The sequence below is a fragment of the Candidatus Margulisiibacteriota bacterium genome (assembly GCA_003242895.1).
GTDB lineage: Bacteria > Margulisbacteria > Riflemargulisbacteria > GWF2-39-127 > GWF2-39-127 > GWF2-39-127.
Map to the genome: position 1 here is coordinate 1 of QKMY01000068.1, position 50,272 is coordinate 50,272.

Below are 50,272 nucleotides of genomic sequence, written 5' to 3' on the forward strand. Positions count from 1 at the left end.
ACCTCACGATGGACACCCTTGTCTTGAGCTAATGGTTGGCACTATCAACCCCCATATCGGACTTTCACCGACTAGAAAGCGCCCATGCTGGGCGCACATATAATAGAAAGGACCGTTCGCGAACGGTCCCTACAAGAATTATCCAGGTTTATATCTTTTTCTCTATCTCTTTATTGATAGATTCTATTTTTTTGATAGCTTCATAGGCTTCTTTCGAATAAGGAGAATCTTTATATATCTTTACAATTCTCTGATTGAGCAAAAGCTGATTTATAAGATCTTTATTCTTTGCATAGATTGGGATTAAATCATTAATTGCCGGCAACTCCAGGATAGTCTCTTTATATTGAGAAAAAATATCCGAAAGCTCGTTACCCTTAGTTGAGGTCCCTAACAGGAACTTCATATGCAATTTTCTCAAACGGACAGCGGAGATAATACTATCGAATGGAAAATCTTTCATCACTTCGTCATACCAGTATTGAGCATCTGTCATACCCTGTTTAAATTCTTGAGTCCCTTTTATCGATTCTATACCTTTTTTTAAATACTCTTCTGCTATCGAAAATGGCTCCATCACTTTCCTCTTAATTGGTGACGATAACGCAGTTTGCTCTTTTTCATAAAACATCCATATGCCTTTTGTGACAGGCATTCGCTTATAACCTTCTTCGGTCCAGATATGGTCAGTAAAACTTTCGATACAGGCGCCTTTGATCGACAAAGCAGGATTTTCATTTTTCCACGTCCCTACTCGATCTTGCAATTGAGCGCCAGCTCCTTCAACAAAAACAATCCCGTCACTCACATTAAAAATATAGTTAGCAGTCGATACCTGTGCTAGAGAAGCGGGCATATTATCCACAAAAAAAAGCCACATTCCTTTCGGGATCTGTTTTCGTATATAGCCGTCATCAGTCCATACCTGATCAGTAGTAACTTCTATTCCGGCGGCGGTTATACTACTATCCGGATGTGTTTTTTTCCACTTGTTTATGTTATCCTGTAAAGTCAAACCCGATCCTTTAACGAAAACTATACCCGGAGCACTAAAAGCAATCTCACTATTCTTACTTTCCAAATCTTTGCTACCCTTAAAGACATTATGTTCATCAACATAATAAAACAAATGAATTCCCCAGGTAAAAACTTCTTGCTGGAGCCCATCTTCTGTCGGCATTTGATCTATACCATTTTCGACACTCACATTATTTACAATAGCCGATGGATTGCGATCGCGCCATTCCCTAACCTTATCGATTAATTGATCTCCACGCCCCTCTAAATAAACCGTTTCTGCCGCGCTCACTATAGATATCGACAAAAATATAAACGTTAATAGAGAAACCGTTATGAGTCTTTTCATATTATCCATTTTTTCCGCCTCCTATATACGTATTATCAGATACTCATATTCTGCCCCAACAACTCGCATGGAGCTTTTTTTACGGATTATCGCCTGATCAAAATTTTTCCCCGGGAAAACACTGTTCGTTTTCCATTTAGCCTGCTAACAATATGGTAGAGATAAACCCCATTGCCCATCCGCTCTCCGCTGTCAGTTTTACCATCCCACGCTACTACATTATATCCTGCATGCGCGCCCTCTTCTCCCGGTGCAAATATGCGTTCCCATATTTTATCTGCCGCATTGTTATAAATAACAAGAGTGATATCCATACTTTCATTTAGTGAATAGGTAATATTCGTTTTTTCTATGTTTGGATTAAACGGATTAGGATAATTAATCGTACCGTTTATCCTGTTGCTCCCGCTTACGACATTCAAACTCGAGATCTTAACTTCTATTGCTCGTGTCGAAAGATCTTTAACACTAATCGTCAGGTCATAAAAACCTGGAGTCAACGATACCGGCTGGATGAAGGTCATCACATTCGTAGCTGCATCATAGGTCAGCGCATTGTTTGTCAGGGTATAACTATTCGTTACCATTCTTGTCTCGTCATAAAGTGTCAATGTGATGCTTGTAATATCCACACCGGTTCCGGAATCAGATATTTTCGCTGTAACCTTGGGTTGCTTTGACATAATATCACCCTTTATTACATCTTTAGAATTATCTATTCTTACATCGGTAATCGTAGGATCATACGTGTCATATATTATTGTTCGGCTCAAAACATTCACATTGCCAGCACGGTCAATCGCTAGAAGTTGAAACCATAAAGACGGGTCAGGACCTGAAAATGGTAAGGTATAGGATCCATCTACACCAGCATTTACTTTTCCGATCAACTCCTGTTTCAACCCAATAATCTTCCAAAGCTCAACGATTGTTCCAGGAGCAGCAATCCCGCTTAAGCTGCTTGTCCTTGTTGTTAATACTACAAACTGATTGCTATCAATTGACTTTCCATTAAGCGAAACATTCCCCAAAACCGGAGGCGTCGTGTTAGGATTCCTTGGATCTGTATAATTTTTGCATTCGTCGATATTCTTAACACCATCACCGTCCGAATCCTCATCTGCATCAATAGGATTATTAAGAGTAAATCCGTAAATCCGCTCATAATCATCACTCATGCCATCATTATCGGTATCAATATTATTATTGGAATTAGTCCCACTTAAGTATTCCAGCCAATTAGGGACCCCATCGTGATCTTTGTCAGAAAAATAACTGCCATCACTCGGATCATGAGTATCCAGCCCAGCGGCTGTTTCCCATGGATCCGGACTTCCATCTTCATCGCTATCATTCGGATACGTACCTGCCAAAAATTCTTGAAGGTTTGTTTTGCCATCACCATCAAGATCTCCAGCTCCATCGCTTATATAAGGATTCAAGCCATACGTTTTCTCCCAATCATCTGCCATTCCGTCGCCATCGGAAGCTCTTGTCTCTCTCGGATTAGTTCCCCTGTAATACTCTATAATATTCGGGACGTGATCTCCATCAGGATCAGCATAAGCATCTGAAAGATTATTCAGAACAAACCCGTATTTTTGTTCATAAGAATCCGGCATCCCGTCATGATCTGAATCAGAAAGCAATCGATTATTAATCCCCGGATTTGTACTGGCATTAAATTCCGAAATATTGTTCAAACCATCGTAATCATAATCTTTCGTAGCATCTATAGGATCAAGAGGACTAAATCCATAGCTAAGCTCCCAATCATTTGGGACACCGTCATGATCAGTATCATTAGTAAGCAAATAACTCATAGTAGGACTAAACTCTGACCAGTAACTCTCATTACCAGCACCGTCTCTAATTTTTAACTGGGCGAAATATGTATTTCCGTCCACTCCGGAAAAAGAAAATGAGTTAGCAGACCCCACTGACCCCTCAAAAAGCGCACCGACTACACTCTGCCCCCATATGCGCAGAATGTAGTCGGTAATTCCACTTCCATGATAATTATCAGTGACCGTCTGCCAACTGAATCTTCCGGGATTACTGAATACGTATTTATCTTCAATAACTGGTGCCGGCATGTTTTTTGTAACATCATCATCCATTTTATACGTGAAGGTAGCCATATTGCTCCATATTTTCGTTCCGTTCAAGAGCATGTCCTTTAGCATTTTAATCTTAAAATAATAAATCTCGTTAGTAAGCTGCCCGGGATCATAGAAATTACTTAAAGTATCAATAGACTCCTCAGGTATTACCGAATTATCCGTTGAAAAGGAATAAGTATAGCCGGAATTTTGAGAAGCATTTATCCAGTAAAAATATGGCTGCGAATTTCTAGTCCAGGAATTGTTGGCGATAACACGATAGTCATCAAAACCCACACGGGCCCTCACATCCAGTGTCGGGTTCAAATAAACGTATATTCCATCGGAATTTCCTGACCAATCGCTTCTGTTACCGGCGATATCTACAGATCTTACCTTAAAGTAATACTTATTTTCATCTTTTCCGGAAAAAAAATACGAATTGCCAGTAGCGATATTTAAGCTGGCAACATCTGCCATACCGGGTTGCGATCCGATTTGCACTTCATAGCAACTTAACCCGGACGGACCGTAATCGATGGCGGCATCCCAGTTAATCGGAATGAGGTTCTTAGTAATAACAGAACCTGTATCATTTGGGGTTCCCGGTACACCCGGAAGCAGATTGTCAAACTTGATTGCAAATGACAGGCTGTTCCCCCATACTCCGTTAAGGTCCCGAAGCTTTATCTTGAAATAGTAGACTCCGGCATTTAACGTCGGTATCTGATATCCGCTTATATCTGCTGCCAAATCCACGATGTTATCAGGCACTCCGGCTGAATTCGTCGTTACGATAAAGCTGAAACCGCTATTATCAATCGATGCGTTCCAATACATATAGGGAGTAGAATGATCAATCCAATAATTATCAGTAATACCCAGAGTATCCTCAGCATCATATTGAGCTTTTAACGAATATATCTCCGATACACTTGCATTAAGTGTTAACATTACACTATCCGGACCACCATAACTAATATTGTCAAACCCCTTATAGCATTCTCCGTCATAGACATTTCCGGTAGTTACAAGGGATATCAGGCAAAGCCCTGTCGTATTAGCTGAAACCGGAAAGGCCGGCGGCCTTATTGTTACAATAAAGCAGTAAGATCCGCCAATTGCCAGATTAAGGGAAACCGGAACCGAAATATTGTCGGTAATCGAACGAATTCCATCCTTATTGTTATCTATAACCAGTTCAACACTCCAGCTTGGAGTAATGGATACAATTGATGGCAACAAGGTCATTGTTTTGTTTCCATTATTCGTCACCCGATATGGGAAATCATGTTTGTCCGTCGTCTTAAATAAAATACTGGGTTGCTGGGTAGGCACAATAGTCATGCCACTTATTTCGTTTACTGACAGTGTGGTCTGAGAACTTACGACAAGAAGTTGTGCCTTTTTTATATATGTTATCTGCGCATTATTAGTTATCACGATGCCTGGTGCAGTAATAGAATGAGCCACAGCATTCATACTAAAAATAAATACGAGAAAAATCCATATATTAACGATTATTTTCATTAATAATATGTCCTTTACTTAATCACTACCGTATAATTTATTGTACCGGATACATTGCCCGCAATGGGAGAAAGAGCGATTCTCAGTCGTGCAATATTCGGGTCCATTTTGTTGCCTCCAGCTTGTGAAAGCGGAGTATAATTATATACTGCAGGGTCACTTATTGCAGAATAACTAAAGGTAACCCTTACACCCGCATCAGAACAGATATTTGCGGTACTCCCGAGGCGAAATTCCGTATTAATTGTTGGTATGATATCTGTAAACACTACATTGTTAGCAGCTCCATTACCAACATTCTTGTATTTGATATTAAAGGTTACCGTCGCTCCAGGTACCGGAGAATTACCACTATCCCAACTGTGCCCAACCGTATAATTCTTGCTGACAAGAAGAATCGGAAGCTTTAACCAGGTGTTAATCAATTGTTTATAATCTACATATCCGCCATAAACATTCCCATTATACCCGGTATAATAGGTAGGCTGTGTGGTTTTTCCCTCAATCTCAAAATTAACATCCATCGTTACAAATGTGTTAATTGTTGCGGTGGAAAGGGCGTTCACGGTGACGTAAAAGTTAGCCGATGCCCCGCTATTTAACACAAATTGCTGGCTCAGGGCCTCAATAGTAAAATCTCCATTTACTGAAACATTTTCAGTCACCAACAGAAAGTTTTCGGAGACTGAATTGCCGACATTTCTTATGGTATAGCAATAGATAATCGAATGATTAGATTCTATACCATTATTTGAAGGGGTATTAAAAAGGATATCATAGCCGTAAATTGCCTGGACAATTTGATCGGAAACGGAGGCCGTAGCAATTTTCTGCGTTATCCTTTGTCCTGAATTAAAGTTGGCAGTAACGATATATCCGGCTACTGCAGTCCCAGCAGATGTACCAACAGTGGATCCTAACTGATATGCGGCATTCGCACCAAAAATGAGAATATTTAACAGAAAACAGGTTAATAAAAAAGTTTTTATCATCTGTTTTTTCCCCTTCTCTATTTAATTATAAGATTATAAGTAATATTACCGGTAGAATTTGCAGGAATAGTATTATATTGAACCCGGATCTTTGCAGCATTGTAGGCGGGCGTTAAATTCCATACATTATTCCAAAAATACGATAGTATCGGTGCCGACGCCTGACTACTGTAAACAACAGCATTTCCAGTTAACGTCGTGTTTAAGGTTGGCAATATATCGATTATCTCTACGTTCTTAGCGTACAGACTTCCTGTATTTCCCCAGTCTAACCTATAGGTCAGTTTCGCTCCCGGAACCACTGCGGGCAAAGATCCGGTATAGCCTGCAGGCACATTGACCGTCACGGTCTTGGTAAGATTGACTATAGCAATCAAAACCGTAGCGGTCACAACTTGAGATTGATTGCCAAACCCGCCATAAACGAACCCATTGTCTCCAGTATACGGAACCGCGGTAAGATCGGAATCACACTTAATATTGAGAGAAACAGAGACATAGGCACCAGGAGTTACTTGCGCACTTGAAGTTATAACCAGATCAAACACGGGCGATGCAGTATCCGGAGATAGCATAATGCTGGTTGTGGAAACAGTTATATTCCATGACGTGCTATCACTTAAATAATATTTTGCCGAATAGGTAACGGAGAAAACATCCGAATGATTACCTACATTCATTATCTGGTATGAGAAGGTTGATACCTCTCCGGGCTCAATCCCCATAGTAGGCACATCTGCCCAGCTAGGATTATATCCATAGATTGCATTAACCGTTATAACCGAAACATTGTCGGTTGCCGTTTTTTGGGTACCTGAATCCGTTTGATATTCAAGTGTTACTTCCGAGCCAAGGATTTCATTATCAGCGGCAGTACCACTTCTCGAATCGAGCTGAAACGCAGCATTCGCAACCGATGACAGAGAGAGGATACCTATTGCCAGGAGAATATAGAGCCTATTTTTCATACTCCTTTTCCTTTCGAACATTTATTATTTTGCATAAACATTTACTTTACAGGTTAACTTCGATTTAAAGTCCTGGTCCGGGACACTGATTCGAAGCACCCAAGTCAAAACACCTTTATTTCAAAAAGCGAAACAAAATCACAATTATCTTGTTTGTCGTAATACGGGCTATTCTGTGGAACCTGGACCTTAATGTATCTTGCACCCTTAGGAGGAAATTTGTGGCTATACACATACATTGGGGCTCCGGTCGTTGTAAATATTCCATCTCCGGCATTAAGGCCCGTACCAATAGCTTCCCAATTTTTGTTATCTAAACTCACCAGGATATTAAATGATTTCGAATATGATAACGCCCACCAGTAGAGAATAACCTCTGAAATGTTACAGGTTTTTGTAAGGTCCATTGCGATAAACTGATCTTTTTTCGCAACGCTGCCGGATAAAGCCAGCGAGGTAAAGTAATCCATCCCGCCATCAGTTAACCGCTCGATTGCCGGGATAGTTTTGCTTACAAATTTGTCTTCCGGCAAATGAGTGAATGTACCAATAACCGGCTTACCGAAAGCAAGATTATTTTTCTGTGTTTTAACGTATATGAATTCAGACTTTTCCGATTTAACTATATCTGTGGAGGATACTTCCACCTGGAAGCGATATTTCGTATCAGGTTTCAGCCCATAGAGAACTCCCGAATGCAGCGTTCGCGGCATGATAAATCGCAGGGGAGCTTCCAGTTTGCCGTCAAAGGTATCTTCTCCGTAAAAGATCTGGCTTTTAGCATCTATATCTGTTTTAAAGCGAATAGATATTTCTCTGTCACTTATACTATAATTAATATCATTTAACGCCAATTTGGGATTTTCTTCTTTAATAATCTCTATTTCTTTAATTTTTATATGTTTACCTTTATTTAATATAGTATCAGAGGGGAAGACCAGAGAAATATACCGGGAATACCGGCTATGTAATTCTATTGTTTGAACAAGGGTATTCTTTTCCTTTTTTCCTTTTGTGCCATCCAACCCGCTGATAACATCATTCTCTACTTTTGATTTACTGAGCCAAAGGGAAAAATTCTTAGCTATTCCTTCATTTGCCCAATAAATTTTTATTTCCTTTATATAGAAAAGGGACTGAAGATCGAAATCAATCTTGATATTTTTGCTTCCAATCTCTTCTGATTCTGCTGAAAATGCTTCATTGCCTTCAGTCTTAATATCGCTTATTACCTTCAAATTATTGAACTGTCCTGTGATTGTTGCACCTGGCGCAATATTTTCGGCACTATAAAGAAAAGTTGCTAACAAAAAAGAAAACATACCTGTTAAAAACATTATTTTATAATATCTCATTACATTTACTCTCCGATCCTAAGATACTTATAATTCATTTGTTATAATTGTAGCATTTTTACCAAACCAAAAACTATTCCCCGGCTACTTGATAATAACAGCATAGGTAGCAGTTCGTTGCTCACCGGCATTCAATACAGCGAAATTACTCCATTTTATTCCAACGATCGGTGCGGTTTCACTTGTATCATAGGCACCAAGGGCCGCGTGCTGATAGGTTCTCAAGCATGATGCCGAAGCTGCTGCTGACCCTACAACGTATACCGTATTAGTCGTCGCAGGGAGCATATCAGTTATCCCGATTCCCTTAACCGGGCCATAGCCATTATTAGTAAAAGTTATCGAATACTGCACCGTTGTCCCGGGAATAGGCTGAGACGAGAGGCCCCCTTTACTAGTAGCGTATTGTTTACTAATTGTTATATTTCCAGCAGAATCTTTATTCGAAGAAGGGCTCTCATTTCCAGCATGATCAACAACAACAACTTGATAATAATTATTTTGAGAGGGGATCACAGAATAATCCTCATAACCAGTGTTGGTGGTATTTCCAATATTATTGGTTATAATCAGCAAATTAGTACCCCTGAATATTTTATAGGTTTCAACGTCACCGGAGAGGGATGCTCCCCACGAAAGAGAAACTCTCGATCCGGGATGCGCTACAGCAACAAGAACCGAGGCCGAAGCCGGAGAAGAAATATCATAGGTAACCCCGGTATTTATAGTCGGGATACTGGTATTCCCCACCAGATCAGAAACAGACATAGAGACGTTATAAATTCCGCCATCAATCAAGCTATCCGAGGTGATCGTGCTGCCATCCCCGAACAAGTCATTACCAAGAATATTGAAGGTATTTATTCCTGCATGATAGGTTAAATTACTGGTTATCGTATGCGGTGAATTAGGGTCCGAACTGCCGCCGGTACGCGTGAAAGAGAGCTTAACAGCACCAGGAGAGCAGACCTCCGAAAGGCTATATTCAACATAAATGGAAAGCTTAGCATAGCTATTCTTCACAGGATTGTTAAGGGTGACAATCGGTGCAGTAATATCCAGAAGAATGCTCATGGTAACAACACCGCTGGCATTGGCCGCAGCATCCTGAGCATTAATCGTCACCGTATTTGTTCCTTCAGTCAGTCCTTCAATCTTCACCTGCCAGCTCGTAGCAGTTGGATAGGTCGTGGCGTTTATGGTTATCGCGGTACTGCAAAGAAGAGTTATTACTGACGTGTCAGAACTTTTAGTTCCTGATATGAAAATCGTCACGTTGTTTGTGGTGATATTTTGAACATCAAATCCCGGAGTTACCGGAGGGGTAGTATCGAGCTGCAACTCATAGGCACCCAGATCTATGACAAAATCAAAAATTCTTTGGCTGCCTGACAAATCCGTTGTTACATTGCCTGAGTTAGCTTGCCAATTAGTATTTGAACCGGCATTCACAGCCACACTTGTTACTTTTAAATGGAAATCGTTGTTATTATAATTCACAAAATTGTCCGTTCCGAATCCATAGATAAGGTTCGAAGTAACCATAGACGCAGGCAAGGAACTATCGCTAAAGGTACTGTAGCTTATTGTGCAGGTATTAAAATAGCTGCCGGTACCACCGTCAAAACCATCGGCAAAAATGGTATTATATGCTTCCAGTTCACCTCCAATACCAGCAGCGGCAGAATTATCATAATAAACTTCCGGGGTATTCTTCGCTAAGGTACAATTAATGAGCTTATTATCTCCGGCAAAAAAAGCACCGCCGCTTAAGGTAGCGTTATTACTAATGACCAGGCAGTTAATAAGCTCGTTGTTCCCTTCATAAAAACCACCGCCACTCACCGCCAGGTTATTTTGAAAAAGACTATTTTTAAAAACGTTAACCCCTGAGTTGAAAGCGCCGCCATAATCAGCGGTATTATTTTTGACAATAGAGCCTATCAAATTAATTCTTGAGGCATTACCTCCCCCGTAAACAGCTCCGCCCAAATAAGCTGCATTACCACTAAGAACAGAGGCATTGATTGTAAGTAGCTGACTACTACTATTGACACCTATATATATCGCTCCTCCGGCATTATCCCCTGAATTAATAACGCTTACCTGTCCATTCATTAAAGTAAGGTTATCGAGCACCCATCTAATAGCATGCTGCTGTAAAATATTTCGAGTGATTCCTTGTGCATTAAGAATCACGTTTACACTTGTTCCGGCATTAGGAGATCCCATGAGGCTAATATCCTGAATATCAGGCCATATCAACCCACGATTTCCCTCTCCAGCATGTACTCCCGGATAAATGTAAATATGATTCCCCGTGGCGGCAGCATTAAGTGCTTGCTGTAAGGTCACATATTCACGGCTTGTCTCGAATATTTTGCAGATGCTATTAAGTATTTCAATATTCCGGGTAATGTAACTACTACTATTTCCAGATACATCTACAGCATTTACGGAAATAACGTTATCGCCTAATATAAGGCCATTGATGGTTACAATCCAGCTTGTATTGGTTGGGTACTCAACGGCGGTAATAGCTACAGCTGAGTTGCAGGTAATATTAACGGTAGAGATATCCACTGTCTTAGTTCCGGAAATTACCTGATCCGTATTGTTCGTTGGTGTATCAAGATAATTTATTAGCGGGACTGCGACAACGATACTAATCGTGCAAGGAATATTGCTGGTAATGCCAGCACAATATGCCTCAATGACTGTTGTAGTTACAAAAGCTGGTGCCAGAAACAGAAAGTTGGCAGTTCCATGAATATCTGTCGTCACGGTTTCCGACTGGAAATTTCCGCTGCCAATGAGGATATTGGCAGTAACAGATATCCCGGCAATTCCTGACCCGTCAGTATCAATAACCTGAACATGAACAGCGCTTGTGCCACCCTTACTAACAATTAGCCCGGCTTCAGAAAAATTAACGGTGCTCACAGCCGCGTAACCACACGAAGACCAGGCAACGAAGAAACTTAGAAAAAGAATATAAAAAAAAGAACGATTGATCATTTTTCTCATTATAGTATCCGGTCGGTTCCCGGGGTTAATTCTATTATTTTACAGGTTTTTTTATAATCTATTTTAAATTATAATATTAATTATCGATAAAAGTGCAATAGAAGTAAAATATTTTTCATTACTCCTTTACATCACGCCTCTGCTTATAAAAAATTATTGTTACAACATCCACAAAAATACACGGTAACATTTTTTAATACGAGCTTTTATGGTAAGGTTATTACTATGAAAAAATATATTGTCTGGGGAATATTAATTGTGCTCATCTCCTGTTTAGGTGGATTGGGCGGCTCTTTACTTTCTGATAAACTCCAGCTATCTAATAAATCAAGACCCAAAGTGCACGGCAAACTCGATAATTTCTACTTAAAGCCCAGCGATAATCATTGGACCAGTTACGTCGATAATAACCTGCCGTACATTATTCAGCATGGAGACCTTAATAAAAGGAACATTGCGATTACTTTTGATGACGGGCCACAATATGACAGCACTGAAGCCATTCTCACCATACTCAGAGACTTTCAAATAAAGGCAACTTTCTTTGTGGTTGGCTCGCAAGCAGAGAAATATCCATACCTTCTCAAACAAATGTTCGATGACGGACATGAGATTGGAAACCATACCTTTTCGCATCAACGGCTTACTGATCTCTCAAGGGAAAAGGCTATTCAAGAGTTAGAAAATACGCGAACAGTAATATTTAATCAAACCGGGTTCATTCCCTATTTGTTCCGACCTCCGGGAGGAAAGTTTGATGCAGAAACAATAGAAATAGCCAAAGAGCTTAATTATACAACTGTCCTCTGGACAAATAACTCCGGAGACTGGCAGGCATTATCTTCCAATAAGCTCAGTAAACGAGTAATTGATAATACCTTCCCGGGAACAATAATTCTCATGCATAACTCCGATAGTTCCTCAACATTATCCGCATTGCCAACTATCATTAGAACACTTAAGCGAAGAGGTTTTGCATTCGTAACTGTCAGCCAGCTATATTCTCAACAAAACAATAAATCGCAACCCGTTATGAGAACAAGAACCTCTGATTACTCTTCTGCCCGTCGGCCTATGAACAACATATAAATAGGATCATTTCCGGTTTAAGGTAAACAATTTTCCGGGATGCTGCTTAATACGTCCAATAATCTCTAATTCTAACAAAGCAGCTATAATTTCGGACGATGATAGTCGGGTAGTTTCGACAATACTATCAATACCGGTTGGTACGCCTGAGAGCAATTTAACGATTTTAACCTGGATCTCGTTTAAGGTACCATAATTTAATTCTTTTTCGGGCTGACTAGTTTCTATATTCTCCAAAGAGAATAACGACTGCTGCCTCACAAATGGCTGCTCTTCAAGAATATCTTCAACGGAACTCACGAGCTTAGCCCCTTCTTTTATTAACTTATGCGGTCCTTTGCTGATATCAGAAGTTATATCGCCAGGAACAGCAAAAACCTCTTTCCCCTGGTCCATGGCAAGATATGCCGATATCATTGCACCGCTCTTTATATCGCCTTCAACAATCATTACCCCGTCAGACAACCCTGTCACAATCCGGTTGCGCAGAGGAAAAAACATTCGCCGGGGTTCTATATCCGGCTCATATTCCGATATAACCATACCACTATCAATTATTTCCTCAAAAAGGCCAACATTTGTTCTCGGGTAAATATGATTAAAACCGCCGCCAAGAACAGCGATCGTTTTCCCCTGTCCGTTCAGGGTTGCACGATGGGCACACGTATCAATACCTTCAGCCATACCGCTAATAATCATAATACCTTGACTTACCAACTGCGAGGTCAGATCCATGGTCACTTTCATACCGTAACTACTGCATTTTCTGGTTCCTACAACGGCAATTGAGGGGATCGCGAAATCGAGGTCCTTACCTTGGACATATAATAATGCCGGAGGGTCGTATATATTCTTTAGTTTGGCAGGATATTTCTGATCGAAGTAACTAACGACCCTTATTCCTTCATTGTCCAGCTTCTCAAAGTAATCATAGACTTTGCCGGAATCAAAAAGCTTGAATTGTTCACCAATAAACTCAGGAATGTTGAATTGTTTGAGATATTCCTGGTTATTTTTATCTAAAAAAGAGAGAAAATTGAAATCACGCTCGACAAGCTTCCTGAAAACGTTAATCGTAAAACCTTTTACTTTGAGAAGGATATAAAGAGTATTAGCTAATTGCACTGCGTTTTCCATGACTTATTTCATTTACCTTTTCTCGTGTTTCTTTATCGATAGCAACGATATCTTCCAGTGACGGATTAGGATTATAGGCATGTTTCTCTAACATTAAGGAGATAATCCGGGGAATTTCTAAAAAGCCTATTTTTTCTTGTAGAAATAATTTGACCGCTTCCTCATTTGCCCCGTTCAGGACCGTAGGCGCAGAACCTCCCTGATTACCAGCCTCGTATGCCATTTTTAAGCAAGGAAATGCTTCATAATCCGGTTCATAAAAACTGAGTGCCCTAAGTTTAACAAGATCGACTCGCGGCCAGGAAGATAATAACCGCTCCGGAAATGAAAGCGCGTACTGTATAGGGAGACACATTGACGGCACACCAAGCTGCGCAATTACCGAGCCATCATTATAGGTCACCATTGAGTGGATGATGCTCTCTCTATGGATCACCACATTAATATTGTCATAATCAATACCAAACAACCAGTGCGCTTCAATGACTTCCAATCCTTTATTGATCAGCGTCGCCGAATCTACGGTTATCTTTTTTCCCATATCCCAATTCGGATGGTTCAGGGCATCACAAAGCTTTTTTGATTTAAGCTCTTCTTTTGTCAGTCCAAAAAAGGGACCGCCTGAAGCAGTTAACGTGATTGATTCTACCGACTTGGAATCATTTCCTTGCAGGCATTGCAATATTGCCGCGTGCTCGCTATCAACAGGCACTATGCGGACTCCCTTTTTTCTGGCTCTTTCCATGACAAGGTGGCCCGCTGCTACCAGTATCTCTTTGCTTGCCAAAGCAATATCCTTGCCGGCATCTATTGCACTCACAGTAGGGAGAAGCGCTCTCACACCAACAATTGCCACGAGAACCAATTCAGCATCTGGCAACGCAACTAGCGTTAATAAGCCCTCGTCGCCGCAAAGGACCTTAATCGTGGTCCCGGTTAATTGCTGGCGAAGATAATCCACTTGGTCTCTATCCTGGATACAAATATATTCGGGATTAAACTGTCTTGCTTGCATGAGCAGCAACTTTGCATTAGAACCCGCAGCAAGCCCAACAACGTTAAATTTATCAGGATGATGCGTAACAACTTCCAAAGATTGTGTTCCAATAGAGCCGGTCGAGCCTAAAATTACTATATTTTTCATCGCAGAATCACCATTGTAAGATAATAATAGATTAACGGGGCAATAAAAGACGCGCTGTCCAATCGATCAAGAATGCCTCCGTGCCCGGGAAGTATCCAGCCGGAATCTTTTACTTCATATTTCCGCTTAATCAGTGATTCAAACAAATCTCCAAGCTGTCCAAAAACACCCACAATCATTCCCATGATTATTGCGTGATTCAAACCAAGATAATGAGCGCCTAAAAAGTATGAGGCGATTACTGCGGAAATGAACCCAGCAATACATCCTTCGACAGATTTCTTAGGGCTTATGAATGGAGCAATTTTATGTTTGCCGAATTTTATTCCTACAATATAAGCCATAGTATCACAAGAAGCTATGGTTAAGACAAGGTAGATCAGGTAAGCAAAACCATGGTCCAACCCACGTAGAAGAACAAAGTAAGAATAAAACCAACCAATATAAAGGATACCTCGAATAACCACAAAAAAATTATTTTTGCAGCCTATAACTTTTTTTAAAAAAACTTCGGTAATAAACCCGAAAACCAGTAGAATAGAAATCAATAAGCTTAATTTAGAATTCCAAAAAACCATCGTTTCTTTCATGTACGTCGAAACAACAAAGGCAAGAACGAGTACGTAACCCATTATCTCGTATGGATTTCCTTTTTTATAAGAGGTAATAGAAAAATATTCGTTCGTTGCCAAAATTGCTACCGCAACCATAAGCATTAAAAAAGGAATGATTCCATAAGGAGGAACATCATAGAGGATAAATAAAAACACTATCGGGGCAACTACAAAAATAGTGATGAATCGTTTAAACAAAACCTATAGACCTCCGAATCTCCGTTCTCGCGAATCATACCATGACAAAGCCTTCTGATACTCTTCTTTATCAAAATCAGGCCATAATACCTCAGATATATAGATCTCAGCGTAAGAAAGCTGCCATAGCATAAAATTACTAATCCTGCTCTCCCCGCTCGTTCTTATTAACAGCTCGGGGTCCGGACAATGCTTGGTATATAAATATTTTGAAAATTCTTCAGGAGAAAGATCATTGATATTTAATGTATCATTTCTGACGTTATCAGCGATCTCTTTTACTGCGTCAATGATCTCTTGACGAGAACCATAATTAATCATAACGTTTAGAGTAATTTTTTCATTATCTTTAGTTTTTTCTTCGGATCTCTTGATTTTTTCCTGCAATACAGATGACAGCTCATGAATCCTGCCTAAAAACTTAACACGAACATTATTGTTATGTAAATCTTGAACCTGCCTATCAATCTGTGACTCAAAAAGCTTCATGAGAAATAAAACTTCTTTTTCCGGACGCTTCCAATTTTCAGTTGAAAAAACATAAACTGAGAGCACCTTAACCCCAAATTCAGCAGAAAGTTCTACAGTCCTACGAAGTGCATCTATCCCTTTTTTGTGTCCGGCACTCCGTGGCAATCCCCGCTTGCGAGCCCATCGTCCATTGCCATCCATGATCAGAGCAACGTGTCTAGGTACTGTTTTAATTTCCGGTTTATTCATTGCTTAAAACCATAAGCGCATACTCTGGCTGAGTATGCTTTCGTCAATAAATAGTAAGGGTTTGATAAATCAAACCCCTAATCAATTAATTATTCTTCATTCGATGAAATTTATTCAGCTGAAATAGCACTTACCGGGCATGTATCTGAACAAGCACCACAATCAATACAAGCATCGGTTATTTTGTATGCATTTCCATTCTCCACTATAGCATCCTGAGAACATGAACCTGCACATGAACCACAAGCAATACAAGCATCTTCATCAATTTTATACACTGTATATCCTCCTTTATTAAATCTTTATTAAATCTCTTTTAAGTCTTTTTCTTTGGCAATAAGCATATCCTCAATTTTTTTGATATACTTATCAGTTACTTTTTGAATTTGGTCTTGTGCCCGTTTTTTCTCATCTTCGGAAATATTTTTATCTTTTTCCGGTTTCTTCAATTCATCAAGCGCATCTCTTCTGAGATTTCTAACCGCGACTCTTCCCTCTTCTGCGATTCTTTTAACAACTTTATCGAGTTCTCGTCTTCTTTCCTCGGTAAGGTCGGGAATAATCAACCGAATAATATTACCTTCTGTATTTGGCGTCAAGCCTAAATCTGATTTTTGTATAGCCTTTTCAACACTACTGATTGCTCCTCGATCAAAAACCTGCACCGCCACGATTTTAGGTTCGGGAGCAGATAAATTTGCCAATTGCTGTATTGGCACTTGTGAACCGTAATAATCAACCATTATCCTCTTCAGCAGATCGGGATTCGCTCTTCCTGTCCTAACAGATGAAAAGTTCTTAATTAGAGTTTCAAGGGTTTTCTGCATTCTATCTTCTAACCGTTCAAACATTCTCAAACCTCCTTCTTATTATTGCAAACAATTCTGGTACCAACATTTTCACCTAGAATTGCTTTGCAAATATTTCCCGGATGACTCAAGTTAAAAACAACTATCGGGATATTATTATCCATACTTAAGGCTATTGCGGTTGTATCCATAACCTTAAGTTCCTTATTTAATACATCCATATAGGTCAGTTCTTCAAACTTAACCGCATCTTTATGCTTAACCGGATCTTTATCATACACCCCATCCACTTTTGTGGCCTTAAAAATTGCCTCAGCATCTATCTCCGCAGCTCTGAGTGCCGCCGTAGTGTCCGTTGTAAAATAGGGATTCCCTGTGCCTCCGGCAAAAATAACAACTCTCCCTTTTTCCAGATGACGAATCGCCCTTCTTCTAATAAAAACTTCTGCAACATTTCTCATCTCAATACTCGTCTGTACTCTTGTCATAACCGACTCTTTCTCAAGCGCATCCTGAAGAGCCAAAGCATTCATAACCGTAGCCAGCATTCCTGAATAATCTGCCGTGACCCGGTCCATGCCGTTCACACTAGCCGAAATTCCCCGAAATATATTGCCCCCACCAATAACCACGCCAATCTGGACCTTTAATGCGTGGGCTTTTTTAATTTCATTGGCTATATATCTTACAAATTTTGGGTCAATACCATATTGTCTTTCACCTAAAAGCGCTTCACCGCTCAATTTAAGCAATATTCTATTATATTTGCCGCTTCTCATTGTTCAAACACACTCCTACCTTCAGATTCATTCATGTATTATAGCACTAATTATAATCTATCACTGCAAAGATATTTTGTATAGTAACTGCATCAAATGTAATTATCGGAAAGATAAATTATTTCATTATATATAAGATTAGTGTTGTTTTTGAAAGCAAGATATTTTATAATAAAAACATGGTCACTCTGCTAATCGCTGACGATGAAGGATATATACGAGAAGGAATTATTTGGGTCCTTAAGACGAAGGGCTGCACTGTCTTTGAGGCACAAGACGGAAATGAATGTCTTGATATCCTTAAGAAAGAAAAAGTCGATCTGGTTATTCTCGACTTAAAAATGCCAAATAAAAATGGCTGGCAAACGGCACATGAAATCCGAACTATAAAGGGATATGAGACGATCCCGGTACTCGTGTATAGCGGTCATTTGTATGAAGAGGATAATCCGGAAGATATTTTATTGAAACAAAAAGTTAATGAAATACTTGCAAAACCCCTCGATATAAGTAATCTTATGAAATTAATCGGAAAATACGTAAACCTAAGTGAAGATTATTAATCCTGATAATTCTTTTAAAACTTCCACTGAGAATTTTTTGACAATGAAAAATCGTAGTTCGAATAAATAGCGCGCACCGATATGCGCATGTATTATTTATTCAAACTACGATTTTCTTGATTTATGCAACGATTCTATAATTAGTTCTTAATTGTTTATGAGAACTTTTTTTAACACGTCTATTTCTTCCAGGACCGCTCCGGTCCCATAAGCAACACAGGATAACGGATCGTCGGCAATAAAGACTTTCATATCCGTCTCTTGTGAAAGGTATTTATCAAGCCCGGGAAGTAATGCACCACCCCCAGCCAAGATAATGCCTCTATCCATAATATCTGCAGCTAGCTCCGGTGGTGTCTGTTCTAAGGTTATTCTGACCGCATCTACAATGGTGTTAATTGACTCGTAAAGTGAATCCCTTATTTCCGAACTGGACAGAGTAAAGTTCTTTGGAAGTCCGGTAATAAGATCACGACCTCTAATCTCAATGGTTTTTTCGTCTTTTAACGGATACGCTGAACCTATTGCTATTTTTATTGTCTCAGCAGTTCTCTCGCCAATAAGAAGATTATAATTTTTTCGGCAATGCGCAACGATATTTTCATCCATTTCATCACCAGCTATCCGAATCGACCGGGAAACAACAATACCGCCCAAAGCGATAACTGCAACTTCGGTTGTACCTCCACCAATGTCAACTATCATGCTACCGGTAGGTTCAGAGACCGGTAATCGAGCCCCAATAGCAGCAGCCATCGGTTCTTCCACCAGAAAGGCTTCTTTTGCGCCAGCCTGCATAGCCGCATCCAGAACTGCACGTTTCTCTACTCCAGTAATGCCAGAGGGAACCCCGATCACAATTTTTGGCTTTCCAAAAAGAGATTTAGAACTTACTTTCTGAATAAAATGTCTTAGCATCATTTCTGTTACTTCGAAATCAGCGATAACGCCGTCTCTCATCGGACGAACAGCAATAATATTGCCGGGAGTTCTTCCCAACATTCCCTTCGCTTCTTTCCCGATTGCCAATACACGTTTCGTATTCTTTTCTATAGCCACAACCGAAGGCTCTCTCAAAACTATCCCGACACCTTTTTGGAACACCAGTGTATTAGCGGTTCCCAGGTCGATACCTAAATGCTTCGTCCATCTGTCCGTTAAATATTTATGTAAACTCATTTAAGCCTCCCGATATTTTATGACCCTTTAAATTAATAAACAGGTTTATTTATTTTTTATTCTATTCCCCGATACCTAACTGAATTACATCTCTAAAAACATATTCAACAGGCAAACCAACAACATTAGTATATGAACCTTCTATTTTTTTAACTAAGAGCATTCCTTTTTCTTGTATTGCATAAGCTCCAGCCTTATCAAGGTAATCCCCCGAGGACAGATACCAATCAATAAACTCTTCCGGCATATCAAAAAAAGTTACTTCGGTCTTAACACACCTTGTTATATCTTTATTACTTACCGTATCCCTTACAGTATATGCCGTTAGGACATCATGAACCTTACCGCTTAATAACATTAATTTTTTTTTGGCATCTTCTAATGATTTAGGCTTTGTTAAAACGCTCCCATCACAGATGACCACTGTATCTGCAGCAATAATTATACCTTTATGCCGATTACTCACAACCGCTGCTTTCGCAACAGACAACCTGCATATTTCGTTTTCTATAGGTTTTTCTATGCTGATCGACTCATCAATATCGGCAACAATAATTGTAAATGTTAAGCCGGCTTTTAACAGTAGTTCTTTTCTTCTAGGAGACGCTGAAGCTAATACAATGTTTTTATTCTCTAATATAGAAAGCATCATTCCCCATCGATTTAGCTTTTACGATCATTTTTTTAGCTTGATCATATCTATCAAAAGCCCCTATTTGAACTCTCCACATTGATACACTCTTAATAGTAACATTAGAAATATAAACTTCAAAGCCTTGTTGTTTTAGCTTGCTCTCCAGTATTTTTGCATTCTCCTGCTTACCATAGGAACCGGCAATAACCTTAAATTTATTAGATTTTTCTGATAACGTAGCTATTTCATCTTCCTTTTTCCCATCTTTCGGATTAATTTGAATGCTTTTATCTAATTTCAGCAAAGTAGAAACCGCCAAATCAGCTGTTTTTTCTTCTTTAACTTTTACAGCAATATTCTTCTCAGGTTTCATTGCTGATTTAGCGTGGTCAATATGGACCCTTATTTCGGGTTTATTTGCTGGTTTAATTTCCGGCTTTGTTTCTGTAGTATGGACCGTGATCGCCATCGGCTTTCTGACTGGTCTTGGTGCTATTACCTTGATAGGAGTTGAAATTACTGGCTTTGCAGCAATAACTGGTGAAGGAGTAATAGCAGGCTTAGCAGTTGCGGCAACTTGTACAGGTTTAGCTACAGGTCGAATTACCTGGCTAACTGCTTTTGTTTCCACTTTTTTTGTCGGAGTACTTTGGCTTGCCTGTAATAGCGTTGTTGCAGAAACAGCGACTGAGACAGACGTTGATTTGAGCTCTTGTGATAAGGTATTCGCAATAGTCTGGGTCTGGTCTAAAACATTATTAGTATCCATTTTTTCAATTTCATAGAGAACCTTCTCATCCGGTGTTTCCAAATCAGAAAATTCATCCATTTTTACTTTTTCTTCGTTTATCGTCGGCTGCGATATCGATACGGTAAAAACTTTTTTTCCCAAGATGAAACTTCCCCAGAAAACACCAATGCCTGTAGCAACAATAACGAAGACGATCAATACATTTTTTAATACATTTACTTTGGACTCTTGCTGGTCATTTAGTATGGTATTGATTGTGTTTTCATCTTTGGTATCGTCAAAGTCGATATTTTCATCATAACCTTCTTGTAAATTAGCCACTATTTATCCTCCTGGTTTATCTTCCGAACAATTATTTTATTTTAATTTGCTTTATTTTTGGATTTTCGGTTACTTTATCTAAAACATTTTAGTATCATTTTAGCATATATGTTATTCTTATCAAAGATATTTAGTTCCTATTATTTCTTCCATTCATAACAGTGTTTACAAAAAAAAGAAAACTTAAAATCCCATCTTTTCTATTAACGCTCAACATTAAACATTAATAATATGTTGGTTTTTGAGCAGCGTTTTTATGGCCCCGACAAGGTACAGAGAGCCACAAAGAACAAAGATACCATCATTTACGGTATCGTTAATCCATTCCACCACTTCATCTAGCCTAGTCCCGGAAATGATTTTTCCATGGTAGGACAAAGAACGCAATTCGAGCTCCAGATCTTCGGGCAACCAACAGTTTTCATTCGGTATGGCGACGAAACTTACGCTCTCTATCGTATTATTCTTTAACTGTAGCATCTCGTCTAAAATAGGAAGAGGCTCTTTTCTTTTTAATATACCCACAATAAAATTGATATTTTTTCCTGTATATTTTTTATCGATGGCTGTTAGTAAAGCAGCCATACCCAGCTGATTATGTGCCCCATCGATAATCACATTATCAGCTATTACCTCAAATCTTCCCGGGAACGAAAAACTACTCACAAGGCCAGACAGATCTTCCTCGGTCACAAAAACATTATATTTCGACAAAACATACTTCGCTACTTCAACCGCTAACGAAAAATTCTGGTTTTGGTAAGCAACAGATACGCCAGGAATATTATCCGTTTTTACAATACGCATATCAACATAATTATCCTGAGCAATCCGCTCAAGAACACCTAAAACCTCAACTTCCTGTTCAACAGTAAAAACAGGCTTTCCTTTCTTGATAATCCCTGCTTTCTCCATAGCTATTTGCGTAATTGTGTTACCCAGGATATCTTTGTGATCAAAACCGATAGGAGTTATGACCGCGCATTCCGGGTTAACAATATTTGTAGCATCGAACCGACCGCCAAGCCCTACTTCAAAAATTGCATAATCGACTTTCTCTGATAAAAAGAAAATAAAGGACATAAGCGTTAATACTTCGAATTCCGTCAACTCAAGCCCATTTATTTCTTTTGATTTGCTCATATATGCGATTATCTCAGCAAATTTAGTTTGACATATTTCTTGATTATTTATGAGGAATCGTTCAGTATACTCTTCGAGATGCGGGGATAAATACGTTCCGACTTTAAACCCTTTATTTATCAGCAACGTGGATATAGCCTTCGTCGTTGAACCTTTGCCGTTAGTACCTGCAACTAAGACACTTTTGTACCCATTCTGCGGCGAGCCAAGCAACTGTGAGGCGGCAGTAATCCGTTCTAAGCCTGGCTTAATACCAAAATGCTTTCTATTATTCAAAAAAAGGCAGGCTTGTTTATAGTTCATTATAAATTCTAACTTAATATCGTAAGCTGTTTTTCCAGTCTCATATATTGTTCTTTGTAAGTTGCTAATTTCTCCTGCTCTACCAGAACAACCTCTGCAGGGGCTTTATCAACAAAACTCTGATTATTAAGTTTCCCTTCCAAACGGGCGATCTCCTGCTTAATTGATTTATTTTTTTTCTGCAATCGGTCTTTTTCATTCTCTATATTAACGACTCCCTGAGCTTTAATATAGATATCGATCCCACTCGCGGATGTATACAGTAATTTTTGTTTTTCTCCTGACTTATCTGTATAGTTCAATTGAGCCAGTTCAGAGATATAAAGCTGCTGTGCCTCTAATAGTTTCTGCTTATTTTCGTCTTCTACAGAAAAAAAAGTGGCCAGTTTAATTCCTGGAGCGATGCCGGAATCAGCTCTCAGATTTCTAATACTATGGATAACTGAAAATACGATTTCCGCACTATTCTCAACCTCATCGTTAATTAGTTGCCGATTAGCTTCAGGCCATTGATGAATAATTAACGGCTTATCGGTGCCACCTGTTTTTTCGTTAATTATTTTCCATATAACTTCGGTAATAAATGGCATGAAAGGATGAAGAAGAGAAAGTGAACCTTTCAATACTTCCAGGACAATATGCATCGATTCATTTTTTCGTCGCTTACTAAATTCGATATACCAGTCACAAAAATCATTCCAGATAAATTGATACAGTGTCGAACAGGCCATTCCATATTCAAAATTTTCCAATAGCTCGGTTGCCTTCTCAACAGTTCTGTTATATCTGCTCAAAATCCACTTATCAGCCAAATCAAAGGTAGCCGGATCGAGCCCAGCCGGGACTTCTTCAAGCGACATAACAACGTAACGGCTGACATTCCATATTTTGTTGGCAAAGTTCCTACTCGACGCGATTTTATCAGTTGATAGCTTGATGTCCTGGCCTCCGGAAGTAGTAAGATGTGCCAGCGCAAATCGTAAGGCATCAGTTCCATACTCATCCATAACAACCAGCGGATCAATTGCGTTCCCCGTTGATTTGGACATTTTTTTCCCATGAGCATCTCTTACTAATCCATGTACTATAACTTTACTGAAAGGAATATTGTTCATGAACTTAAGGCCCATAACTATCATTCTGCTTACCCAGAACGTAATAATATCGTAGCCGGTTACCAATACGCTGGTAGGATAAAACGTTGCTAAATCACTGGTCTGATCAGGCCATCCCAGTGTGGAAAACGGCCAAAGGGCTGATGAGAACCAGGTATCCAGCACATCGGGGTCCTGGTGGATATTATGGCTTCCACAGTCGCATTCCTTCGGGTCTTCCGTTTCACAAATAACTTTATTACAATCTTCACAATACCATACCGGAATACGATGTCCCCACCATATCTGCCGGCTTATACACCAATCCCGGATATTTTCCATCCAATCGAAATATAATTTATCCCATCTTGCAGGAAGCAGCGCAACCTTACCGGACCGGACCGCGTCGATTGCAGGAGCGGCTAAATTCTTCATAGCTACGAACCATTGTTTTGAAAGATACGGCTCAACGATAGTATGACATCGATAACAATGTCCAACAGAATAAAAATGCTCTTTTACTGAGATAAGATATCCATTTTCTTCCAGATCCTGGACAAGCTGTTTTCGACAAACAAAACGGTCAAGGCCTTGGTACTGTTTGGGCACATTCTCATTCATAATCGCTGATTCATCCATAACTTTGATGAATTCCAGATTATGGCGCTTTCCTATCTCGTAATCGTTCGGGTCATGGGCAGGAGTTACCTTAACGGCACCTGTACCAAATTCGGGATCAACATGGTCATCTGCAATTATCGGGACCTCCCTTCCGCTAAAAGGAATAATAACCATTTTTCCTAAGATACTGCGATATCTTTCATCTTTCGGATTAACAGCAATGGCAGTATCGCCAAACATCGTCTCCGGCCTTGTCGTTGCGATTTCTATATAGCCGTTCCCATCAGCAAACGGATACTTAATATGCCAGAAGCTACCGGTCAAATCTTCATGCTCAACTTCTACATCAGAAAGTGCAGTATGGCATCGCGGACACCAGTTGATAATATAATTGCCCTGGTAAATCAGGCCTTCTTTATATAATGAAACAAATACTTTGCGAACGGCCTTTGAACAGCCGTCATCCATAGTAAAACGCTCATGGTGCCAGTCAACTGAACAGCCAAGTTTACGAAGCTGGGTAGTAATTCTATTTCCATATTCTGCTTTCCAGGACCAGACTTTTTCAACAAACTTTTCACGACCGAGATCATGTCGGGTAGTATGTTCTTTTAATAATTGTTTTTCTACCACATTCTGAGTTGCAATCCCCGCATGGTCAGTACCAGGAATCCAAAGGGCGTTAAAGCCCTTCATCCGCTTATATCGAATGAGGACATCCTGGAGTGTGTTGTTAAGTGCGTGCCCGACGTGAAGTGCCCCGGTAACATTAGGCGGTGGAATAACAATGCAAAAAGGATCACCGGTCCCCCTGGGAGCAAAGCAGTTATTGTCTTCCCATAATTTATAGATTGTTGATTCGTATTCTTGCGGATTATAAGTTTTTTCCATTACAATTCTTTCCCATGTTTGATAGGTAACCATATTTATTTATTGAAAAATTATACCATATCGCCTGGAATAGATGAAGCCGAGGTGCAAAAACTTCAGGGCACATAAAGAAAAATTAACTTTTTTGCAAAAACTTGATATTAAGCTGGCCAATAATACGTGATAATTCTCTATTAATCTCTATATCTGCGGTTTTTAAGTATGTTTCGTTATCTATACGATCGGCTGGAGAGGTAATATCCTTGTTGTGGTTAACCTGTTCAAAATGTTTATTTACCTGTTCTTCCAGATCGAGATTGAGGACCTTCGATAAATATTCTAAATATGCCATATGCACCCTTCTTATCAATATTTCCAGAATGACCGGCTTACCGATAAAGTCATAGGCACCATTTTTCATGGCCGCTTCGACGGTTTCATTGTCATCCTGGCCTGATATCATAATAACCTGGGTTTTGGGATTGATAACAGAAATCTCATTAAGCACATCTAACCCTGAAATACCGGGCATAAAGATATCCAAAAGGACTACCGGATTATGGCTCACCCGAAAGGTCTCAAGCGCTTCTTTTCCATTATGTTTATATTCAACCTTATAGCCATGAGTACTGAGGAACGCAGCCATATTCTTCGCAAAAAACACATCATCGTCAACAATTAACAAATCTTTGTTATTAATCATCTTTTTCATTATAATATCCTTTAATTTACGAGATACCTACGTTAACATACGAAGATAACATATTCCTTATTCCTGTTTCAATTAATTTTAATCTTTCTATTTCTTTTTCGTAATAGTAAACTCGGTTACAACCCTTCTCATCGCTTCAAAAACTTCTTCTTGCAGAAACATTTTGGCTTCCTCGGAGTCTATCCAATCTTTACCTTTCTTCCGGATCTTAACCGCCTCCAGTAATGTAAACTGTTCGTTTTTATCCGTATAATTCACAATCCCGGCAAAGGCCTCATTCTTCGGCTGGTCAACATGGACATCCCCTCGGATAATGATGTCATTATTATCACGATTAAAGACCAGTTCATCTCCGGTAATATACGTTTTTTCTTTGATTGCTTCTTTCGATTCTTTATCTTTTAATTTCTTTTTTGTTTGATCTTTAAGGAGCCATTCTAACGAGGTAAGTTCTATTTTTACATTGCCGTATAAATAGAATTTTTTCTCTTTGCCATTATAAAAAGCCATGTCGCCATATAATATCTTGTTATTCTGGACTACTTTTATATTGTAATTAAAGGTTATGAACTCTTCATCCTTTTTCTTATTGTAAAACATCTCCTGACAGGTGATCTTGGTTTCTTTGCTTCTGATCTCTGCTTTACGGCTATCAGTTGCATTCCGGGAGGGCTCTGCCAGCCAATATAAGGTCACGCCTCCGGTCACGATATTTCTTTCCTCATCCAAATATGAGATAAGCCTGTTTGCGGTGATAACCACATCATCGTTCGAAAGTATAATATTTCCAAAAAACGTAGCCCGGTTCTTCTCGTTTTCGATTTCCGCTCTATCGGCCACTATATCCGTTTTAGCGTTTGTCAGCTTAATATTATTTTCAATATAGGTCATCTTTCTGAAGGAATCGTACTTCAATTGCTCAGCTTCTATTAGTATTTTATCTTGTTTGCTCTTCTCCTCTGCATAAGCACTGGACATAAACAGGGCACTGATACCATTCTCCGCAAAAACACTGTCATACCGAGCATTAGAATATACCTTCTTAGCCTTGAGGTCCTGAAATAAAATTCGGCCATCCAGAGCAAATATCTTGCCGTCAACAATGTCGCTGAGATAGGCTTCGTCGATATCGTCACCTGACCAAGCCGACAAAGCATGTACGCTAAAAACCTTTTTTTTATCATGGAAACCATAAAAATTTATGTTATGAATTTCTACCTTCTTTTGAACGCTAGTGGCATTGTTGATAATATCTTCCTTAATATCAACCATCATCCACAGCAGTAAACTGACAAGGAACATTCCAAGGAAAAAAAACGATAGTCTCTTAATAATTTTCATACGAAACCGTTAATAGCCGGATTTGACAGTAGTTACAACGTGTCATATTAATATTATATATTTTCTCTGTGTAATTGGTAAACCCTAGGGAAATGCTAATCTGATCGCTAACTTAGTAATTATTAGCTACTGCCGGTTACCTAAAATTGAGAAGAAGGCTTATTGACCTTCAGCCCAACCCGGAAAAAATCTACCCGCCCACCATGATATCTTTGATACATACCGTAGGAGAACCAATATACCCATTGCCGGAGAAAAACTCAAGGTCATCCCCGATAAAATATATTTGTTTCAAGAAGTCGAGAAGGTTTCCGGCAATCATAACTCCCTTGACTGCTTTTGTTCGTTCTCCGTCTTCTATCAATATGCCCTGAGCTCCCAGACTGAACTCCCCGGATATCGGGTTAACCATGTGAAGCCCCATGACTTCAAAAATATAAAAACATTTATGAGCCTCTTTCAAAAAAACTTCGGTATTCTTCTCTCCGGGCTGAATATAAATATTGCTGGGAGATATTCCAGGCACCATTTTGTACGAAGAGCGAAAAGCATTCCCCGTGCTCTTACCATTGGCCCGGTTGGCATTCTTACTATCATAAAGATAGGTTTTTAAAATCCCGTCTTCCATGATAACTTTTCGCTTCGTAGGAACCCCTTCATCATCATAATATGCCGAAGCAAGTCCTCCACGATACATTCCATCATCGACAATCGTGAGTAATGGACTGGAAACAGGCTTTCCAAGATTACCTTTCAGTAAAGATTTCCCTTTATAAACCTGCTCCGAATCAAAAAGAGCTGCCATAACACCTAAAAACTGAACAGCAACCGTCGGATCAAGGACAACATCGATCTTCTGGGTAGGCAGAGAAACCGCATCAAGCAGTATCGTCGATCGATAGGCCGCCTTTTGCCCGATATTAACTGGATTAAACTGAACCAGCGCCGAGGAGGTCTGCATATAAGCTCCAGCCTCTCTCTGGTCTCCCGACTGAGCAATCACTTCTGCATAACCGCCAAGATAGGTAGAAACATTTCTCTGTAAAGGTATTTTTGATGAAACTAATAATGTCTCGGATATGCCGCTCGAGACTCCGACTTCCTCAGTGTTTACCACTCGCTTATCGTAACGATAAGCTTCTCTTTCTATTTGATAGGCTAAATTAATTTTTTGTTCGATAGAAAGATTTTTAATGCTCTCATCGACATTATTCAAGGGATCTTTATTCGGATTCTCTTCGAACTCCGGTAGAATATTATTAATATCTTTATCACTATAATTGACAATACTCTCTGCCTTATCGATAGTTGCCGCGATGGCTTCTTGAGAAAAGTCGCTCGAATAGGCGAATCCGACTCGTTCGTCTTCAATTATCCTGATGCCATAACCTTCATTCACTGCCTTCTTTGTTTCTACTATATTTTCTTTTCTTGTGGTAATTTTCTGGAAATCCAGGGAAGAGAAGAAGATCTCCCATTGGTTATAGCCTTTGTTGCGCAACCGGTCATATATTTTTTCAATTTTTTGCTCATTTGCTTGCATTATACCTGCCCTCCAACAACAATTTCCGGAATACGAAGCGTTGGCTGTGCATCACTAACCGGAACATGATCACCTTTTCCACATACTCCCGGAATAAAGGTAAGATCATTTCCAACCATATCAACGCTTTTCAGTACTTCAGGACCATTTCCGGTGAGGGTAGCACCCCTGACAAGTTCCGCTACTTTTCCATTTTTAATTATAAACCCTTCCGACACTTCAAATACAAAATCACCGTTGGTAGTATTTACCTGCCCGCCACCCATCTTTGTAACTAATAAGCCATTCGATACGCTATCTACAATCGCTTGCGGGTCAGTCTCGCCATTCGCGATGTAGGTATTAGTCATCCTCGGTACCGGTTTGTTCCGATAATTTTCTCTTCGACCATTTCCGGTCGGCGGCATATTAAGCAAGTTCGCGCTCATCTTATCATTAATAAAATTTTTCAACACACCCTTTTCGATAAGGACACTTGGCGATGTTTTGGTGCCTTCGTCATCTACTGCCGAATACCCATACTTGTACGCCAGCGACCCGTCATCAATGACAGTAATGAGAGGCGACGCCACCATCTTCCCAAGGCTCTCGCTAAAAATCGAGGTCTTCTTATGAATAAAATCCGCTTCCAATGAATGGCCGCAAGCTTCATGGATCATTGTACCGCCAGCTTCCCCCGACAATACTACCATCATTTTTCCGGCAGGCGCTAACGCGGCGTCTAACATGTTTACGGCCCTCTGAGCAGCCTTTCTGGCAATTTTTTCTACTGGTAATTCTTTAATATATTCCCAACCACGGGATTCTCCCGGGCCTTCATATCCGGTTTGGATAATGCCATCTTTTTGGGCTATAACATTTATCATGAATCTTGACCGTATCCGCACGTCACGGACGTGTATTCCTTCTGAATTAGCAATATATATTTCCTGTTCGGAATCGCCGTAACGAAGAGATACCTGGTTAATCAAGGGAGATACGGACCTCCCGGTTTTATCAAGAAAATATAATAACTCTATTTTTTCACCTAAGCCAACAGATTCGGGCACGATTTTGATATAGTCGGCATTATACGATTGCAATGGAAGCAACGTAACACTGCGCTTCTTTTGTCCTGCCTTAAAGACTTTGCTTAACTCTTTTGCAACCGACAGCACCCGATCTTTTTCCATTGAGTTGACATAAGCATAAGCAGTCGCATCTCCCTCAACTATTCTCAAGCCGATTCCGGAATCAATACCGGCGGTTATTTTTTCCACCTTACTCTGCTCCATAAACACCATCGTACTTTTTGTCTTTTCAGCAAAAAGTTCACAAAACCTGGCGCCACTTTCGGATAAAGTGTCTATAATTTCTTCTGATAACTTCTTTTCTATCATGGATCAACCTCGCGTAAAAATATTTACAGGGATAAAATGTCAGGCTATGATAAATGAATTAATATTAATTGTATTATAAGCAAAATATATTATAAGTTTCTTAACAACTTTTTATTATATATAACATATCCCCGGAATAATTTACATATTATTTTTTTATAATTCCTGACACCAGGCTAGCATACTTTCTCATTACAATCTCGATAGTAGGTATAGGTGAGAATTACCAGGTAGGTGCCGATAAGCCCTTGCAAAACAGGAAAGATCAGATTCTCTCCAATATATGGAATAAAAATGAACATATTATTGATCAGGAATAACACCAGCATGATCCCTAGAAAATAGAAAGAATAGTTAAAAAATGTTCGATTATTAAGCCTTATGAACAGAAATAGTTTGCGCAGGGTATTAATAATACCAAGCCCGTCATTAATAACAATTATCGGCACAAAAAGCAAAATAACGACAAACCACAATACCAGGAACATGGCAACATACTGGACAACAGGAAGACGCGCAGAAACAACTAGCAATAAGCCTGTAGGAAATAAAATAATTAGAGAGACGGCATAAACGGTAATAATCTTTTTTAAACTTAGAAGAAGACTTCGAACAAAGTCTATCCGGTTTTCTTCAATTATGCTTTTGCCCATTGCGACAATAAGCGTCTGTACATAGATATGAACGAAAGAAAATACCACAATAAAAAGCTGAGTCGTACTATTCACATTTTGCAGCGGTTCGTCTAATTTTAGTTTTATGAACGAACTGAAAATACTCACGAGAAAATAAATTATGATTGAGGGAAATACTATGGAATAATCTTGCCTGAGAAGCTGATAACTTTTTTGCAATAATGGTAACAAGCTAAACGTCATTAAACCTGCATCCTCAGTAATTCCTGCATTCCTTCAACCAACTTATTCCGAACCTGCACGGTGTACTGCATAGCAACCGAAGCTCGTTCCATTGCCATCATCACTTTATGCATATCCGTATTTCTTCCTAAGGCAAAGTCTTGGGATAAATTATCGGCAGTTACAAGAGCCTTGTTGGTTTCATTAAGGTTATTGATTAAGGTCTTTTTAAAACTGTCCCCGAAGCTCTGGCCTTTTGGCAAACTCAGTCCTTTATCAAGGGCTATGTCTGAGGAAATAGGATTAATATCTAGCATGGTTATCACCTCTATTTCAGGATAGTTTGAGATTTTGGTTTAGTCTTATTCTCGGTTAATTTGCGCTCGCGGTCAATGAGCCTTCGGACATAGGCACTCATACTGCATTTACTAAGATAAGCATGGAGCCTTACGAACTCATACTCTTCCTCGGAAACTGTTACATTTATTGCTAATCTTTCATTCTTTTCGCTCATATGCAACACCACAACATTTAAATATTACAATAGTAAAACATTAACACTTTGTCAAGTACAGCAAAAAACTTTTTAAATTTTCCGTTAAATTAATTATATCAAATAAATTCCAAAGAAACTAAAAACCGCGATATTGTCCGGCACAGGAATCCTCCTATAAACTATCAACCGAATTTCCATTCGGTCCTGTTTGCTTATTATTGCAGAAATAACTATATGTCAATTTTACAAAATAATAATGTTTCAAAGTATATTAGAAAAATAAAGCCTTACAACCACAAGGAATATTTCCCAACCCAGCCTTTTATAGATATATATTTTATCTCTTGTAAAAAGTTACATATTATCATAAAATTCATCTGCTGCGCCCGAGAATTTGAGCAGTTAAAAGCTTTGCTGCAAAGGTATAATATTTGCTTAAAATTTCTTTGTATATGAATTTATTGATACAATATAATTGTTTCAGAATAATTGTATTTTAGGCCTTAAAGCGCGGCTGCAAAATAACTTAACCAAAGGATCAAATCGATGACGGGAACCTCAATTAAAGAAAGATCAAGTAATAATAAAAAAATCGTTAGCAGTTTAGACAAGGACCTCTGCGAGACTGTAAGTGCTGACAAGGACCTTAATCACACAAAAAAACCGGAGCTTATCAGCGCGAATAAACAAAGCAGCCTTCCCACAGAAAAAATCCTACAGCAACTAACCAGGGAAGACCATTACGATAAAGATTTTAGTGATATCAATATCCTCTCCGCAGCGCGAAAAGGCGAGATTAAAACGATTGAGCGCCTCATTAAGGATAACATAGACGTAAACATGCAGGACAAAGAAGGAAAAAGCCCGCTTATGGTAGCAACCCTAAATAAGAATAAAGAGCTTGCAGGACTACTTCTCAAAGCTCATGCAAATGTTAACAGCAAAGATACTAACGGGAAAACTGCGTTAAGAGTTGCCATAGAAAACAACGCAGAAGATATTGCTCTTATGCTTATTAAATATAACGCTGATGTTAATACCAAAGATAAATACAAACAAACCCCACTCATTTGGGCCGCAAAAAATGGACGGGCCTCATGGATCAAGCTGCTCCTAAAATACAGTGCCGATATTAACATTGAAGATTCTCACAAAAAGATTGCTTTCATTTGGGCCGCCATGAATGGCCACAAAGAAATTGTGAAACTATTGGTCAACAAGGTCAATATTAATTTTAAAGATATCTTTGGAAAAAACGCACTCATCTACTCCGCAATCCAAGGACATACAGAGATAATAAAACTCCTCATAAAAAACAAATCCTTTATCCATTCTACTGACTGCTACGGAAAAACTGCGGCAATGTACGCAAAAGAGCACGGACATAAGGAAATCACACTCCTGCTCAACAGACCGTTAATGCGCTAACCTATAAGTGCATCCTCTTAAAATTGGCTATCGCTGCTTCCGAGCGTTGAATGCCACGCGACGATAAAAAGGCGAAAGCAGCTTTTTCCAGCTGCTTTCACAAAGATAGGAGGTCACGAACGTTCCAAGTTTAATAGATATGTTATAACGGCATTACCACATATACATCCCAGACAGAAAATGATTTTAGATCTGCATCCTTTTGATAGGTAACAAGATCAGTGCAAATACCAGCGCTGATATCTTTATTAATAGCTTTCTCAAGCGCATACATAAAAGAAACTGCCGGAGTAGAGCCTTTAGCACCGGCTACGGCAACGCCCCAGCTCCCATAATAGAAATCCGCAAAATATGAATTCGTGTTTTCATCAAGAATTCCAATCGTGCCATCAGCAACAAATCCGCTACCGAAATCCAGCCTCAAACCTCCCTTACCCATGCCTGATCCCGTAAATGAGGTATATAAATATGGTGTTGCTAAATCTGCAAAACTTACCCCAGCAATACTTAATAATAATGATGCTATTACAATTATTTTTTTCATTTTTCTTTCCCTTCTATTTTTAAGTTTTATTTATTAATCATTTTTTGACTATATCTACTAAAATGTTACCAGCCACCTCCTTCAACAGCAGAGGTATATACAATTTTTATGCCAAAATCATTATTCGCAGATGACGGTGTCGCTTACAAGAAGTAAAAGGACGTAATAACGAACAAATAGCATTCTTTACCGATCTTAATCTTGTCTTTGTCCGCTGATTACGTTAACACAACAAAGTTGCCATATAATTTACAAATTTGTAAATATTTTTATTTAAACCTACATAAATGTATGCTACAATTGTTTCATTAATCGTGGAGGTGTATTATATGGAGGATGCCATTAGAGAAGTAAAAGAGATGCAAACCCTGTATGAGATTAGTATGGCATTATCTGCGTCGCTCAATCTCAATGAATCGATCAATAAAATATTCAGCATTCTTGATTCAAAAATGGGAATGAGCCGAGGAACACTAACCTTATTAAACAAACTGACCAACGAAATATCCATAGAGATCGCACATGGCTTGGCTGACGAAGCAAAAAAACGCGGTAAGTACATGGTAGGAGAAGGAATCACCGGAAAGGTGATCGAAAAAGGTGATCCGGCAGTAATACCACTTATAGGAAAAGAACCTCTCTTTTTAAACAAAACCCGCTCTCGGGGCGATATCAAAAGAAACGATATCTCTTTTATCTGCGTTCCAATTAAAATTGGAAACGAAATTATCGGCGCTATAAGCGTGGACAAACTTTTTGAAAACAACATTGCACCCACCGAAGATGTCAGGTTACTATCAATCATTGCTTCGATGATCGCCCAGGCGGTTAAGCTAAAAAGACTTATTGAGGAAGAGAAAGAAAAACTAATTTCGGAAAATATCAAACTCAAAGAAGAGCTTAGAGAAAAATACAACATCACAAATATCATTGGCAATAGCAGCGTAATGCATAATATCTATGAAAACATTATTCAAGTGGCCCCATCGAATACGACAGTATTAATACGTGGCGAAAGTGGAACGGGAAAAGAACTTGTAGCTCACGCCGTTCATTATAATAGCCCAAGAGCCCAGAAACCGTTCATAAAAATCAACTGCGCGACTATCCCTGAAAACCTCATAGAATCCGAGTTATTCGGTCATGAAAAAGGCGCCTTTACAGGAGCCAATGAGCAAAAAAAAGGAAAGTTCGAAGCGGCACATGGAGGTACTATTTTTTTAGACGAGATAGGTGAACTCAGCACCCAGCTACAGGTAAAACTGCTACGGATACTGCAAGAACGGGAATTTGAACGGGTAGGCGGCATAACCTCGGTTAAAGTAAATGTCCGGGTAATCGCAGCTACGAACCGGGACCTCGAAAAGGAAATCAGTGAACATCGGTTCCGCGAAGACCTTTATTACCGGCTTAATGTATTTCCTATCTATATGCCCCCGCTCAGGGAACGAAAAACAGATGTCTTGCTGTTAGCAGAATATTTCCTGGCACGCTACGCAGAAGAAAATGACAGAAAAATAAATCGGATATCTACCCTGGCAATCGATCTTTTAAGCTCGTACCATTGGCCGGGAAATGTTCGTGAACTACAAAATTGCATGGAAAGAGCCGTTCTCCTATGTAACTCCGATACAATACAAGCGCCCCACCTTCCACCGACACTGCAACGAATTGATACCGTTGAGAACAGAGATACCCTATCTCTTTCCCAGCAAGTCGAGAACTTCGAAAAAGAACTCATAATCGATGCGCTGCAAAAAAGCAGAGGGAACAAAATAAAAGCGACAGCTTATCTTTCGACAACGGAAAGGATCCTCGGGTACAAAATAGAACGTTACGAGATCGACTTTAAAAAATTTAAGAGATAAAATAAAATATTTATCATTTATTGCTTAATTTTTGTATAATTGAAATAGAGCAAATCCACATGTCCCCCCGCTAAAAAGGAGTAATTCATGGATAGACAAACATTATTAGATGCTATTGAAATGAAAAATGTGTCAAAACAAGATGCATTAAATATTATGAAAATCTCCGCTATCGACTCGCAGCAAAAACTGCAAAACGCGCTCAATCAGGTATATCCCAAACTTGGGCTGGGCCTTACACTAGATCTGCTCTTTGAACAGCAAATTGACACCGGATTCATAGGAGATACTCTTGATGGAGTAGAAGTCGTATCAATGTTTGATGAAGAGTATAAGATCTCTTTTTCAGCTATGTTCAATCCCAAACGAGAGGAAAGAGCGAAGGGATTCGGAATCAGGAAACCGCCGGAAAACAGCGGCTATAATTATATGAATGACGGATGTTTTCTCTGTATGGAAAACATCATCTGGCAGCAAAACGGAAGACAGAAAGGGTTTTACTGGAATCCTAGACAGAGCATAAATGAGTATAACTTCCTTACTAATCCATTTCCTATATTTAACAGGCATTTCACTATCGCAAGTGCTTCACATGTAATACAAAGGATCAACAGCGATCACCTTCGGGATATGATCCAATTCATGGATGAAGCAGAAGATTACCTTATCTTTTTTAATGGTCAGGATGCGGGGGCCTCGATACCATGGCACCTCCATATGCAAGCGTGTCGGCAAGTACTGCCTATCGAGCAAGCACAGGACAAGGTCGTTATTCTTGATGATGTCATAAAAATATCCATGCTTCATTATCCTATGCCTGTTATTAAGTTAACCGGTACAAGCAGATATCTTATCGATCTCGCAGGCTCTATGATCGTTAAACGATGGATAGAAGCTGAACCCAATTATCACAATACACTTAACTTTCTTGGGACTAAACGAAACAAGGAATATCAAATATACTTCGTATTAAGGGATATTCTAAAATATAAAACCAGATGGATGAAGGGGATGCCCGCGTCAATCGAAATGGGCGGTGTTATCATATGGTCGCACCCGGATGACAGGGCAAAATTCGATAATTTCGAAAAAGGACTTTATATTGAACAAAACGGTTCTTCCCAAAATATCAACGGACTTGATATCATTAAAGGAATTATGGTAGACGTCAGGCCTTCCGAAACGACCATTAATAATTTCGTTAATAATCTTTGCTGGGAAAAAATAAATGGTTGTTATTAATCAAGCTAATAGTCTATACTAGAAAATGGCAGGGTTTACTATATTATTAATATTGAATTGCATGACTGTAAAAAAGTTCTCCTATGAACAAAATAATTATCGTTGATGACGAAAAAATCAAACGTATTAAACTGGCCAGGGCCCTTCGATCGAAAGGATTTATAGTCGATGAGGCTAAAAATGGCATAGATGCGATCGGGATGATTAAGAATACCCGATATGACCTTATACTTATTGATAATATTATGCCAAAACTGACCGGGATTGACACCTGCAAATATATTAAAGATAATAAACTAGCTCCGGGCATTAAGATGATCCTGTTAATAGGATATGGCTCACTGGCCGATTACCCGGAAATAAAAGAAATTGGGATTCAAAAAGCTCTGCAAAAACCCGTCAACACTTCTGATCTATTTAATTCTATTGCTGAATTATTCGGAAATTAATTTATTATGAAGTTTTCCAAGTCATTATCATTTTTTTTCTATTCGTTCCTATTTCTACTTCTCGTAGCTAACCTGAGTAACGCCTCTTCCTTAATTAACGGAATGTCCCCGGTTAATGAGGGCTACCATAACTTTACATTCTTTGAGATTTGCACAATCCGCATAGAAAACAAGTTTAACGGAAATATTTCAGTTCGATTTAATAACGATTCCTTTGTCCCAGTTGGTAAAGTTGTTGTTCCGGCTAATAATACCCTTAAGAAAGGGTTTCGAGCCAGCAAGTGGTCCAATATCGGAACAGTTACCGCTACAGCAGTAAACGCCATGCATATAAAAACCGACTTCAATATTCAGGACAATCGGGGAGTTATTTTTAGTCTTCTTCCGAAAGAATTTTTGCAGGATGCGCCCAAGGATTATGATAAGCTCGATAGTCACACGATATTTACGAATATTCCCGGTGGAGAGCAGATATTCGGACAAGAAGCATCTCCTTTTGTCGGAAATCCGGTGTTTGTCATGAGAAATAACGAGCTCAGGCCTCTCTTTAAGGGCTATGTACCAGCACTCGGAGATATTATCGAGATACAAGTGATATGCCCCACGAATTATCCCCGTGAAATCATTTTTGAAAACAGGTTCGGAGGCAGAATATACAGCGTTGATCAGGAGTACAGCTCAAAAATTATAGGGTCAGTACTCTCTCCGGTGCTTGGTGTCGGAAGATTCCTCGGCACACAATTTGTTCCACCGGGAAGAATAAGGGCAAATCATACCGGGGTAATAGATATATCAACCTCACCACTTGGAGAATTCGGTGGTTTTCAGATTATTCCGGTCAATCATTCGATGAGTTCAGAAATGGGGAGGGCAAGGATCAAGACGCAATGGATGATAATCGGGCCGCTGAATGCAGAGGATAATTCGCTTGAAAACGTTTCTCCGTTTTTTTCGTCATTTATTCGTCCGGAATATGGAAGAAACGATCTTAACAGTAAAAACTGGATAGCCAAGCTACAAAAAAGATTCTTAGTCCAAATCAAAATAAATAATGGAGAGTGGCAGCCCATCCCGGCAATTTCATATAAGCTTGAGGAAGAACTGCCTGCAGAAGCTGACACAGTATTCGAAAAAACAACCCATATCAGAATATTATTTCCTCAGCTTTCTAGCCTGACAACACAAAGCAAGGAGCAATCCCGGTGAAAACCTTTAAATGGCAACTTAGTTTCGGCCTGTTACTGATAGGAATATCGGCAGCAATTTATTACATCCATTATCTTTTGTTCAATGATCTGCACGATATCATTTTCTACTTAATTCATGACATTGCATTTGTTCCCATAGAAGTACTGCTCGTAACCTTAATAATCCATCAGCTGCTTGATATGAGAGAAAAAAGCACCCTGTTCAAAAAACTCAATATGATTATCGGAAGTTTTTTTAGTGAAGTCGGAACAAAACTACTCGGAGAAATATCAGCATGTGATAAAGATTACCATAAAATTAAAGGGCAATTCATTATTACTCCCGACTGGGAGGACAAAGATTTTAAAAAAGCCATAAAGCATTTTAAAAATTATAATTTTACTTTAGAACCTAGTAAAGAGAAGCTGCAAACCTTAAAGCTCTTTCTGAAAGAAAAGAAAGGGTTCCTCTTAAGGCTCCTCGCGAACCCTAACTTATTAGAACATGATAGATTTACTGATCTTTTATGGGCTGTCCATCATTTAGATGAAGAATTAATCCATAGAAAAGATATCGCACATCTTTCTGCAAATGACTTTGACCATATTGTGAATGATGTTAAGCGGGCCTATAGTTTACTAATTATTGAATGGCTTGCTTATATGAAGCACCTCAAGAATGACTATCCTTACCTGTTTTCATTAGCAATTCGGATTAACCCTTATGACCCGTCCGCCTCGCCAGAAATATCTTAATCTTTGCTTTCTGCTGCTAGCCACTGCTTCGTAAACAGATTTTTTAATTTTGCGCTTTCAGGCGGAAGGTTGCTATTATTACCTTTTTTTGATTCCTCTAGTAAAATCTTATTGACTTTATCATGCGAAGTGCCGTTTTTGGGGCTAGAAGGTTTCGCTAGTGGCTTCTTAATTTCTTTTATTTTTCTTTTAGGATCTTTCGATTTATCTCTAATAATACTTTCAGCCGGTATAACGAAATAGTCATGCAAACTTTCCTCTATGACATACCACTGGACACCGAGTTTGCGGCCTTTTAATTTGCCAGTCCGTAAATAGCTTCTTATTGTTAATTCTGAAACTCCTAAAGCGCCTGACAACTCTCGAACAGAATATAAAACAACATTACCTAGTTTTTTCGGCATTTTTTCCCTTTTTGTTAATAAAAGTGTAATTATTACTATTATATCAAGTACCTTATGCTGTACAAAATCGACGGTTGCTCCACAAATAAGAAGCTATCCTCAGGACACAATTACCCCTGGAAATAAAATATATTAGCCATAATATAAAAGGGAGAAAAGCCAAATCTTAGCACTTACACTCTGTTAAATCCTTCCGTTTTTTTAGGATAATACAAGTTCAAAAAAATGACTTATTCAAAATTACAAGTTTTCATGTAGTGAAGAAGAAATAAAAATTTGACAAATAATTATAGAGTACTATACTCCTCTAATACCTAAAGAAGCTATATGAAAGGGGGGTGAAAAATATGGCTGAGATGAGAACAAATATTAACTGGTTGTTGGGTGTTAATGGTATTGTTGCCATCATTTTCGGATTGGCAGCTCTTTTCTTTCCAGGTATTGCATTGGTTTCGTTAGTCTTTTTCTTCGGACTTTTTGCAGTTATCAGCGGTATAGTCCATCTGTTCGGCAGCTTAAGGAACAGAGCATACTATCCACAATGGGGAACAAGACTCTTTGAAGGAATTTTAAGTATAGCAATTGGTCTGGCAGTTATGTCGTTCCCTGGGCTTACGGTTGGATTATTCTTAGTTGCTGTTGCTCTTTGGGCACTCGTTACAGGAATTTTTGCATTGGTTAATGCAAGCAGGTTTAGTGAACACAGAGGCTTAAACATTTTCAGTGGAATAGTTTCTCTTATCTTCGCAGGATTAATATTTACCAATCCTTTTGCAGGAATAGTTGCCACATCATGGCTTATTGGAATATATGCCTTGATACTTGGCGTTACGCTTATATCTGTTGCCGCTACAACTGCTGAGCTCTCAGAGTACGATATGAGAGAGAGAGAAAAGAGGGAAGGGAATAAGATAGAAATACACAAGAAAGCTGCATAACATTGACCTCACATGATTTAGATAGTTAGAAAGGGTGCCGGCACAATGCAGCACCCTTTTTTGCGTTCTTACCTTTTTTTTAAAATAGTTACAACCTCTTTGAAAACGTGAAAGAGTTATATGGGTTTAAATTTTAATACATCAAAAAGGCCTTGGCAGAATCAAAAAATTATTCAGGGATGAAGTTAAGACTACTTCCTTCAGCTTGCAGGATAGATATATTCATTTCTTCCGATACTCTTTTTTCCCTCGCGATTAGGCTATAAAAACAAGGAACAACAAAAATTGTCAACAGCGTTGAAACAACTAACCCGCCAATAACTGCAATAGCCATAGGAATGCGGGTCTCTGCGCCCGGACCAAAGGCTAACGCCGAGGGAATTGCACCGGCAATAGTTGCCAGCGTTGTCATCAGGATAGGACGTAAGCGAATAGGGCATGCCTCCTGAAGGGCGTCCTTGATATTTTTCCCTTGTGAACGCATTTGATCCGTAAAATCAACCAACAGGATCGAGTTTTTCTTAACAAGCCCCATCAAAAGAATTAAGCCGATCATACTGTAAATGTTCATCGACTGATTAAACAGCAATAGCGCCAGGAGTGCTCCGGAAACACTAAAAGGAAGTGCCATCAAAACGGACAAGGGGTGAGAATAACTATTAAACTGTGACGCCAGGATCATATACGCAACGAGTATACCGAGAACCAATACGCCCATCAAGCTTTGCAGAGATTCACGCGAGGCCTGAGCGTTGCCGCTTAAAACTATCCGATATCCTTCAGGTAGAATCTTTTTAGCAGTTGCTTCGACCTGCGATATAACCTGTGCCTGGGAAGCCCCGGTTTTAACATTAGCGTAAATGGTTATTGCCCGCTCACGGTCTTTTCGCGTGATACTCTGAAGCGCCGGACGGGAAACAACCTTGACCACCTGGGATAACGGGATCAGTTCACCACGGTTATTGCGGACATTCAAGCCCAGAATGATGTTTTCCCCGTCGCGATCTTTATCCGGCAATTTCACAATAATATCATAACGATGCCCTTTCGATTCATAACGTGCTACTTTGATGCCGCCAATCATCGCCTGGATTGATTGTCCTATAGAAGCCAAACTTACACCTCGCAATGACGCCTGTACCCGGTCAGGAACTATGTCTATTTCTGTCATACCCAGTTTGTAGTCGGTTCCCAGATCGGTTAGTGACTGATTTTTTTCAAGCGCATTAAACAACGATAAAGAAGCTTTGCCGAGAATATCCCAGTCCGGACCTCGCACAGTGAACTCTACCGGAAAACTCATACCGCTGGAAAAGCTGCGCATGGAAGGGTCCTGCAACGAGATCTTACATCCTTTTATCTGTTTCTTGAGCTGACCTCTGGCCTTATTCATGAATTCCTGCTGCGTTAATTCTTTTTTTGTTCGTTTATTTATTCCCCGCTGCCCTTTCGGCTTCATGCTCACAAAAATATTACCCACAGTAGGATCACCGCCGCCGTATCCGCCGACATTAGCAAAATAACCGTCAATTTCCGATTGTTCTGACAAAAAAGCTTCGATAGCTTTTACTTTCTCATCGGTATAAGTAAGCGACGAGCCTGCCGGTGAGTTTACACGCATTGAAAACATACCCTGATCTTGCGCCGGAACCATCTCACTCCGCAGATATTTCACACTCATCAAGCTTATCGCGAAAAATATTAAAGATATAACGATTACTGACATTCGATGATTTAGCGCTTTTTTTAAAAGCCCTGCATAAAGCTTTTTTAATCCCTCAAATCCCCAGTCAAAAAATCTTCCAAGATGAGATTCATGCTCTTTTGCCTGGAGAAACTGTGAACAGCGCATCGGAGTTAGCGTTAATGCCTCAAATAGTGATAGTAGTACTGCCACGGTCATCGTTATCGCAAACTGGAAAAAGAATTTACCGATAAATCCGGACATAAAAGCAACGGGTAAAAATAACGCAACGATAGCAAAGGTTGCCGCCATAGCTGCGAACGATATTTCGCTAGCGCCACCAAGTGCTCCCTGGTAACGATTTTTTCCTTGTTGCTTATGCCGGATGATATTTTCCAGCACCATAATCGCATCATCAACAACAATACCAATAGCCAGACTCAATGCCATCAACGTGAAAGTATTCAGCGTGAAATTTAAAAATTTAAGGACAATAAAGGTTCCGATAACCGAAGTTGGAATGGATAACAGGACATTCAGAGTTGCTGACCAGGAACCTAAAAACAGCCAGCAAACAAATGAAGTTAATAAAACAGAAAAGATTATCGTTACTAATAATTCGTGAACTGCATCTGCGATGAATGTAGTTGTATCAATGCGGATATCAAGATGGATACCTTCCGGTAGACTTTTTTGAAGGCTGCTGATACGGTCACGAACCTGCTTACTGACCTCTACTGCGTTTGATCCTCGCTGCTTAAGGATACCTAGACCGAGAGCAAACTGGCCATTTGCCCGGCTTATTCGCTGGGCATCAGCCAGACCATCCTCGATGTCCGCTACCTGTTTCAAATAAAACGGTGCATAATTCGGCTGGCCTCCACGTGAGTTAAGGCGGATATTTTCAAACTCCGCGAGTGATCTTGCTTCACCCAGGGTCCGAACTGTGGATTGCTTGGCAGGACCATCAATATGTCCGCCGGGGAGCTCTATATGTTCATTCTGAATAGAATTGATGATATCCTGTACAAGTAAAGGCATATCTGTTTAGGGCAGCTTTATTCGCCCAAACCCGCAAGGCAGGCTCTACATAGCCCCCCAGGTCAACGTCTCCGACTCCGGGAAGACTCGTGAATTTGTCTTTTAAAACATCACGGACATAGGTCATCAATTCCTGGCGGGATTTCGTTTGACTACTCACTGTAAGCCACATTATAGGTTGATCTTCAGGATTAGTTTTAGAAATAGTAGGAGGCTCGATACCATCAGGTAATGAACGTTGGGCCCGGGATAGCTTCGCTTGTACTTCCTGAAGAGCAACATCAATATTCTGCTTTAGGTCAAATTCCACAGAAATTCTTGCCGACCCGTTACGGCATATCAGAATATATCTGGTACGCAGCCCAATCCGCTGCTTCTTTTTGAGATTGAATTACACTTTTGTTTTGCTTAATTGCATTAACAATCCGAAACCCTCTGAACAGTGGCTGAGTTGCGGTTAGTTTTATACTTGTTTGATCTGTAAATTCGCCGCTTCCGGCGATTAAATGTTGGCTAGAATATGAGAATGCCCCACTTATGGTTGGGAATGAAGCACCCAGTGCCTGTTTATAGTGCTCTTCCGATTGAATAACCTGCTCTTGCTGGTCTGCCAAAACTTCACTCCTGGCTCTGGCCAGTTGAAAGGCATCGCTCAATGTATAAGATTTCTCCTGAGCGTTAAGACTGCTCAAATAAAATATAAAAAACACAAGTATATATAACTTTTTCATCAATACTGCCTATTTTCTGAATTCGCTTAAATATTAACCGATCTCTGTTTGGTTTTGCAAAACTGGAGATAACATTTTGAGTATGTCATGAAAAAACTATTTCAAACCGTATCTTATCATATTAAACAACTATTTTGTAGAATAGGTTCCATGCCGGTTCATGATCAATAAATTTCTGGTTACCTTAACCAGACACTCGAATTTGATCAATCAGGTCTTTCATGCTCTTGGATTCGTCTTCCAGATTATTAACAAAACCTTTGATCTGCTCAAGTATTGCGGTGTGTTCCTGGACCGAGGCCAGGATTGAGTCGGTGCGCTCAGAATTGCTCTGGGTATAAGTATAAATGGTATTCATGGCAGTAACTACTTGATTTTTAATAGAATTCAGTTCGTTGATCTGGGAATAAACTATTTCAATTTCATTGATAGAAGATTCGATAGTACTGCGAAGTTCGTTAAAAATCATTCCTGTATCATTAACAACTGTATTTTGATCAGCAAACATATTTTTCGAATTATTTACTTCTATGATGACACTTTGGGATATATCAATAACTCTGCAGATAATACTCTGGATCTCTTTCGCATTTTTATTTGATTGAATAGCCAGTTTTTCTACTTCTCTTGCCACCACTGCAAATCCTCTACCCTGATCCCCCGCCCTTGCGGCCTCTATGGAAGCATTAAGCGCCAGAAGCTTGGTATCAGAGGCTACGTTCATGATAATATCAGTAAAATTATTAATAAGTTTAACTTCTTTACCCAGAGAGTTAACGACGATATCAATTCTGTCGACGGTTTGTCTGATACTATCTTGTTTTTTAACTAATTGAGCGACAATCTCGGATCCCTTTGTGCTCATATTGACAACGTTAACCGTAGATTCTTTCATTTTGTTAGCCGTTTCTCGTATAGTTGAGGCCCGGGTTTCGAGAATGCAAACGGAGTTAATGCCTTCTCCCGCTTTGCTGGACTGCTCTAAACTATACTCTGAGATATTTTTAACAGAATTAACGATACTCTGATTTGAAGTTACTGATTGTGTGATCATAGCAACAAGATTGGAAACTGCAGAGTCTACAATAGTAGACGTTCTTTTGGATTGTACAATCATTTTCGTGAGGCTATCAATGCTCGTTTCCAGTTGGATGGAGTATTCTTTTAGTTTTTCCTTAACCTTGCTGCCGCGGTAGATATAGATCATCAAAACTGAAATTACGAAAAAAAATGTTCCAAAATCACACAAATAAAATTCTGAGTTAATAACATGAAATTGCATCAAGGCATCATAGGTCCCGCAGAGGATTAAGGCAATTAATCCAAGACTTAATATTTTAATTTCTTTATTTTTGTGTGCAATTAATTCCCAGATCATTGCAATTGCACCCAATATAATTAAGGGTGGTAAAAGATAGTGTTTAAAGTAATAAACCTTATAAAAAGCTGATCCTAGCGTAAATGCAATTATATAGCCTATGCCGATTACCGCTATATTGAGCTTTAGAAAAAGGCTAAATATTTTTTTGAATTTGCCGATGATAATTTGTTCCAACATTGCATATCCGCTTATAATTATCAGCGGAAATCCTGACATGCCTACCCATAGACTAAGCGCTGAGTATTGTGGACTCACGATTAAACTATAAATCTCTTTTGTAAAAATAGCATTCAGCGATGTGGCTATTAAAAAAATAGCTACCGGCCAATAAGGATAGTTATTTGAATTATAGATATAGATGACCAGAAGGAGTATGGCAATTAATAAATAAACTATACTTCCAATAAAACCGGTCAAATTACTATTGTAAATCTCCTGTACAATTGTATCTCGCTCCCCGATGCGAACCGTTTTAAAAAAACCAATCTTATTTGACAGGTCGCTATAAAAACGGAAATAAATATATTTACCCAAATAATCTTTTTTTAGCCGAAGAATATGGCAACCCCATCCGTTATAACTTGCCGGACCATTTATTCGGATAGTACCTGATTTATAGATTAAAGCGTTATCGATAAATACTTCAAAAGCTAAATAACCTTTGCTTGCAAATAATCCAGGAGCTTCCCATTCTCCTTGGGGCAAACGAATGCGGAACCAAACAAAAGAGTTGCCATTATTATTAGCTCTGGTCATTGATGGTTTATTAATAGGTTTCCAGCTGAGCTCTTGATTATTTAAGTCGAAAGAATTATTACCGGTTTCGTTCAGTTGAAGATCTCCTGAATAATACTCCCAGCCTTGAGTGAGCGCTATAGTTTTGACCTTTGAAATAGTTTCTTCGGCGTTAAGTGATATACAGAGAAATCCACTGACAGCAAGTAAAAAAAGAATTGATATAGCTTGAACTTTTTTTCTATAAATACATCCGGTTGTATTAAACATATTATATATTGTATGTGAAATTTATATCGCCGTCTAATGCTTAAATCATACCCTATGCACTTTTTTGTTCGCACAAGCTAACAAACCTTAGACTAACCCCGGCTTTATTCCGGGGGGAGCATTTCATGCTGCACGCCTTCCCTGTTCCCATATCCGTTTAGCGAGAGCACTATTCAGATACCCAAGATGCCGCTTTTCATCAGCAAAATTAATTTCAATAACCGATTTTACGTTCAGTGGCAGATCCATATCTGCAGCGGCTTTATATTCGCGGTTGGTTATCTTTTCGTTACTCTCAACCGCCTGGAGCAATCCCTCGGTTCCGGTAGATCTGCGCAAGCGTGTATATCCTTCTATGAATATTCCATTAATATCCTGCACCGGTTCAACCGGGATTCCGCCATAACTACGCACCAATACTGTCAAATTGGCAATATGTCGTTCGTGATCTGCACAGAATGTTCCTAATTGACCATGGATTACCTTGTCCTTGGTCTGTTTCATCGCCTGATGATACCCCTCATCAGCGTCAAAATCCAGCTGTATTAACGAGTTGAGTATACTTATGAGAGTGCTGTTATCCATATTCCACCTCCCTTCGGTTTAATGCTATGATTATATAGCTAATATCCGCGATGACAATTGTAAATATTTCTTAACGTTACTTGATTTTGAGTGATGGATGATATTTTTCCGAAATGGATATAGCTTTAGTTAGGAGGGTTAGGGTTGGCTTAGTTTGATGACTTTTTAGCATCGGTTAAATTACTGGCTTGCCCCCTTGAAAAAAATAAAAAAAATTGAAATTAAAATACAAAAAAAGCCGAGCCTTTGTAACTGAATATATAAATTTAGAATATTGGCACTGAGAGCCGGTTACTTAACGTTAGTGGGCAAAGAGATGAAAAAGGTAGTACCTTGTAATGGTTCAGATTCAACCGAAATGACACCGCCATGTTTATTGACGATAATATTCAACGAAAGTGCTAATCCTTGCCCTGTACCTCTGCCCACTTCCTTGGTTGTAAAAAATATATCAAATATTTTGTTTAGATTCTCTTTTGGAATGCCAATCCCGTCATCGCTTATAGTTATAATAACCATGTTCTCTTTTTTGTGCGTCTTTATGGTTATATTGCCCTTTTCGTATAGTTTCTTCGCAATTTTTTCTTCAATCGCATGAGCGGCATTAATAACCATATTCAGAATAACTTGGTTTATCTCGTCAATGAGACAAAAGATCGACGGTAAATCCGGACTCAGTTCAGTATTCAGAGTCGCAACATACTTCCAGCAATTCCTCGAGATGCTGGTCGTGATTTCTATTGCTTTATTAAGATTTGCAGGGCTCTTGGCAGTTACCCCTGGATGCACGAACTCTTTCATTGATAGGATTATATTTCGAACTTGGCCAATACCTGTAAGAGTCTCGGAAAAAGCTATAGGAGACTCAGACCTAATATAATCCAGGGTTATGTCTTTTTCAAGTCTATCAATAGCTGCAACGGTATCTGTAATATCCTGTTGACTGGTTATTTTGTTTTTCAGTACACTATATTGGTCAATGAGAGCGAGCATTGATTCATAAGTATTTTTTAAAAAAACTGTATTGTCACCGATATATTGCATTGGCGTGTTTATCTCGTGCGCGATACCGGCAGCAAGATGTCCTATCGATTCCATTTTCTGCGATAAAGCCAGTTGCGCTTCTATTTTCTTTTGACTTGTAAGGTCCTTCCATATGGATACGGTTCCCATTACCTCGCCTTCAGGACTCTTCATTAGCGTATTCGTAATCCTTAACGGATATATCATGCCTTTTCGTTTAAGCTCAATTTCACAATCATAACTTCCGTTCCTCATAGTCATCTCCCCAATAGGATGCACCAGATGTTCCATCTCGTCTTCAGAACAAAAATCTTTCGGATATTTTCCAATTATTGACTCGATATCTGATCCAAGTATTTGCGCACAGGCATTGTTAATAAACCCGACTTTCCCATTGATATCAGAAATAACTATCCCGTCCATAGTCTGCTTAACCGCAATTTCCAGTTTTCGGAGCAACTCATTTGCAAGATACCGCTCTTCTTCGACTCCGATCGCACTTGAGATAAGTTCTATTATACTTTTGTCATCTTCAGAGGGATCATACTGCTTTTTGTATACAACGCACAAAGATCCGATGCTTTTGTCATGACACCTTACAGCTTTGCCCAAATAGCATTGCAAATTGCACTTGCTCACATTAATATCAGTTTCATAATATCTCGAATTCTGTAAGTCATTTGCTATAAAAATACTTTTATCGGGATTCATTATAACATCGTAACATACCTGTCCTTCAGGTTTATCGACAAACAGGTAATCTTGAGGAACATTCCAGTGTGCCTTCGTACATAACAGTTCATTATTAAGCCTGTTATATAACGCACAATCTGCCTGCAACAACTCTCCGCAGGCTTCAGTCAAACTCGCAATGTTCACTGTCGGATCATCGCCAAAGGTAATAAAACACCTGTTAATCTGCTTAAGTCGTTCCTCCATTTGCTCTCGTTTTACTATGTCAGCCTTAATTATTTCATTTGCAAGAGTAAGCTGCGAAGTTCTTTCCTGCACTTTTAATTCCAGTTCATTGTAGTATCCTTTGAGTTTTTCAGCGGAGCTCTCTATGGAATCCAACATTTGATTAACAGCCCTGGCTAGGACTGCGAGTTCATCATTACCTGTAATAGTCAGCCGTTCAGAAGCTGATCCCGAATTTCTGATCTGATTGATGGAGGAACTTAAGTACATCAGTTTGGATAAAACTATTTTCTCCATAAGAACAAGTATAATCAGCACAAAAATTACCCCAATGCCTATGATAGAAATAAACAAATAAAGCAGCGAGCGCTTTCCTTGCAAATAAATATCCCGTTTAGCATCTATCCGGGCAATAAATGCAGGTTTGTTATCAATATCACGTACTATTATATAGCTAGAGATTAAAGCACTGCTGTGCATATGAATATAAAAAAGATTCCCTTTGAGTAATGAGTCCTTGGCTATAATTAAGTCCTGGGATAAAGGTCTTCTTAAATCGACCAGAGAAACCGCCTGATGTGTAGTGCGCGCCAGCGATTCTACCCTGCCAATATCCAAGAAGTAACCAAATACCAGTGTGCCGTTAATCGGACCTTCTCCTTTGCTTGTCAGAATGGGCCTCGCCACAATTAATGCTGGCATGCTATCACATAGTATAATTCCACTTGTTATGTCATTTTTATCCCTTTTATAAATCAGCTTTTTATTTCCTATAATATACTTCTGAATATCGGGAGTAATCGCGCAGGGACGTCCATCTTTATCAACAACTCTAGCAGTAAGAAGATTGCCTTTTTTGTCGAAAAAAAGCATAAAATCAAGTTTTAGGTCTAGTACAGATTGATAAGGGAGATTAGATTCTATATATTTCTCGCTTTTATCGGTTACAAACTGATACGTATCATCCCAATTTGCCCAGTCAGACGATAGTACCTCCAGACTCCCAGAATAATCTGTCAGCGTTGATTTGACTCTCTCCAGATTTCTTGTCATCATCTGCTGTTCTAGATACAAATAATTATCGAGGAAAAAGTTTCTGGCAACTAATGTTGTGATTAACAATAAGGCAACTAATGATAAACAAAGTAATAAAATGGTTTTGTGTCGTATGCTCATAAATAATCCTATTGAATATTTTTCAAATATAACAAAAAGAATAAAGCAAGGGCGCTGCAGTTAATCGTTATCAGACTTATATAAATTTCCTTTTTATCAAAACTCACATCTCATAGAAAAAATATATTTGTCGATCCCTGAAACAATCCATATCATAGCCAAACAGATCAATATATGGCTGTACATCAAAGATGGGGGAATTCCTGATAAGATATTAGTTAATCAGACTATATCAAGAAAGGAATTCCCTTATGGAAATAATAGCAGATCAACTT

Annotated in this window: 42 protein-coding genes; 9 read left to right on the top strand and 33 right to left on the bottom strand. The window is 39.2% G+C overall.

All coding sequences use genetic code 11. From position 1 onward, the window contains the following. Positions 1–148: 148 nt before the first annotated feature. The 6 genes from DKM50_13035 to DKM50_13060 form a co-directional block, all read right to left on the bottom strand. Positions 149–1,375 (bottom strand): hypothetical protein, encoded by a 1,227-nt coding sequence (locus DKM50_13035; protein ID PZM77325.1) that lies wholly within the window; start codon positions 1,373–1,375, stop codon positions 149–151. Positions 1,376–1,452: 77 nt separating this feature from the next. Then, positions 1,453–4,998, bottom strand: coding sequence for a hypothetical protein (locus DKM50_13040; GenBank protein PZM77326.1), 3,546 nt, complete (start codon positions 4,996–4,998; stop codon positions 1,453–1,455). A 14-nt stretch (positions 4,999–5,012) separates the two neighbouring features. Continuing rightward, complete coding sequence (locus tag DKM50_13045) at positions 5,013–5,990, bottom strand: hypothetical protein (protein PZM77327.1); 978 nt, start codon at positions 5,988–5,990, stop codon at positions 5,013–5,015. Positions 5,991–6,007: 17 nt separating this feature from the next. Then, positions 6,008–6,979, bottom strand: coding sequence for a hypothetical protein (locus tag DKM50_13050; GenBank protein ID PZM77328.1), 972 nt, complete (start codon positions 6,977–6,979; stop codon positions 6,008–6,010). An 83-nt stretch (positions 6,980–7,062) separates the two neighbouring features. Next, positions 7,063–8,313, bottom strand: a complete 1,251-nt coding sequence (locus DKM50_13055) for a hypothetical protein (GenBank protein ID PZM77329.1) — start codon at positions 8,311–8,313, stop codon at positions 7,063–7,065. An 84-nt stretch (positions 8,314–8,397) separates the two neighbouring features. After that, positions 8,398–11,340 carry a hypothetical protein gene (locus tag DKM50_13060; GenBank protein PZM77330.1) on the bottom strand — a complete coding sequence of 981 codons (2,943 nt, stop codon included), beginning with the start codon at positions 11,338–11,340 and terminating at the stop codon, positions 8,398–8,400. A gap of 225 nt (positions 11,341–11,565) precedes the next feature. Between DKM50_13060 and DKM50_13065 the strand changes: the two genes are divergently transcribed. After that, positions 11,566–12,429 (top strand): chitooligosaccharide deacetylase, encoded by an 864-nt coding sequence (locus DKM50_13065; protein PZM77331.1) that lies wholly within the window; start codon positions 11,566–11,568, stop codon positions 12,427–12,429. A 6-nt stretch (positions 12,430–12,435) separates the two neighbouring features. Here the strand turns inward: DKM50_13065 and dprA are convergent, their stop codons facing one another. From dprA to DKM50_13100, 7 genes are all read right to left on the bottom strand, one after another. Further along, entirely contained in the window at positions 12,436–13,566 is a 1,131-nt protein-coding gene (gene dprA / locus DKM50_13070) for a DNA-protecting protein DprA (GenBank protein ID PZM77332.1), read from the bottom strand. After that, positions 13,541–14,710, bottom strand: a complete 1,170-nt coding sequence (locus tag DKM50_13075; protein PZM77333.1) for a 1-deoxy-D-xylulose-5-phosphate reductoisomerase — start codon at positions 14,708–14,710, stop codon at positions 13,541–13,543. The genes dprA and DKM50_13075 overlap by 26 nt, the downstream gene beginning before the upstream one ends. Then, positions 14,707–15,522: a hypothetical protein gene (locus tag DKM50_13080; protein PZM77334.1), complete on the bottom strand. Its 816-nt coding sequence runs from the start codon at positions 15,520–15,522 to the stop codon at positions 14,707–14,709. The genes DKM50_13075 and DKM50_13080 overlap by 4 nt, the downstream gene beginning before the upstream one ends. Positions 15,523–15,525: 3 nt before the next feature. Further along, positions 15,526–16,242, bottom strand: a complete 717-nt coding sequence (locus tag DKM50_13085; GenBank protein PZM77335.1) for an isoprenyl transferase — start codon at positions 16,240–16,242, stop codon at positions 15,526–15,528. Between the two features lie 110 nt (positions 16,243–16,352). Next, the gene (locus tag DKM50_13090; protein PZM77336.1) at positions 16,353–16,520 is read right to left on the bottom strand and encodes a ferredoxin; all 168 of its coding nucleotides are present in this window, start codon (positions 16,518–16,520) and stop codon (positions 16,353–16,355) included. Between the two features lie 27 nt (positions 16,521–16,547). Further along, positions 16,548–17,093 carry a ribosome recycling factor gene (locus DKM50_13095; protein ID PZM77337.1) on the bottom strand — a complete coding sequence of 182 codons (546 nt, stop codon included), beginning with the start codon at positions 17,091–17,093 and terminating at the stop codon, positions 16,548–16,550. Between the two features lie 2 nt (positions 17,094–17,095). Further along, positions 17,096–17,830, bottom strand: a complete 735-nt coding sequence (locus DKM50_13100; protein PZM77338.1) for a UMP kinase — start codon at positions 17,828–17,830, stop codon at positions 17,096–17,098. Positions 17,831–18,009: 179 nt separating this feature from the next. On the opposite strand from DKM50_13100, the gene DKM50_13105 reads away from it, so the two are divergent. After that, positions 18,010–18,393 (top strand): hypothetical protein, encoded by a 384-nt coding sequence (locus tag DKM50_13105; protein PZM77339.1) that lies wholly within the window; start codon positions 18,010–18,012, stop codon positions 18,391–18,393. A 147-nt stretch (positions 18,394–18,540) separates the two neighbouring features. Here the strand turns inward: DKM50_13105 and DKM50_13110 are convergent, their stop codons facing one another. The 12 genes from DKM50_13110 to DKM50_13165 form a co-directional block, all read right to left on the bottom strand. Beyond that, on the bottom strand, positions 18,541–19,572 hold the full coding sequence (locus tag DKM50_13110; GenBank protein ID PZM77340.1) for a rod shape-determining protein: 1,032 nt from the start codon (positions 19,570–19,572) through the stop codon (positions 18,541–18,543). Between the two features lie 61 nt (positions 19,573–19,633). Beyond that, positions 19,634–20,224: a septum formation protein Maf gene (gene maf, locus DKM50_13115; GenBank protein PZM77341.1), complete on the bottom strand. Its 591-nt coding sequence runs from the start codon at positions 20,222–20,224 to the stop codon at positions 19,634–19,636. Further along, positions 20,199–21,278, bottom strand: coding sequence for a hypothetical protein (locus DKM50_13120; GenBank protein PZM77342.1), 1,080 nt, complete (start codon positions 21,276–21,278; stop codon positions 20,199–20,201). The genes maf and DKM50_13120 overlap by 26 nt, the downstream gene beginning before the upstream one ends. Before the next feature lie 216 nt (positions 21,279–21,494). Then, entirely contained in the window at positions 21,495–22,724 is a 1,230-nt protein-coding gene (locus DKM50_13125) for a hypothetical protein (GenBank protein ID PZM77343.1), read from the bottom strand. An 8-nt stretch (positions 22,725–22,732) separates the two neighbouring features. Beyond that, positions 22,733–25,330 (bottom strand): valine--tRNA ligase, encoded by a 2,598-nt coding sequence (locus DKM50_13130; protein PZM77344.1) that lies wholly within the window; start codon positions 25,328–25,330, stop codon positions 22,733–22,735. A 115-nt stretch (positions 25,331–25,445) separates the two neighbouring features. Further along, entirely contained in the window at positions 25,446–26,021 is a 576-nt protein-coding gene (locus tag DKM50_13135) for a hypothetical protein (GenBank protein PZM77345.1), read from the bottom strand. Between the two features lie 87 nt (positions 26,022–26,108). Continuing rightward, positions 26,109–27,362: a hypothetical protein gene (locus DKM50_13140; protein ID PZM77346.1), complete on the bottom strand. Its 1,254-nt coding sequence runs from the start codon at positions 27,360–27,362 to the stop codon at positions 26,109–26,111. Between the two features lie 190 nt (positions 27,363–27,552). Beyond that, positions 27,553–28,905, bottom strand: a complete 1,353-nt coding sequence (locus DKM50_13145) for a hypothetical protein (protein ID PZM77347.1) — start codon at positions 28,903–28,905, stop codon at positions 27,553–27,555. Further along, entirely contained in the window at positions 28,905–30,284 is a 1,380-nt protein-coding gene (locus DKM50_13150) for a TldD/PmbA family protein (protein ID PZM77348.1), read from the bottom strand. Before DKM50_13150 ends, DKM50_13145 begins: the two co-directional genes overlap by 1 nt. 176 nt (positions 30,285–30,460) lie before the next feature. Then, a complete protein-coding gene (locus DKM50_13155; GenBank protein PZM77349.1) occupies positions 30,461–31,162 on the bottom strand; it encodes a hypothetical protein in 702 nt (233 codons plus the stop codon). Continuing rightward, a complete protein-coding gene (locus DKM50_13160) occupies positions 31,162–31,458 on the bottom strand; it encodes a flagellar hook-basal body complex protein FliE (GenBank protein ID PZM77350.1) in 297 nt (98 codons plus the stop codon). The genes DKM50_13155 and DKM50_13160 overlap by 1 nt, the downstream gene beginning before the upstream one ends. Before the next feature lie 11 nt (positions 31,459–31,469). Next, the gene (locus tag DKM50_13165; GenBank protein ID PZM77351.1) at positions 31,470–31,655 is read right to left on the bottom strand and encodes a hypothetical protein; all 186 of its coding nucleotides are present in this window, start codon (positions 31,653–31,655) and stop codon (positions 31,470–31,472) included. Positions 31,656–32,183: 528 nt separating this feature from the next. Between DKM50_13165 and DKM50_13170 the strand changes: the two genes are divergently transcribed. After that, positions 32,184–33,065, top strand: a complete 882-nt coding sequence (locus DKM50_13170) for a hypothetical protein (GenBank protein ID PZM77352.1) — start codon at positions 32,184–32,186, stop codon at positions 33,063–33,065. 142 nt (positions 33,066–33,207) lie between these two features. Here DKM50_13170 and DKM50_13175 read toward each other — a convergent pair whose 3' ends face one another. Next, positions 33,208–33,609, bottom strand: coding sequence for a hypothetical protein (locus DKM50_13175; GenBank protein ID PZM77353.1), 402 nt, complete (start codon positions 33,607–33,609; stop codon positions 33,208–33,210). A gap of 329 nt (positions 33,610–33,938) precedes the next feature. Between DKM50_13175 and DKM50_13180 the strand changes: the two genes are divergently transcribed. The 5 genes from DKM50_13180 to DKM50_13200 all read left to right on the top strand — a co-directional run bounded on the left by DKM50_13180 (position 33,939) and on the right by DKM50_13200 (position 39,111). After that, entirely contained in the window at positions 33,939–35,477 is a 1,539-nt protein-coding gene (locus DKM50_13180; protein PZM77354.1) for a sigma-54-dependent Fis family transcriptional regulator, read from the top strand. An 87-nt stretch (positions 35,478–35,564) separates the two neighbouring features. Continuing rightward, entirely contained in the window at positions 35,565–36,719 is a 1,155-nt protein-coding gene (locus DKM50_13185) for a hypothetical protein (protein PZM77355.1), read from the top strand. 83 nt (positions 36,720–36,802) lie between these two features. Continuing rightward, a complete protein-coding gene (locus DKM50_13190; GenBank protein ID PZM77356.1) occupies positions 36,803–37,168 on the top strand; it encodes a hypothetical protein in 366 nt (121 codons plus the stop codon). A gap of 6 nt (positions 37,169–37,174) precedes the next feature. Then, positions 37,175–38,374, top strand: a complete 1,200-nt coding sequence (locus DKM50_13195) for a hypothetical protein (GenBank protein ID PZM77357.1) — start codon at positions 37,175–37,177, stop codon at positions 38,372–38,374. Further along, entirely contained in the window at positions 38,371–39,111 is a 741-nt protein-coding gene (locus tag DKM50_13200; GenBank protein PZM77358.1) for a hypothetical protein, read from the top strand. Before DKM50_13195 ends, DKM50_13200 begins: the two co-directional genes overlap by 4 nt. On the opposite strand, the gene DKM50_13205 is transcribed toward DKM50_13200, so the two are convergent. Continuing rightward, positions 39,108–39,515 (bottom strand): hypothetical protein, encoded by a 408-nt coding sequence (locus DKM50_13205; protein ID PZM77359.1) that lies wholly within the window; start codon positions 39,513–39,515, stop codon positions 39,108–39,110. The genes DKM50_13200 and DKM50_13205 overlap by 4 nt on opposite strands. Positions 39,516–39,862: 347 nt before the next feature. Between DKM50_13205 and DKM50_13210 the strand changes: the two genes are divergently transcribed. Further along, positions 39,863–40,453 (top strand): HdeD family acid-resistance protein, encoded by a 591-nt coding sequence (locus DKM50_13210; GenBank protein ID PZM77360.1) that lies wholly within the window; start codon positions 39,863–39,865, stop codon positions 40,451–40,453. 169 nt (positions 40,454–40,622) lie between these two features. Here DKM50_13210 and DKM50_13215 read toward each other — a convergent pair whose 3' ends face one another. The 6 genes from DKM50_13215 to DKM50_13240 all read right to left on the bottom strand — a co-directional run bounded on the left by DKM50_13215 (position 40,623) and on the right by DKM50_13240 (position 49,997). Next, positions 40,623–43,178, bottom strand: a complete 2,556-nt coding sequence (locus DKM50_13215; GenBank protein ID PZM77361.1) for an AcrB/AcrD/AcrF family protein — start codon at positions 43,176–43,178, stop codon at positions 40,623–40,625. Then, positions 43,135–43,545 carry a hypothetical protein gene (locus DKM50_13220; GenBank protein PZM77362.1) on the bottom strand — a complete coding sequence of 137 codons (411 nt, stop codon included), beginning with the start codon at positions 43,543–43,545 and terminating at the stop codon, positions 43,135–43,137. Before DKM50_13220 ends, DKM50_13215 begins: the two co-directional genes overlap by 44 nt. Then, positions 43,508–43,909 carry a hypothetical protein gene (locus DKM50_13225; GenBank protein ID PZM77363.1) on the bottom strand — a complete coding sequence of 134 codons (402 nt, stop codon included), beginning with the start codon at positions 43,907–43,909 and terminating at the stop codon, positions 43,508–43,510. Before DKM50_13225 ends, DKM50_13220 begins: the two co-directional genes overlap by 38 nt. Positions 43,910–44,093: 184 nt before the next feature. Further along, positions 44,094–46,295, bottom strand: a complete 2,202-nt coding sequence (locus tag DKM50_13230; protein PZM77364.1) for a hypothetical protein — start codon at positions 46,293–46,295, stop codon at positions 44,094–44,096. 123 nt (positions 46,296–46,418) lie between these two features. Then, positions 46,419–46,880 carry a ferritin gene (locus tag DKM50_13235; GenBank protein ID PZM77365.1) on the bottom strand — a complete coding sequence of 154 codons (462 nt, stop codon included), beginning with the start codon at positions 46,878–46,880 and terminating at the stop codon, positions 46,419–46,421. Positions 46,881–47,171: 291 nt separating this feature from the next. Then, positions 47,172–49,997: a hypothetical protein gene (locus tag DKM50_13240; protein PZM77366.1), complete on the bottom strand. Its 2,826-nt coding sequence runs from the start codon at positions 49,995–49,997 to the stop codon at positions 47,172–47,174. Between the last annotated feature and the right edge of the window lie 275 nt (positions 49,998–50,272).

What these genes read in the sequence shown, in the direction of transcription:
- DKM50_13035 (PZM77325.1), bottom strand. Translation starts at nt 1,375, where the DNA reads ATGGATAATATGAAAAGACTCATAACGGTTTCTCTATTAACGTTTATA.
- DKM50_13040 (PZM77326.1), bottom strand. Translation starts at nt 4,998, where the DNA reads ATGAAAATAATCGTTAATATATGGATTTTTCTCGTATTTATTTTTAGT.
- DKM50_13045 (PZM77327.1), bottom strand. Translation starts at nt 5,990, where the DNA reads ATGATAAAAACTTTTTTATTAACCTGTTTTCTGTTAAATATTCTCATT.
- DKM50_13050 (PZM77328.1), bottom strand. Translation starts at nt 6,979, where the DNA reads ATGTTCGAAAGGAAAAGGAGTATGAAAAATAGGCTCTATATTCTCCTG.
- DKM50_13055 (PZM77329.1), bottom strand. Translation starts at nt 8,313, where the DNA reads ATGAGATATTATAAAATAATGTTTTTAACAGGTATGTTTTCTTTTTTG.
- DKM50_13060 (PZM77330.1), bottom strand. Translation starts at nt 11,340, where the DNA reads ATGAGAAAAATGATCAATCGTTCTTTTTTTTATATTCTTTTTCTAAGT.
- DKM50_13065 (PZM77331.1), top strand. Translation starts at nt 11,566, where the DNA reads ATGAAAAAATATATTGTCTGGGGAATATTAATTGTGCTCATCTCCTGT.
- dprA (PZM77332.1), bottom strand. Translation starts at nt 13,566, where the DNA reads ATGGAAAACGCAGTGCAATTAGCTAATACTCTTTATATCCTTCTCAAA.
- DKM50_13075 (PZM77333.1), bottom strand. Translation starts at nt 14,710, where the DNA reads ATGAAAAATATAGTAATTTTAGGCTCGACCGGCTCTATTGGAACACAA.
- DKM50_13085 (PZM77335.1), bottom strand. Translation starts at nt 16,242, where the DNA reads ATGAATAAACCGGAAATTAAAACAGTACCTAGACACGTTGCTCTGATC.
- DKM50_13095 (PZM77337.1), bottom strand. Translation starts at nt 17,093, where the DNA reads ATGTTTGAACGGTTAGAAGATAGAATGCAGAAAACCCTTGAAACTCTA.
- DKM50_13100 (PZM77338.1), bottom strand. Translation starts at nt 17,830, where the DNA reads ATGAGAAGCGGCAAATATAATAGAATATTGCTTAAATTGAGCGGTGAA.
- DKM50_13105 (PZM77339.1), top strand. Translation starts at nt 18,010, where the DNA reads ATGGTCACTCTGCTAATCGCTGACGATGAAGGATATATACGAGAAGGA.
- DKM50_13110 (PZM77340.1), bottom strand. Translation starts at nt 19,572, where the DNA reads ATGAGTTTACATAAATATTTAACGGACAGATGGACGAAGCATTTAGGT.
- maf (PZM77341.1), bottom strand. Translation starts at nt 20,224, where the DNA reads ATGATGCTTTCTATATTAGAGAATAAAAACATTGTATTAGCTTCAGCG.
- DKM50_13125 (PZM77343.1), bottom strand. Translation starts at nt 22,724, where the DNA reads ATGAACTATAAACAAGCCTGCCTTTTTTTGAATAATAGAAAGCATTTT.
- DKM50_13130 (PZM77344.1), bottom strand. Translation starts at nt 25,330, where the DNA reads ATGGAAAAAACTTATAATCCGCAAGAATACGAATCAACAATCTATAAA.
- DKM50_13135 (PZM77345.1), bottom strand. Translation starts at nt 26,021, where the DNA reads ATGAAAAAGATGATTAATAACAAAGATTTGTTAATTGTTGACGATGAT.
- DKM50_13140 (PZM77346.1), bottom strand. Translation starts at nt 27,362, where the DNA reads ATGAAAATTATTAAGAGACTATCGTTTTTTTTCCTTGGAATGTTCCTT.
- DKM50_13145 (PZM77347.1), bottom strand. Translation starts at nt 28,905, where the DNA reads ATGCAAGCAAATGAGCAAAAAATTGAAAAAATATATGACCGGTTGCGC.
- DKM50_13150 (PZM77348.1), bottom strand. Translation starts at nt 30,284, where the DNA reads ATGATAGAAAAGAAGTTATCAGAAGAAATTATAGACACTTTATCCGAA.
- DKM50_13155 (PZM77349.1), bottom strand. Translation starts at nt 31,162, where the DNA reads ATGACGTTTAGCTTGTTACCATTATTGCAAAAAAGTTATCAGCTTCTC.
- DKM50_13160 (PZM77350.1), bottom strand. Translation starts at nt 31,458, where the DNA reads ATGCTAGATATTAATCCTATTTCCTCAGACATAGCCCTTGATAAAGGA.
- DKM50_13165 (PZM77351.1), bottom strand. Translation starts at nt 31,655, where the DNA reads ATGAGCGAAAAGAATGAAAGATTAGCAATAAATGTAACAGTTTCCGAG.
- DKM50_13170 (PZM77352.1), top strand. Translation starts at nt 32,184, where the DNA reads ATGACGGGAACCTCAATTAAAGAAAGATCAAGTAATAATAAAAAAATC.
- DKM50_13175 (PZM77353.1), bottom strand. Translation starts at nt 33,609, where the DNA reads ATGAAAAAAATAATTGTAATAGCATCATTATTATTAAGTATTGCTGGG.
- DKM50_13180 (PZM77354.1), top strand. Translation starts at nt 33,939, where the DNA reads ATGGAGGATGCCATTAGAGAAGTAAAAGAGATGCAAACCCTGTATGAG.
- DKM50_13185 (PZM77355.1), top strand. Translation starts at nt 35,565, where the DNA reads ATGGATAGACAAACATTATTAGATGCTATTGAAATGAAAAATGTGTCA.
- DKM50_13190 (PZM77356.1), top strand. Translation starts at nt 36,803, where the DNA reads ATGAACAAAATAATTATCGTTGATGACGAAAAAATCAAACGTATTAAA.
- DKM50_13195 (PZM77357.1), top strand. Translation starts at nt 37,175, where the DNA reads ATGAAGTTTTCCAAGTCATTATCATTTTTTTTCTATTCGTTCCTATTT.
- DKM50_13205 (PZM77359.1), bottom strand. Translation starts at nt 39,515, where the DNA reads ATGCCGAAAAAACTAGGTAATGTTGTTTTATATTCTGTTCGAGAGTTG.
- DKM50_13210 (PZM77360.1), top strand. Translation starts at nt 39,863, where the DNA reads ATGGCTGAGATGAGAACAAATATTAACTGGTTGTTGGGTGTTAATGGT.
- DKM50_13215 (PZM77361.1), bottom strand. Translation starts at nt 43,178, where the DNA reads ATGCCTTTACTTGTACAGGATATCATCAATTCTATTCAGAATGAACAT.
- DKM50_13225 (PZM77363.1), bottom strand. Translation starts at nt 43,909, where the DNA reads ATGAAAAAGTTATATATACTTGTGTTTTTTATATTTTATTTGAGCAGT.
- DKM50_13230 (PZM77364.1), bottom strand. Translation starts at nt 46,295, where the DNA reads ATGTTTAATACAACCGGATGTATTTATAGAAAAAAAGTTCAAGCTATA.
- DKM50_13235 (PZM77365.1), bottom strand. Translation starts at nt 46,880, where the DNA reads ATGGATAACAGCACTCTCATAAGTATACTCAACTCGTTAATACAGCTG.
- DKM50_13240 (PZM77366.1), bottom strand. Translation starts at nt 49,997, where the DNA reads ATGAGCATACGACACAAAACCATTTTATTACTTTGTTTATCATTAGTT.